The sequence below is a fragment of the Thermodesulfovibrionales bacterium genome, from assembly GCA_026417875.1.
Taxonomy (GTDB): domain Bacteria; phylum Nitrospirota; class Thermodesulfovibrionia; order Thermodesulfovibrionales; family CALJEL01; genus CALJEL01.
The window spans coordinates 1-57078 of record JAOACK010000007.1; the positions used below are offsets into that span (position 1 = coordinate 1).

The 57078-nt window shown below is 40.4% G+C and carries 52 protein-coding genes and 1 other RNA gene; 32 read left to right on the forward strand and 21 right to left on the reverse strand.

What is annotated here, in order from left to right; translation table 11 throughout:
- Both N2257_02455 and N2257_02460 read left to right on the forward strand, forming a co-directional pair.
- Nucleotides 1–691, forward strand: a 691-nt coding sequence (locus N2257_02455) for a phosphoglycerate mutase (GenBank protein ID MCX7793257.1), incomplete at its 5' end; no start/stop codon positions are given.
- Nucleotides 688–2043 (forward strand): YchF/TatD family DNA exonuclease, encoded by a 1356-nt coding sequence (locus tag N2257_02460; GenBank protein ID MCX7793258.1) that lies wholly within the window; start codon nt 688–690, stop codon nt 2041–2043. The genes N2257_02455 and N2257_02460, both read left to right, overlap by 4 nt.
- Here the strand turns inward: N2257_02460 and N2257_02465 are convergent.
- The 8 genes from N2257_02465 to proC all read right to left on the reverse strand — a co-directional run bounded on the left by N2257_02465 (nt 2012) and on the right by proC (nt 10586).
- Complete coding sequence (locus N2257_02465) at nt 2012–3106, reverse strand: HD domain-containing protein (GenBank protein ID MCX7793259.1); 1095 nt, start codon at nt 3104–3106, stop codon at nt 2012–2014. The genes N2257_02460 and N2257_02465 overlap by 32 nt on opposite strands.
- Complete coding sequence (locus N2257_02470; protein ID MCX7793260.1) at nt 3084–3452, reverse strand: response regulator; 369 nt, start codon at nt 3450–3452, stop codon at nt 3084–3086. Before N2257_02470 ends, N2257_02465 begins: the two co-directional genes overlap by 23 nt.
- A complete protein-coding gene (locus N2257_02475; GenBank protein MCX7793261.1) occupies nt 3449–6598 on the reverse strand; it encodes a PAS domain S-box protein in 3150 nt (1049 codons plus the stop codon). The genes N2257_02470 and N2257_02475 overlap by 4 nt, the downstream gene beginning before the upstream one ends.
- Nucleotides 6591–7538, reverse strand: coding sequence for a putative sulfate exporter family transporter (locus N2257_02480; protein ID MCX7793262.1), 948 nt, complete (start codon nt 7536–7538; stop codon nt 6591–6593). Before N2257_02480 ends, N2257_02475 begins: the two co-directional genes overlap by 8 nt.
- A 55-nt stretch (nt 7539–7593) precedes the next feature.
- Nucleotides 7594–8850, reverse strand: a complete 1257-nt coding sequence (hisS, locus tag N2257_02485; protein MCX7793263.1) for a histidine--tRNA ligase — start codon at nt 8848–8850, stop codon at nt 7594–7596.
- Entirely contained in the window at nt 8840–9313 is a 474-nt protein-coding gene (locus N2257_02490; protein MCX7793264.1) for a DivIVA domain-containing protein, read from the reverse strand. The genes hisS and N2257_02490 overlap by 11 nt, the downstream gene beginning before the upstream one ends.
- Nucleotides 9314–9353: 40 nt before the next feature.
- On the reverse strand, nt 9354–9653 hold the full coding sequence (locus N2257_02495) for a YggT family protein (protein MCX7793265.1): 300 nt from the start codon (nt 9651–9653) through the stop codon (nt 9354–9356).
- Between the two features lie 135 nt (nt 9654–9788).
- Entirely contained in the window at nt 9789–10586 is a 798-nt protein-coding gene (gene proC / locus N2257_02500; protein ID MCX7793266.1) for a pyrroline-5-carboxylate reductase, read from the reverse strand.
- 74 nt (nt 10587–10660) lie between these two features.
- Between proC and N2257_02505 the strand changes: the two genes are divergently transcribed.
- From N2257_02505 to N2257_02610, 22 genes are all read left to right on the forward strand, one after another.
- Nucleotides 10661–11446 carry an NlpC/P60 family protein gene (locus N2257_02505; protein MCX7793267.1) on the forward strand — a complete coding sequence of 262 codons (786 nt, stop codon included), beginning with the start codon at nt 10661–10663 and terminating at the stop codon, nt 11444–11446.
- 21 nt (nt 11447–11467) lie between these two features.
- Nucleotides 11468–12544, forward strand: a complete 1077-nt coding sequence (locus tag N2257_02510) for an HD domain-containing protein (GenBank protein MCX7793268.1) — start codon at nt 11468–11470, stop codon at nt 12542–12544.
- An 84-nt stretch (nt 12545–12628) separates the two neighbouring features.
- Nucleotides 12629–13600 carry a porphobilinogen synthase gene (hemB, locus tag N2257_02515; GenBank protein ID MCX7793269.1) on the forward strand — a complete coding sequence of 324 codons (972 nt, stop codon included), beginning with the start codon at nt 12629–12631 and terminating at the stop codon, nt 13598–13600.
- Nucleotides 13585–13902: a hypothetical protein gene (locus tag N2257_02520; GenBank protein ID MCX7793270.1), complete on the forward strand. Its 318-nt coding sequence runs from the start codon at nt 13585–13587 to the stop codon at nt 13900–13902. The genes hemB and N2257_02520 overlap by 16 nt, the downstream gene beginning before the upstream one ends.
- 1 nt (nt 13903) lies before the next feature.
- On the forward strand, nt 13904–14365 hold the full coding sequence (locus tag N2257_02525) for an MOSC domain-containing protein (GenBank protein ID MCX7793271.1): 462 nt from the start codon (nt 13904–13906) through the stop codon (nt 14363–14365).
- Entirely contained in the window at nt 14334–14825 is a 492-nt protein-coding gene (locus N2257_02530) for a MogA/MoaB family molybdenum cofactor biosynthesis protein (protein MCX7793272.1), read from the forward strand. The genes N2257_02525 and N2257_02530 overlap by 32 nt, the downstream gene beginning before the upstream one ends.
- Nucleotides 14826–14831: 6 nt before the next feature.
- Nucleotides 14832–15554: a cytochrome c biogenesis protein CcdA gene (locus N2257_02535; protein ID MCX7793273.1), complete on the forward strand. Its 723-nt coding sequence runs from the start codon at nt 14832–14834 to the stop codon at nt 15552–15554.
- A 1-nt stretch (nt 15555) separates the two neighbouring features.
- Nucleotides 15556–16140 (forward strand): MarC family protein, encoded by a 585-nt coding sequence (locus tag N2257_02540; GenBank protein MCX7793274.1) that lies wholly within the window; start codon nt 15556–15558, stop codon nt 16138–16140.
- 107 nt (nt 16141–16247) lie between these two features.
- Nucleotides 16248–17363 carry a DUF4388 domain-containing protein gene (locus tag N2257_02545; GenBank protein ID MCX7793275.1) on the forward strand — a complete coding sequence of 372 codons (1116 nt, stop codon included), beginning with the start codon at nt 16248–16250 and terminating at the stop codon, nt 17361–17363.
- A 32-nt stretch (nt 17364–17395) separates the two neighbouring features.
- The gene (locus N2257_02550; GenBank protein MCX7793276.1) at nt 17396–17764 is read left to right on the forward strand and encodes a response regulator; all 369 of its coding nucleotides are present in this window, start codon (nt 17396–17398) and stop codon (nt 17762–17764) included.
- A complete protein-coding gene (locus N2257_02555) occupies nt 17761–19743 on the forward strand; it encodes a chemotaxis protein CheA (GenBank protein ID MCX7793277.1) in 1983 nt (660 codons plus the stop codon). The genes N2257_02550 and N2257_02555 overlap by 4 nt, the downstream gene beginning before the upstream one ends.
- Nucleotides 19744–19745: 2 nt before the next feature.
- On the forward strand, nt 19746–20597 hold the full coding sequence (locus tag N2257_02560) for an AAA family ATPase (protein MCX7793278.1): 852 nt from the start codon (nt 19746–19748) through the stop codon (nt 20595–20597).
- 1 nt (nt 20598) lies between these two features.
- Nucleotides 20599–21354, forward strand: a complete 756-nt coding sequence (locus N2257_02565; GenBank protein MCX7793279.1) for a chemotaxis protein CheW — start codon at nt 20599–20601, stop codon at nt 21352–21354.
- A complete protein-coding gene (phnD, locus tag N2257_02570) occupies nt 21351–24203 on the forward strand; it encodes a phosphate/phosphite/phosphonate ABC transporter substrate-binding protein (protein MCX7793280.1) in 2853 nt (950 codons plus the stop codon). Before N2257_02565 ends, phnD begins: the two co-directional genes overlap by 4 nt.
- Complete coding sequence (locus N2257_02575) at nt 24200–24676, forward strand: chemotaxis protein CheW (protein MCX7793281.1); 477 nt, start codon at nt 24200–24202, stop codon at nt 24674–24676. The genes phnD and N2257_02575 overlap by 4 nt, the downstream gene beginning before the upstream one ends.
- Complete coding sequence (locus N2257_02580) at nt 24663–26633, forward strand: HEAT repeat domain-containing protein (GenBank protein ID MCX7793282.1); 1971 nt, start codon at nt 24663–24665, stop codon at nt 26631–26633. The genes N2257_02575 and N2257_02580 overlap by 14 nt, the downstream gene beginning before the upstream one ends.
- The gene (locus N2257_02585) at nt 26617–27549 is read left to right on the forward strand and encodes a protein-glutamate O-methyltransferase CheR (GenBank protein MCX7793283.1); all 933 of its coding nucleotides are present in this window, start codon (nt 26617–26619) and stop codon (nt 27547–27549) included. Before N2257_02580 ends, N2257_02585 begins: the two co-directional genes overlap by 17 nt.
- 2 nt (nt 27550–27551) lie before the next feature.
- Nucleotides 27552–28616 carry a chemotaxis response regulator protein-glutamate methylesterase gene (locus tag N2257_02590; protein ID MCX7793284.1) on the forward strand — a complete coding sequence of 355 codons (1065 nt, stop codon included), beginning with the start codon at nt 27552–27554 and terminating at the stop codon, nt 28614–28616.
- 21 nt (nt 28617–28637) lie between these two features.
- Nucleotides 28638–29459, forward strand: a complete 822-nt coding sequence (locus tag N2257_02595) for a GAF domain-containing protein (GenBank protein ID MCX7793285.1) — start codon at nt 28638–28640, stop codon at nt 29457–29459.
- A 3-nt stretch (nt 29460–29462) separates the two neighbouring features.
- Nucleotides 29463–29831 carry a response regulator gene (locus N2257_02600; protein MCX7793286.1) on the forward strand — a complete coding sequence of 123 codons (369 nt, stop codon included), beginning with the start codon at nt 29463–29465 and terminating at the stop codon, nt 29829–29831.
- Between the two features lie 75 nt (nt 29832–29906).
- Nucleotides 29907–30305, forward strand: coding sequence for a DUF2914 domain-containing protein (locus N2257_02605; protein ID MCX7793287.1), 399 nt, complete (start codon nt 29907–29909; stop codon nt 30303–30305).
- A gap of 6 nt (nt 30306–30311) precedes the next feature.
- Nucleotides 30312–31277 carry a diguanylate cyclase gene (locus N2257_02610; GenBank protein ID MCX7793288.1) on the forward strand — a complete coding sequence of 322 codons (966 nt, stop codon included), beginning with the start codon at nt 30312–30314 and terminating at the stop codon, nt 31275–31277.
- On the opposite strand, the gene rlmN is transcribed toward N2257_02610, so the two are convergent.
- The 3 genes from rlmN to metK are packed head-to-tail and all read right to left on the reverse strand — an operon-like array spanning nt 31274 to nt 34750.
- Nucleotides 31274–32299, reverse strand: a complete 1026-nt coding sequence (gene rlmN, locus N2257_02615) for a 23S rRNA (adenine(2503)-C(2))-methyltransferase RlmN (GenBank protein MCX7793289.1) — start codon at nt 32297–32299, stop codon at nt 31274–31276. The genes N2257_02610 and rlmN overlap by 4 nt on opposite strands.
- 41 nt (nt 32300–32340) lie before the next feature.
- Nucleotides 32341–33606 carry an adenosylhomocysteinase gene (gene ahcY, locus N2257_02620; protein MCX7793290.1) on the reverse strand — a complete coding sequence of 422 codons (1266 nt, stop codon included), beginning with the start codon at nt 33604–33606 and terminating at the stop codon, nt 32341–32343.
- Nucleotides 33607–33610: 4 nt separating this feature from the next.
- Nucleotides 33611–34750, reverse strand: a complete 1140-nt coding sequence (gene metK / locus N2257_02625; GenBank protein MCX7793291.1) for a methionine adenosyltransferase — start codon at nt 34748–34750, stop codon at nt 33611–33613.
- Between the two features lie 176 nt (nt 34751–34926).
- Here metK and N2257_02630 point away from each other — a divergent pair, with 176 nt between their 5' ends.
- Entirely contained in the window at nt 34927–35823 is an 897-nt protein-coding gene (locus N2257_02630; protein ID MCX7793292.1) for a radical SAM protein, read from the forward strand.
- The gene (gene rtcA, locus N2257_02635) at nt 35807–36862 is read left to right on the forward strand and encodes an RNA 3'-terminal phosphate cyclase (GenBank protein ID MCX7793293.1); all 1056 of its coding nucleotides are present in this window, start codon (nt 35807–35809) and stop codon (nt 36860–36862) included. Before N2257_02630 ends, rtcA begins: the two co-directional genes overlap by 17 nt.
- A 15-nt stretch (nt 36863–36877) precedes the next feature.
- Here rtcA and N2257_02640 read toward each other — a convergent pair whose 3' ends face one another.
- Nucleotides 36878–37189, reverse strand: coding sequence for a hypothetical protein (locus tag N2257_02640; GenBank protein MCX7793294.1), 312 nt, complete (start codon nt 37187–37189; stop codon nt 36878–36880).
- 244 nt (nt 37190–37433) lie between these two features.
- Here N2257_02640 and smpB point away from each other — a divergent pair, with 244 nt between their 5' ends.
- From smpB to folP, 6 genes are all read left to right on the forward strand, one after another.
- The gene (smpB, locus tag N2257_02645; GenBank protein MCX7793295.1) at nt 37434–37889 is read left to right on the forward strand and encodes an SsrA-binding protein SmpB; all 456 of its coding nucleotides are present in this window, start codon (nt 37434–37436) and stop codon (nt 37887–37889) included.
- Between the two features lie 55 nt (nt 37890–37944).
- Nucleotides 37945–38292, forward strand: a transfer-messenger RNA (tmRNA) gene (gene ssrA, locus N2257_02650).
- A gap of 543 nt (nt 38293–38835) precedes the next feature.
- Nucleotides 38836–39645 (forward strand): glutamate racemase, encoded by an 810-nt coding sequence (murI, locus tag N2257_02655; protein MCX7793296.1) that lies wholly within the window; start codon nt 38836–38838, stop codon nt 39643–39645.
- Nucleotides 39642–40373 carry a ribonuclease PH gene (gene rph / locus N2257_02660; protein MCX7793297.1) on the forward strand — a complete coding sequence of 244 codons (732 nt, stop codon included), beginning with the start codon at nt 39642–39644 and terminating at the stop codon, nt 40371–40373. Before murI ends, rph begins: the two co-directional genes overlap by 4 nt.
- A 32-nt stretch (nt 40374–40405) precedes the next feature.
- Complete coding sequence (ftsH, locus tag N2257_02665) at nt 40406–42202, forward strand: ATP-dependent zinc metalloprotease FtsH (protein MCX7793298.1); 1797 nt, start codon at nt 40406–40408, stop codon at nt 42200–42202.
- A 13-nt stretch (nt 42203–42215) separates the two neighbouring features.
- On the forward strand, nt 42216–43076 hold the full coding sequence (folP, locus tag N2257_02670) for a dihydropteroate synthase (GenBank protein MCX7793299.1): 861 nt from the start codon (nt 42216–42218) through the stop codon (nt 43074–43076).
- A gap of 713 nt (nt 43077–43789) precedes the next feature.
- Here the strand turns inward: folP and N2257_02675 are convergent.
- The 9 genes from N2257_02675 to N2257_02715 all read right to left on the reverse strand — a co-directional run bounded on the left by N2257_02675 (nt 43790) and on the right by N2257_02715 (nt 56919).
- Complete coding sequence (locus N2257_02675; protein ID MCX7793300.1) at nt 43790–44164, reverse strand: hypothetical protein; 375 nt, start codon at nt 44162–44164, stop codon at nt 43790–43792.
- A 79-nt stretch (nt 44165–44243) separates the two neighbouring features.
- Nucleotides 44244–45443 carry a DUF2130 domain-containing protein gene (locus tag N2257_02680; GenBank protein ID MCX7793301.1) on the reverse strand — a complete coding sequence of 400 codons (1200 nt, stop codon included), beginning with the start codon at nt 45441–45443 and terminating at the stop codon, nt 44244–44246.
- Between the two features lie 25 nt (nt 45444–45468).
- The gene (locus tag N2257_02685; protein MCX7793302.1) at nt 45469–46428 is read right to left on the reverse strand and encodes a WYL domain-containing protein; all 960 of its coding nucleotides are present in this window, start codon (nt 46426–46428) and stop codon (nt 45469–45471) included.
- 32 nt (nt 46429–46460) lie between these two features.
- Nucleotides 46461–47030 (reverse strand): hypothetical protein, encoded by a 570-nt coding sequence (locus N2257_02690; GenBank protein ID MCX7793303.1) that lies wholly within the window; start codon nt 47028–47030, stop codon nt 46461–46463.
- 124 nt (nt 47031–47154) lie between these two features.
- Nucleotides 47155–49725, reverse strand: a complete 2571-nt coding sequence (gene mutS / locus N2257_02695; protein MCX7793304.1) for a DNA mismatch repair protein MutS — start codon at nt 49723–49725, stop codon at nt 47155–47157.
- A gap of 11 nt (nt 49726–49736) precedes the next feature.
- A complete protein-coding gene (locus N2257_02700; protein MCX7793305.1) occupies nt 49737–52565 on the reverse strand; it encodes a PD-(D/E)XK nuclease family protein in 2829 nt (942 codons plus the stop codon).
- On the reverse strand, nt 52562–55690 hold the full coding sequence (locus tag N2257_02705; GenBank protein ID MCX7793306.1) for a UvrD-helicase domain-containing protein: 3129 nt from the start codon (nt 55688–55690) through the stop codon (nt 52562–52564). Before N2257_02705 ends, N2257_02700 begins: the two co-directional genes overlap by 4 nt.
- On the reverse strand, nt 55638–56204 hold the full coding sequence (locus N2257_02710) for an STAS-like domain-containing protein (GenBank protein ID MCX7793307.1): 567 nt from the start codon (nt 56202–56204) through the stop codon (nt 55638–55640). Before N2257_02710 ends, N2257_02705 begins: the two co-directional genes overlap by 53 nt.
- Before the next feature lies 1 nt (nt 56205).
- Nucleotides 56206–56919 (reverse strand): DNA recombination protein RmuC, encoded by a 714-nt coding sequence (locus N2257_02715; protein ID MCX7793308.1) that lies wholly within the window; start codon nt 56917–56919, stop codon nt 56206–56208.
- Between the last annotated feature and the right edge of the window lie 159 nt (nt 56920–57078).

The window sequence follows — 57078 nt, forward strand, 5'->3', positions numbered from 1 at the left end:
CAGTATAATGGATACAGATCCCCAGAAAGAAGGAAAGGAGCCCCTCCCTGTAAAGGCTTTAAGGAAGGAAGCAGAAAGGGTTGCAGTGATTATAGAAAAACTTCTGAATAAAATCATATACCTAATCAGAGAGCAGGAAAAGGCTAATTATGTGCTCTTAAGGGGCATATCTATGGTCCCGGATATCCCTGACTTTCAAGAAACCTATGGTCTAAAAGCCATCTGCATTGCAACCTATCCCATGTACAGGGGGCTTGCCAGACTTATCGGAATGGATGTACTCGAGATAAAGGGTGATATTCCTGAAGAGCTCGAGGCATTGAAGGCTCATTATGATAAATATGATTTCTTCTTTATACATATTAAAAAGATTGATTCCTATGGTGAGGATGGTAATTTTGATGGTAAGGTAAAGAAGATTGAAGAGTTTGATAAAGCCCTGCCCGAGATTCTGGCTTTAAAACCTGATGTACTTGTCATAACAGGTGACCATTCAACACCCAGTCTATTAAAATCCCATAGCTGGCATCCGGTACCTTTGCTTCTCAGTTCTCCCTTTGTTCTTGGCGGTTTGAGTTCTGCCTTTACAGAGAGGGAGTGTGCAAAGGGAGAGCTCGGTATATTTCAAACGGTAAATCTCATGCCTCTTATACTTGCCAACAGCCTCAGACTGAAAAAATTCGGTGCATGATAGACACCCATTGTCATCTCGAGCTCAAAGATTTTGACAGGGATAGAGCCTCTGTTATTGAGAGGGCAAAGAGTTCAGGTGTCGATATAATTATCACTGTAGCAACAGATTTAGAAGATGCCCAAAAGGCAATGAAGATTTCAGAGGAATTTTCCGGAATATATTTTTCTGCAGGTATCCATCCACATGAGGCAAAGGATTTTAATGATGAGACATGGAAGGAACTACTTGATATACTAAAACATCCAAAGGCAGTTGCAGTGGGCGAGACCGGTCTTGATTATTACAGAGACAGGTCTCCAAGAGATATACAGAGGGATGTCTTCAGGAGGCATATAGAACTGAGCCTTAACCTTGACCTTCCTTTAATAATTCACTCAAGGGATGCAGCTGAAGATACAGTAAAGATCATAGAGGAATTTGATATAAAAAGGGCAGTTCTTCACTGTTTTTCGGGTAGTCAAGAGATGGCAAGGTGGGCAGTAAAAAGAGGACTTTATATATCCATAGCAGGTCCTGTTACCTTTGAAAACTCAAAAAAACTGCCCGAGATTGTGAAGGAAATACCGGATGAATTCATCCTTATAGAAACAGATGCACCCTATCTTGCACCTGTACCTGAGCGGGGCAAAAGAAATGAGCCGGCCTTTTTAGTTCATACAGCAAGAAAGATTGCTGAGTTAAGGGGTGTGAGTCTTGAGGATATAGACAGGATTACAACCCTTAATGCAAAGAGATTATTCAAGATAGAGCCTCTTCCTGAGCCGACTATTGCCTACAAGATAAGAGATAAGCTCTATCTTAATATTACAAACAGGTGTTCCAATGTCTGTACCTTCTGCGTGAGATTCCATACTGACTATGTGAAAGGACATAACCTGAGATTAACAGAAGAACCCACTCCAGAGGAACTTATAGAACGGATTGGTGATCCGGCAAAATTTAAAGAAATAGTCTTCTGTGGATATGGTGAACCGACATTGAGACTGGATGTTATAAAGAAGGTTTCAGCCTGGATAAAAGAGAGGGGTGGCAGGGTCAGGATAAATACTAACGGGCACGGTAATTTAATTAATAAAAGAAATATACTTCCAGAACTCGAGGGTCTTGTGGATTCCCTCTCCATAAGCCTTAATTCTCCTGATGAGGAGACCTACAATAAAATATGCAGACCTAAGATTAAAGGAGCCTTTAGGGCTGTTTTAGATTTCATAAGAGAGGCAAAAAAACATATCCCGGTCGTTACAGTTACTGTAGTTGAGATGGATGGTGTTGATATTGAGGCCTGCAGAAGGCTTGCTCAGGAACTGGGCGTTAATCTTAAAATAAGGAAGCTTGGTGTTGTTGGCTGAACCACCTGAGGAAGGCCCTAACAACCTCAGGGTCAAATTGTGATCCTTCCGCTTTTTCAATCTCTGAGGCAGCCTGTTCAAAGGAAAGCCTTTTTCTGTAGGGTCTGTCAGTAGTCATTGCATCAAAGGCATCAGCAACAGCAATAATCCTTGCTATAAGGGGTATTGTTTCACCTTTTAGTCCATAAAATCCTTTTCCATCCCATCTTTCATGATGATATTTTATCTCCCTGATTATATCACCACAGGGTTTAAGTGAAAGTAGTATCTCTTCTGCCTTCATTGTATGACCTTTTATGATCACACTTTCGTCCTCATCAAGTTTTCCGGGTTTGTTAAGGATATAGTCAGGTACTCCAATCTTTCCTATATCATGAAGAAGGGAGGCAATCTTTAATCTTTCGAGCTCCTTTCTTGATAAATTGAGTTCCCTTCCTATTGCCATTGCATAATGAACTACCCTTTCTGTATGACCTGCTGTCCATGGTGATGATGCCTCGAGGGCTTTTATGAGACAGTTTATGCTTCCAGTGAGAAGCTCTTCTAATTCAGAAGATATAATGGTATTTTCAATAAAAAGTCCTGCATGAGAGGCAAGGGTATTCATGAGTTTTATCTCATTAGCAAAAAATTCCTTTGAAGGTTTCTGAATAATAATGAGGGCACCTATATCTGACTTTTTACCGATTAAAGGGCTTATAAGCATTGATACTTCCTGCTTCTGGCCGTCTGAGATTTTACAGAATGCCCTCGTCTTTTTATCCCTGAGTGCTTTTTCAATAAGATTTTTTTCTTTCATTATCTCCTCAAGATCAATATCTCCTCTCCATGCCTTTATATAGAGATTTTTATCCATGTCAAAAAAAAGTATTACAGAGTTTTTATACCCGAAGATTCGTTCCGCAAGACTCAGGACCTTCTCTGCAATCTCATTGACATCGAGACCGATCAGTTCAGAGGTAATTTTGTAAAGGAGGGATAATTCCTCATAGGACTCTGATAGTTCCTTTACTGTGAGCTCAAGATCTTTTCTTAATGAACTAAGCTCTTCCAATTCTTTCAATGACGAGCTCAAGGAGTTCTCTGGGGCTGAAGGGTTTCGTTATATATCTTTCAGCCCCATACTTTATACCTGCAAGCTCGTCATCCTCCTGTCCTTTAGCGGTAAGCATAAATACGGGTATATCCTTCAGTTCTGGTTCTGATTTTATTGCTTTTAATATATCAAGGCCGCTTACCCTGGGCATCATCCAGTCCAGGATTATTAAATTGGGTTTTTCCTTTTTTATCGCATCAATGGCAAGGGAGCTATCCCTAATTGAGATTACCTGAAAGTTATCTTTGAATTTGTCCTCAATCATCATCGATATAAAAGGCTCATCATCAATGATCATTACCTTTTTCTTCATCCTTTTACCTCTACCTGAAAGGGCAGGCTTATATGTATTGATGTGCCCTTTTCCGGCTGGCTTTCTATGGAAAGAATTCCTCCATGGAGTTTAACTATCTCTTTAACAAGGCTGAGTCCAAGGCCTGTTCCTTTTGTCCTTTCTCCATGTTTACCCCTGTAAAATTTCTCACCAAGATGCGGTATATCTTCCTCAGCAATTCCCCAGCCTGTATCCCTTACATTTATCTCAAGCATATCCTTTACTCTCCTCAGGAGTACAGATACTCTTACACCACTATCCGAATAGGTAAGAGAGTTGTCAATAAGATTTCTCAGCATCTGTTCAATCTTGGCCTCATCTCCTCTGAAACCTGAAAGATCACCCTCTACCCTTATTGCTATAAGGGCGGATTTTTTTTCTATTATATCAGAAAAGGCTTCTTTAATGGATTCTATGATTTTCTTAAAATCAACCGGTCCTATTTTAAAAAACTCTTTTTTTTCAAGTCTTGAGATGTCAAGGAGTTCTGATATCATCTTTGATAATCTAAGGCCCTCTTTATACATTATATTCAGGTATTCCCTTGCTCTTTCTCCTGAGACATCTCCATTGAGGATCATTTCTGACATTCCTATAATGGCCGTAAGAGGAGTTCTGAATTCATGTGATACAGACCTAATTATCTCGGTCTTGATTCTGTCAAGTTCTTTCTGTCCTGTCACATCCCTGAAAACCTGAACGGCACCTGTTATATTCCCGGTAACGGGTTCTCTGAGCGGCAGGCAGCTGATCTGGAGAATAAATCTTCTTCCCTTTGGATTAATATATTCCATTTCAGTGGAGGAAGCACTTCCCTGAAGGGCAAGGTTTAGAGGACATTCTTCTGTTCCGCATAGCGGCTTTTCTGTTCCGTGGAGCATAAGGTCTCTACATTTTTTCCCGATGGTTCTCTCCCTTCTCAGACCGAAGATCTCCTCAGACGCCCTGTTCATGGATGTTATATATCCTTCAGTATCAACAGTGTATACTCCATCTTCAATACTGTCAAGTATGGTTGTTGAGAGTGCCTCCTGCCTTAGCAGAATTTCATAAGATTCTGACCTTTCTATAGATAAGCCAAGGACAGTTGAGAAGATCTTCAGAAAGTGTATCTCTTCTTCTTGAAAATCCCGTGGTGTTTTCGAAAAAAGGCTCAGAGCTCCAATTGTCCTTTCACCGGAGGATAATGGTATGGTGAGATAGGAAATAAAATTGTTTCTGAATATATCATGATAATAAAATCTTGGCTCCAATTTTATATCCTTTACCTGCACTATGACACCTTCCTTTATGGAAAGGGCCTCCTGGGAACTTACATTTTCGTTATAAAGCAATAGTGGTTCATCTATGCCCTTTATACGGGGTATGAGTTTTCTCAGAATGAAATTTCCAGACTGGTCTTTACGTATAAGGCCAATTCCATCTGTATTCAGCCTCTCCTTTATAAAAATAAGCGAGTTTTCCATTAATTCCTCAAGCCCCCTGGTACCGGAGAGTATGTCCACCATGATAGAAAGATCTTCTAGTTCCTTCTGCCTTTTATCCCTGAGTGTTCTGTAGAGATTCTGCGATTTTTCGTAGAGAAATATATTCTCAAAGGCAAGGCCTATTAACTCTCCTATTGACCTCAGGATATCCTCATCTTCCATGCTCCACTTATAGGGTCTGAATGTGAATAGACAGAAGACACCAAGAATTCTCTCCTTACCCTTTAAGGGAATACAGCAGTATCCTTTTATACCAGCATGTCTCAGTATTGATCTTTCAAGTCTGGGATCCATAGATACATCATTGGTGCATACAATAGTGCCTGATTGGGCAACCCTGCCGGGAATGTCAATTCCCAGAGGAACGCGGCCTGCCTGTCTTATAAATTCCTCTGATATGCCTGAATGGTAGCGACAGACAAGAGTTTCCCTGTCAAGTATAAATATACCTCCACCGTCCATCCCGAAGGTCTCTTTGAGTTTTTCAATTACTGAGTTGAATATCTCCTCTGCCTTAAGAGACCTTGAAAGAATTGCTGAGACCTCATTCAGAAGACCAAGTTCTCTGTTCTTCTTTCTAAGCTCCTCCTCTATAGATTTTTTCTCTGTTATATCTCTCATGAATTCTATTACATTGTCCACTCTTTCATCTTTTCCTTTTAATGGATAGGCTATAATTTCATAGGTGCGGTTTTTGCCTGTTAGGTCCTTATGTTCATGCTCTGTAACAAAGGGCATACCTGTATTGAAAACCATTCTTACAGGGCATCGCAATTCTCTATTCTCACTACAGGGTCTTTCAAGAAGATGGGAAATGGAATAACAAAATTTCCCTTCAGGATTCATGCCTATTCTTTTTCTCACAGCATCATTTGCCTTTATTACACTGAAATCCCTGTCTATTACTAGAAGCTCATCCTGGATGCTGTTCATTATTGTCTCAAGATAATCCCTTGAGAGCCTTATCTCCTCCCTCAAGGCAAGGCCCTCTCTGAAGTCCTTCAGGGTAAGGATTGTATATTCAGTTCCGTTAAATTTCATAGATGTTGCCGTAAAGAGCAGGGGTATGGTATTCCCTTCCTTGGTTATGCCCTTAAGCTCTCCTGTTCTTTCTTCATTATTTTTAAATTCAGGAAAAGTTTTTTGAACTGATACACCAAGTATCTCATCTCTTTCATATCCGAAAAGCCTGGTAAAGGCTGGATTGATATCTATAATTTTGCCGTCCTGGTCAATGACAATGAGCGGGTCTGTCATCCTCTCAATGTAGAATTCCTTTTTTTTAAGCTCCTCTGTTGTCTCCTTCAGTCCCCTTGTCATTATGTTGAATGTCTTTATAAGTTCACCAAATTCATCAGAAGCTCTATAGGGTATTTCAAAATCAAACTTACCTTCTCTGACTCTGAAAGCTGCCTTTTTCAGCATACTTAAGGGTCTTGTAATCTTTCTTGAAAGAAACAGAGAGAGGATAAAGGAAAGTATAAGACTGTAAAAGGCTATTACAAAAATTCTCTCTATTAAGGAGCTCTGGATTTCTCTACTGTAATGACCGATCATAAATACAATGGGTATAACTGTGAGGGCAACCACAGAAAAGAGAATGAGAAAAATTATATAGATTATCTTAAGTTTATACATAATAAAGGCAGTAGATATGAACCAGTAGGCTTATTAGGACCCATGAAATAAAAACAGCATATAAAGGCTTTGGTCCTATGTCAGCAATAGAATCAAAATCCACACTCAGACCTATTGCAGATAGGGTTACTGTAAGAAAAAATATGCTTAATGGTTCAAAAAGCTTCTTTAAGCCTGGTGCCAGGGTGTTGACTGTTATAACCATGGTAAAAAAACCTGCTACAAGGATTATCCTCAAAAATCTGGGAAAGGAGATAATGCTCTCTTCTCTTTTGTCCTTTGAGATAAGGCCAAACCATAGTATGAGAATCATTAAAAGAGAGACCCTAAGGGTTTTATAATGAATAGCTTTATTGAGTATTGCTTCGCCCGTTATATTCCCTACAACCTTTACTTGACCGAGCATCGGCAGTGTTGTGCCTGTAAAAAGGGCAAATCCATCATTGCTCATACCAGAAACAACATTCAAAAGCGGATATACAATCAGTCCTATAAGGCCTACTACCATAACTGATATAATAGAAAGTGAAGTTTCTTCTTTTTTTGTACCAACAAGAGGAGAGATAATAGTAATTGTTACAGTTCCACATACAGCAAGACCCGAGGAGAGAAGAAGGGAAAAGGCTTTATTGATACCAAGAAGACGACCGATAAAAAAGGTGAACATAAAGGTCAAGATGAATATAACCGGAACCGCTAACATATGAGATATATTTTCTTGATGAAGGACGAGCTGTGTTCCATAGAGTATTATCCCTGCCGGAAGGAAGTATTTAATGCAGACATTAATGCCTGTCTGAAGAGAGGACTTTTTTTCAACAAAATTTCCGACAAGCATTCCAATGATAATTGATAAAACCAGACTATCAAGACTGGGGTGTATGGACGATATCCACAGTGAGATAAGACCTATAACAAATGATAGAAGAATACCCATCATAGATATGCTATCCTTTTTATAAATTTTTAAATTCAGCTAACCAACACGTTTTAACTCAATCTCCAAACTTATTGATTGCCAGGCTCTCTATGTCTTGTTCCCCTATTTCTCCTTCGGAGCCATCAGAGAGTCTTTTCCACCTGAGACGGGACCGTTTCAATTCATCCTCACCGATTATTATGACATATTCTGACTTCAATCTGTCCGCCCTCCTCAGCTGACTTTTTAAAGAAGAACCTGTACCAAGCTCAACCCAGAGGCCTTTTTCTCTCAATCTTTCAGCAATCTTAAAACATACCCTTTCTGCCTCATCTCCGAGGAAGGCAAGAAAAAAATGAGGTCCTTTTTCCTTTATCTCCTCTCTTTCTTTAAGAAGACTCACCAGCCTCTCCATGCCTATTGCAAAACCAGTGGCGGGTGTTGGCGGGCCACCAAATTCCTCAACAAGATTATCATATCTTCCACCAGCTGCTATAGCGTTCTGGGCTCCGAGGGATTCACTCTTCACCTCAAAAATTGTCCTGGTGTAATAATCAAGACCTCTTACAAGGTCCGGTTTGACTGTATAAAGGATACCCATATACTCTAGATAGGACCTGAGTTTATCAAAGTGGCTCAGACAGTCTTTACAGAGAAAATCAAGAATGGAAGGAGCGTCCCCTCTCTCTTTTATACAGCCCGGAACTTTACAGTCAAGAAGCCTTAAGGGATTTTTTTCAAACCTTCTCTGGCAGTCAGTACAGAATGCCTTTATCCTTCCTGAAAAGAATTCTATAAGTTTTTCTCTATAGCGAGGTCTACACTGAGAACAGCCCAGTGAATTGAGCTCGATTGTTAGGTCCTGAAAACCGAGCTTATTTAAAATGCTTCTTAAAAGGAGCATGACCTCTGCATCCATCCTGGGTTCTGCTATTCCAAAGGCCTCAACGCCTATCTGGTGAAACTGCCTGAACCTTCCTGCCTGTGGTCTTTCATATCTGAACATCGGACCTGTATAGTAAAATTTCTGGGGAACGGGCAGATTATAAAGACCGTTTTCTATATAAGCCCTCACTGCACCCGCTGTGCCTTCAGGTCTCAGGGTTATTGATCTGCCAGCTTTATCATTGAAGGTATACATCTCCTTTTCTACGATATCTGTCGTGGTTCCTATACTTCTCCGGAAAAGTTCTGTATATTCTATTATCGGCAGCCTTATCTCCTTGAAACCATATAACCTGAAAAACTCCTGAGATACCTCTTCAATCTTCTGATAAAGATAGACCTCTGGTGCATATATATCATGGACACCCTTAACCCTGCTAAACCTCATCAGTTCTGCCTTCCTCGCGTTCTCTGTCAAATTCCAGCATCCTCATGTGGCTCTCAAGAAGTCTTCTCAATTCTTCCTTTATGTGCCGTCTTATGCCCTTCAGATCCATTATATCCTCATGTATCTTTATAACCTTATCCTGTGCTTCCCTGACCATCTGTTCTGCTTTGAGTTCTGCTTCTTTTATCATAAGCTCAGCCTGCTTTCTGGCATTATTCCTGAATTCTTCGACCATCTGCTGGGCAGTCATCAGGGTTTCCCTGAGAGTAGTCTCCATATCCCTGTATTCCTTTAACTGGCTTTCAAGTCTCTGAATCTGCTCTTTCAGGGAAGCATTTTCCCTGAGCAGATTCTCCATCTCCTCCCTGACTATCTCAAGAAAGGCGTAGACCTCCTCCACATCAAAACCTCTGAATCTGATGGGAAACTGTTTTTGCTGAATATCAAGGGGTGTTATTCGCAATTTTTACCTCCTTAAGAAATGATAGTTTAAAAACACCTTTTTATTTCAATTTATGTCCCAGCTCAATAAGTGTTACTATAAAAAACTTTTTGATAAAGTAAATTCCCAGAATGACAATCATGGGAGAGAGGTCCACAGGTCCAAGCCTGAAACCGAGTATCCTTCTTACAGGTCTTAATACAGGTTCTGTGAGTCCGTAAAGGATTCTCACCAGAGGATTATAGGGATCCGGGTTTACCCAGCTCACAAGTGCTGCAATTATTATTATCCACATGTAGATAGTGAGAACTATATCAAGTATATCAGCAATAGCAATCAAAAGATTTCCTAAAACAAACATAAAAACCTCCCTCAGATTTATCACATCAATTATATCACACCTGATTGTAGCTATAAAGTGAAGTAATCAGAGGATTATATTTTATCTTTAATTAAAAAAATCAACCATCCTGTAATTTAAAAAGTAATGAGATTTTTACTGAGCTGAGGCGAGTTCCTCAGCCCTCTTTTTTGCTGCTAAGATCATCTCTGCTATAAGACCTTTAAAGTCCCTGCTGTTAAGAACATTTAGTCCTGCAAGGGTGGTTCCACCTGGTGACGTGACCATTTCCCTTAACTTCTTAGGGCTGAGACCGGTCTCAAGGAGTTTCGAGGTACCGGATATTGTCTGGAGGGTAAGCTCTGTGGCTACATCTTCAGGTAGACCTGCTTTTATGCCCCCTTCTATCATTGCTTCCACAAAATAGGCAATAAAGCCCGGACCGCTACCTGAGAGAGCGGTTACTGCATCCATATATTTTTCAGGAAGACTTATTACCTTGCCCACAGACATTAAGATCTCTTTTACAATGTTCACCTCCGTGCCAGTAAAGCATTCACATAGAGAATACACTGATATTCCCTCTCCGATCAGGGCAGGTGTGTTCGGCATTACTCTTATGATTCTATCGGTCCCTAGCCTTGATCTGATATAGGATATTCTGATGCCTGCGGCAACTGAGACTATAACCTTTTCAGTACTCATGAGGTCTTTTATCTCATCAAGGACAACATCCATATTCTGGGGTTTTACCGCAAGTATTATGATCCTGGATAGTTCTGCAGTCTCTCTGTTTGATGCAGTGGTTTTTATGCTGTAGGTCTCGGAGAGGTATCTTCTTCTTTCCTGCCGTGGTTCAGAGACAATGATATCATTTGGTTTTATTGAACTGCTTCTCAGGATGCCCCTTATGAGGGCCTCTGCCATATTTCCACCGCCTATGAATCCTATCATGATTCATTGAACTTATCACGGAAGTCTCATCTGTGTCAAGTTTAGTGATTCATCCATGTATGATAAAATATGCTATGAACATAATTGTTTTTTTATTTTTAATAATTCTCCTATCCTGTCCTTTTCTTGCTGAAGCCTCATCGAATATGGATAGTACATATAAATCAGGCATGATCGAAGGCCTAAGGTCTCCTGCGGATCGCTCACATACCGGTGTGAATTCAGGACATAAGACCTATAAAGTAAAAAGGGGTGATACCCTTTACAGCATTTCAAAAAAAACTGGTGTGCCACTAAGAGAATTAAAAAGACTTAACAGGATAAATAAGGACATAATAAAAGCGGGTCAGATATTAATTATTGAATATAAAGAAAGATCAGAAAGGGTTCAGATTGAGCCATCAGGACATCCAGATGAAACCTCAGTAAAGGCGGAGTTATATCCTCCTGAAGACTTTTCTAATCATGATCAAGAAAAAACTGAAAGGAGGGAGGGTCTTATTCAATTCGCTCTTTCCTATCTTGATATACCATACAGAATTGGTGGAGCAACTCTGGCTGGAATGGATTGCTCCGGTCTTGTGTGGATTGTATTCAGGAATGCAGGAATAGAGATACCGAGGACTGTGAGGGATTTATTCCTTTACGGTAAAAGTATCAAGAAGGAGGAAATGCTCCCTGGTGATCTTGTCTTTTTCTATATAAGAAGATCATCAGAACCGGATCATGTTGGAATATATATTGGTGAAAATAAATTCATCCATGCATCAAGAATTGCAGGAAGGGTTATAATTGCTGAACTTGATAGTCCATATTATATTAAAAGATTTGCAGGAATAAGGAGATACCTTGAACAGTAAAACATGATTCATAGATAAAAAATGGATAAAAATACAGAAAGAAAACTTAGACAGCTTAATGCCCTTATAAGAATGACATCCTTGATTAACTCTACCCTTGATACCAGGGAGGTAAGAAGGAGGGCAATAGAGGCAGCTGCGGAGCTTGTTGATGCAGAGGCAGGAAGTCTTCTTCTTGTTGATATTGAGAGAGGAGAGCTTTTCTTTGAGGTTGCAACAGGTGAGAAGGCTGATGAGGTTAAGGAGGTAAGACTGAGGATGGGTGAGGGAATAGCCGGATGGGTCGCTGAAAGAGGAGAACCCCTGATTGTTCATGATGCCCAGAATGACCCGAGGTTTTTCAGAGGTGTTGATGAGAAGAGTAAATTTAAAACAAGGGATCTTGTATGCGTACCTGTCAAGACAAAGGAAAGAACCATAGGGGTCCTTGAGGCAATAAATAAAAAGAATGGAAGATTTGATAAGGACGACATGGAGATACTGAAGGCTTTTGCCAATCAGGTGGCAGTAGCTATAGAAAATGCCAATCTCTATAAAGAATTAAAGGAAACCTTTTATGGCACCATAGAGGCACTTGCAGAGACCATTGAAAAGAGAGATCCCTATACAGGTGGACATACAAGGAGAGTTATGCAATACAGCCTTGCCACCGGAAGGGAATTGGGACTATCAGGTAGAGAGCTGGAAAACCTTAAACTTGCAGCCATTCTCCATGATATCGGTAAGATCGGAATCCGTGACAGCATACTTCTCAAAAAAACTAATCTTACAGAGGAAGAGGCAATGGTAATGAATCTTCACCCAAAATACGGTGCCGAAATCCTTGAACACATAAAGCAGCTCAAGGATGTAATCCCTGGAATGAGAGGTCATCACGAAAAGTATGATGGCTCAGGTTATCCTGATGGTCTAAAGGGTGAAGATATACCGCTTTTTGCAAGGATTATTGCTGTTGCTGATGCCTATGATGCCATGACAACTGACAGACCTTACAGAAAGGCCCTATCAAGAGAACAGGCCTTTGAGGAATTAAAAAAATCCAGTGGAAGGCAATTTGATCCCGTAGTTGTTAATGCCTTCATAAAAGCTCTTAGTTGACTACTTATAAGTCCTTCTGATAGACTTTTGCATGTAATTAAGCAAGAGCAATCTTTTCATAATAATCTTCACGGAGGTTGATCTGTGTTTCCTGTTCACAGACCAAGAAGATTGAGAACAAATGAGACGATAAGAAGGATGGTAAGGGAAAACCATCTCAGGCTTGATGACCTTATCTATCCTCTTTTTGTGATTGCTGGGAGAAACATAAAAAATGAGATTTCCTCAATGCCCGGCTGTTATCAGGAATCTGTTGACCTTATTGGAAGGCATGCAAAGGAGATTCATGGCCTGGGCATTCCTGCTGTAATACTTTTCGGTATCCCTGAAGAGAAGGATGAGTATGGGAGCCATGCATACAGAGAAGATGGAGTTGTTCAGCAGGCAATAAAGGCAATAAAGGATAAGGTTCCAGAGCTTTATGTTATCACAGATGTCTGTCTCTGTGAATACACAAGCCACGGACACTGCGGAATAGTGAGAGGTAATGAGATAATCAATGACCAGACACTTGAACTTCTTCAGCTTGAGGCCCTTTCCCATGCCCGTGCAGGTGCTGATATGGTTGCACCATCCGACATGATGGATGGAAGGGTTAAGGCAATCAGGGAGGCTCTTGATAGAGAGGGATTCGGTCATATCCCCATTATGAGCTATGCAGCAAAATATGCCTCTGCTTTTTACGGTCCTTTCAGGGAGGCAGCCCAGTCTGCACCCAGGTTTGGAGACAGGCGTTCCTACCAGATGGATCCTCCAAACAGGCGTGAAGCACTCAGGGAGGTGAGGCTCGATATAGAGGAAGGAGCCGATATAGTAATGGTGAAACCGGCTTTATCCTATCTTGACATTATATCTGATATAAGAAATAATTTTGATCTCCCTGTAGCTGCATACAATGTAAGCGGTGAATACAGCCTTGTAAAGTCAGCCTCACTAAAGGGATGGATTGATGAAAAGAGGATTGTCCTTGAGATCCTCACATCTATAAAGAGGGCAGGTGCTGACCTCATATTAACCTATCATGCAAAGGATGTGGCAAGATGGCTCCAGGAGTAAAAAGAGAGATTCTGAGCTCTTGTACGCTTGAAGAATTCCTTTCTGAAAAATTGAAAAAATATATCAAAGAGATGACCCGTCTTGAACGGTCAAATCTCTACGACACTGTTATGAGTGAGGTGGAGAAGGCACTGATAAAGATAGTTATTGATTCCACAGAGGGTAACCAGCTCCGGGCAGCTAAAACACTGGGTATAAGCAGAAATACTCTCAGAGAAAAACTCAGACAGTACAAACTGGCTGATCTCAATTCAAAAGAACAAAAAGGTAAAACTGTAAAGAGGGTAAGGACACAACGTTAGGATGGCAAGAATAGTATCCATAAATATAAGTGAGAAAAAGGGTACTAAAAAAAGGCCCGTACCTGAGGCAAGGGTGGATGCGAATTTCGGACTCCTTGGAGATGCACATGCCAGCCCTTTATGGCACAGGCAGATTAGCCTTCTGGGAATTGAAAGCATTGAGAAGATGCGTAAAAAAGGTCTTGATGTTAAGCCCGGTGATTTTGCAGAAAACATAACCACGGAAGGAATAGACCTTCTCAGTCTTCCGCTTGGAACTAAACTCAGCATCGGTCAGGTGATTGCTGAGGTAAGTCAGATTGGAAAGGAATGTCACACAAGGTGTGCCATATTCAGACAGGCAGGAGACTGTGTCATGCCAGCGGAAGGTATCTTCGTTAAAGTTCTCAGGGGTGGTATTATAAGGATAGGCGACAGGATAGAGGTTCAAAATGATAAGGATAGGAATACTCACAATGAGTGACAGGGCTTCAAAGGGTGAAAGGATAGACGAGAGCGGTCAGGTTATAAGGGATATGGTAAAGGATATGGGAGAGGTTTTATTATACGAAATAATCCCTGATGAAAAGGAGATTATAAAGAAAAAACTAATGGAATTTTCAGAAAGGGTTGATCTGGTATTGACTACAGGCGGTACAGGCCTTTCACCAAGGGATGTTACACCCGAGGCAACAATTGAGGTAATAGAACGTGAGATACCTGGTATTTCAGAGGCCATGAGGTATGAGGGTCTTAAAAAGACTCCAATGGCAATGCTCTCAAGAGCAGTGGCGGGTGTGAGAGGTAACTGTTTAATAATAAATCTACCCGGAAATCCAAGGGCTGTAAAAGAAAATCTTGAAGTCATTCTTTCGGTAATTCCTCACGCCATAGAAAAGATAAAGGGCGATACATCTGAGTGTGCCTCACTTACCAAGGGGTAAACGGTTATGAAAGATGTTTCCCTTCCTCTTGCCTTTCTTGCAGGAGTGGTGTCCTTTTTGAGTCCCTGTGTGTTGCCACTGATACCCTCTTATATATCCTATATAACAGGTCTATCTTTCAAAGATCTTACAGAGTCTCCAGAAAGGGCGAGGATAAGAAAGGTGACACTTGTTAACTCCCTGGCTTTCGTAGCTGGCTTTACTGTTGTATTTGTCCTTCTTGGAGCCTCTTCAACAACGATTGGAAGATTATTCTTTCAGTACAGGGATGTGCTGAGTGTTGCGGGCGGGATACTCATAATAATATTTGGTCTCTTTGTAGCAGGTATTTTAAATCTCAATTTTCTTATGCGCGAAAGAAGGTTTGAACTTAAGGATAGACCAGCAGGACTGTTCGGTTCATTCTTTATAGGCATGACCTTTGGTGCCGGGTGGACACCGTGCATTGGACCTGTCCTTGGAAGTATCCTTATTTATGCCTCAACAAAGGATTCTGTACTTTATGGAATGGGACTACTCGGGGTATATTCAATAGGTCTAGGACTTCCCTTTGTAATTTCAGCCCTTGCAATAAATATCTTTCTAAGTTATATAAAGAAGATCCAAAGATATATGCGCTATGTAATGCTCTTGAGTGGATTGATACTTATAGCATTTGGAATAATGCTTATTACCGGTTCTCTTGGTTTAATTTCACAGTATATGCCTGATATAGGGATAAAACTCTAAGATGGCATTTCTCAAAACCTTTATTCCCGTATTTGTTGCAATAGACATCTTTGCTGTGCTCGGCGTATTTTTGAGTCTTACTGAAGGGATGTCAAAGGCGCAGAGAAATTCGGTAATAAGAAAATCAGTAATTACAGCTTTCTTCACTGGTATCACTTTTCTCTTCATTGGCAGGGCTATTTTTTCACTCCTTGGAATCACTGTAGATGATTTCAAGATTGCAGGTGGAATTCTTCTCCTCGTGATTGCTGTATCAGAAATAGTAAGACATAAGGAAAGAAGGCAACACTCTCCAGCTGCAGGGGTTGTTCCAATAGGTGTACCATTGATAGTTGGTCCAGCAGTTCTGACAACCCTTCTTATGCTTGTTGAACAATTTGGAATTTTTATGACAGTTTTATCTTTCGTAGTTAATCTCTTTATTGTGTGGCTATGTTTTACCTGGGCTGGCAGTATTGTGAGGTTTCTCGGCAAGGAGGGAATCCTTGCCTTTTCCAAGGTCATGGCACTCCTTCTTGGAGCAATAGCAGTTATGATGATAAGGATGGGAATCTTCAATCTACTGTCTCAAGCTTATCTTTTTTAACCTTTATTATGAGCCTTTTTATTTGACTCACCCTCTTTTTGCCTGATATACTTTAACTGTTACTGCAATCTGAAAAGGTATGGAACCCAAGAGGAGCTTATAAAATAATGAGTCTTGTAGGAAGGCTTGAAGATCTTGCCCTTTCTGATATATTCCAGATTCTGAGCATCGGTAAAAAAACAGGTACCCTTCTTATAAGAGGCAGAAATAAAAATGCCTTTGTTGTATTCAAAAATGGCCTTGTAGTACGAGCAGAATCCGATACCCTGGGTACAAATCTCGGCGAAGACCTAATGAAAGATGGTTTTGTGAGTCACTCAATCCTGAACCTCGCCCTTGAGACAAAGAGATTATTACCTGAAAAATCAATTGCAGATATTCTCTTTGACCTCGGTGCAGTAACCAGGGAGGTCCTTGACAGGGCTTCAAAAAAGAGGATAGAGAGAGTTGTCTTTGACCTTATGCAGTGGCAGGATGGAGACTTTGAGTTTGAACTTGATATCCTCAATCTTGATGCTGTTTCATCTTATATGGATACAGGATGGGAGGTCTCAAAAGGATTGAGCCCGGAGTATCTCCTTATGGAAGGTGCAAGGGTTTATGATGAGACACAGCACCAGGAGTTTATAAAAACGGAGGAGATATTCCCAACACAGGAATCAAAAGAAGATGAAGAGGAATGGTTTGGAAGGCCTCCTGAAGAAAGAAAGGATATTTCACAGCTGAGAGCTCTGAGTGTTGAATTGAGATTTCCAAGTTCTGCCTCTGAGATAACGCTTCTCATACTTAGATTTGCCAGTGATATATTCCAGAGAGGGGTTCTATTTATGGTGGATGATGAGGAGATACTAGGGCTCGGGCAGTTCGGTCTTGAGATTGAGGCAGCTGATGAGAAGATAAGGAAGGTAAGACTCAACTTTAAGGAGTCAGACTTTTTAAGAGGTATAATCAATCAGGCGGCTGTTTATAAGGGTCAGCTCCGTAGAGATAGTGTTACAGAGAGATTTATAAGTCTGATTGGTGGTGGTTGGCCAAAGGAGGTTGCCTTTTTCCCAATTATAGCTGAACAGAGAGTTGTTGCCATGCTTTACTGTGACAATGCACCTGGGAATGAACCCTTTGCCCATACAGAAGGTCTTGAGATCTTTATAAACCAGGCAGGTCTTGCCCTTGAAAAGGCGCTTCTTGAGAGACGACTCCGGCAGATTCAGGATAAGGATTGATTCAACTTCCTTTATCTGATAGAATTAACCATATGGAAAATATACTAATAGTTGAGGACTCAGAGACCACAAGATCTCTTATAAGGGCTGTTATTGAAGAAATAAAGGATTTCAATATTATTGAGGCAGGCTCTGGTTTTGAGGCACTCAAACTCCTTCCTCAGGAGAAATTCCACTTAATAATCACCGATATAAATATGCCTGACATTAACGGTCTTGAACTTATCAGATTTGTCAAGACAAACCCTTTATATAAGGATATACCACTGATAATAGTCACCACAGAAAGAGGAGAGGAAGACAGAAAGAAGGGAATGATCCTTGGTGCCTCTGCCTATATTACAAAACCTTTTAAAGCAGAGGATCTTAAGGAGGCTATAAAACAGGTACTCGGTTTATGAAAGCATCAAGAAGGGAATTCATATTAGAGGCAGAGGAACTGATAGAAGAGGCTGAAAGACTTGCCATAGAGATACAGGAAGGTCTCAATAAAGGTCTCAATCCCGATACGGTCAATGCCCTTTTCAGACAGATACACACCCTGAAGGGCCTATCAGGATTATTCCAGCTTAAATCGATATCAGATATGAGCCATGTCTTTGAATATCTTCTTGATGACCTGAGACTGGGAAGGATTGAACTTTCTGAAGAGCTAGTAGAGTTCATCCTCAGGAATATCGACATACTCAAATCACTCGTATCAAGGGTAGAAGAAGAAAACCTGCCCGATGTCTCCCGGTATGTAAGAGATATAGAGACTTTTAGAGCAGTCCATGTAACAAAACAGGAAGAGGTAAAACTTGAAGGCCTTATAGACAGTTCTATCCTGAGTGTCCTTTCTCAGTATGAGGAAAGCAGACTGAAGGTTAATATAAAGGAAGGCAAAGGTATTTATTACACGGATGTTGCCTTTCCACTGGCAAGCTTTGATAGAGAACTTAAACAGATTTCAGAAAAGATAAAGTCTTCAGGTGAACTAATAGCCACCATGCCGACCCAGACAGATCTTCCTCCTGATTCCATCGGATTCAGACTTCTTTTTGCTTCACCCCTTTCAAAGGAAGAACTTCTTAAGTATGGCATAGAGCCTCGGACGATACTGAATCCTGAAAAAAAGACCCCGGAGCTAAAACGAAAATCGGAAACAGGCCAGCCCTCGGACATGCGACCTGCCTCTGATGTTGCATCAAGCACTGTTAAGGTTGATATAAATAAACTCGACCTGATACTTAATACCATTGGAGAGATCAGCCTCCCCAGGGGTGCTATTAAAAGGGTTGCCGATGAATTGAAGGAGGCCTCCGGAATATCGTCTCTCGTTTTTGACCTTCATAAGATATCATCAAGCCTTGAAAAGAGGATCCATGAACTTCAGGATGAGGTCCTTGCAATAAGGATGGTTCCACTCAGCCAGCTTTTTAGTAAGGTCAATCAGCTCTTAAGGAGATATTCAAGAGAGGTGAATAAACCCGTCAGTGTTGAGATCTATGGAGAAGATACAGAGATAGACAAATCCATTTCCGACAATATCCTGGAACCCCTCATGCATCTTGTCAGAAATGCCATAGACCATGGAATAGAATCTTCTGATGAGAGAAAGGTAAAGGCAAAGTCAGAAACAGGTAAGATTACTTTCAGGGCCTATCAGAAAGGAAATCATGTAGTTATTGAGGTTTCTGATGATGGAAGAGGTATTGACCTTGAAAAGGTAAGGAAAAGGGCAATAGAAAGGGGTATTCTTTCAAGAGATAAGGAGGTGTCAAAAGAAGAACTCGTAGAACTCATATTCACACCCGGTTTCAGCACAAAGGAGACAGTAACAGAGATATCTGGCAGAGGGGTTGGAATGGATGTTGTGCGGCAAAAGATAGCATCTATAGGTGGTTTTGTTGAGGTTGATACATTCCCTGACAGGGGTACCACCTTCAGACTTACGATTCCAATTACCCTTGCTATAATCAAATCAATTATCGTAAGGGTTGGCAGGGAAAAATTTGCCTTTCCCCTTACATCTGTATCAGAGACCCTTCAGATCCGGGAGTCTGACATCCAGAGCATAGAAAGGATGGAGGCCTATAACCTCAGAGGGACGGTACTGCCACTTATAAGAATCTCACAGGCCCTGGGCATTGACCATGAGGTATCTGAATTTCATTATGTTGTGGTTGCTGGGACAGGAGAAAAAAAGGTCGGGCTCATAGTAGATGAACTAATAGGTCAGCAGGAGATAGTTATAAAGCCTCTAGGAAAGTATCTTGAAAATCTCAAATGGTATGCAGGTGCTGCAGAGGTGGGAAGACATGAGCTGATACTTGTGCTTGATGTGGATGCCTTTTTACAGGAAAGTGCACTTATGAAATTCACGTCAAAAGGAGCCTGAGCATGTATGAAGAATTTTATGGTTTCAACAAAAAACCCTTTTCAAAGACACCTGATCCCGAATTTCTTTATCTGAGCCGGACTCATGAAGAGGCCCTTGCAAGACTCCATTATGCAGTGGAGGAAAAGGAGATAGTGCTCCTTACAGGGGAGGTTGGTTCTGGAAAGACAACCATCACAAGGGCTCTTATGGATAATCTTGATGAATCAAAATACAAAGTGGTTCTTATCCTTAATCCAAGACTATCACCCCTTCAGTTTTTAAAGATAATATTAAAAAGATTTGAGGCAGAGCCCGTTCCCTCAAATCGTCAGGAACTTACAGAGCTCATATACGAAAGACTCTATCATTTTTATAATTCAGGTATTGTTCCTGTAATTATAATAGATGAGGCACAGCTTCTTAGTGATAGGCGGGTCTATGAGGAGATGAGGCTACTCAGTAATTTTCAGCTTGACAAAGAAAACCTCCTTTCACTCATACTTGTTGCTCAACCCGATATAAAGAAAAGGATCAGGAATAAGCTATATCTGCCGCTGAGACAGAGAATAGGTCTTTATTACCACATAGGACCATTAACAGAAGAAGAGGTAAAGGAATATATAAATTTCAGACTCCTGAAAGCCGGAAGAAGGGAGCCTCTCTTTACAGATGAGGCCATAAAAAGGATTTATCTTTACTCAGGTGGGATACCGAGGGTTATAAACAATATTGCAAATGCCTCCTTAATTGAGGGAATGGGAAGGGAGGCATTCATGATTGACCATGAGATAGTCGAGGCGGCTGCAAGAGAGCTTGAACTCATAGAAACTAATTCTGAAAGATTAGTAAAACATGCATTAAGGGAAAGATAAAATGGATATTGCAAAGATTAGAAAGAAATTAAAGGGTTTATCGGACGAACAAAAGGCTAAGGGTCAGGAACAGAAAGATTTACCGCAAGGAGAACTTTCATCAGGAGCTCAAAAGGAAGATATTTCATTTCAAAGACATGAGGTATCTCAGGCTGAAGAGAGAGAAAGGGCTGAACAGATACAAGAGACATCAATAGAAATGACAGTAGCTCCTGAGACCCGACCATCGGAATTAAGAGCTATAACACAAAAAACTCCTGATACTATTGAGTCTCCGGTCATGCCTGAAGAAGAGGTGCAGTCTTGGGAGGCCGAACCTGTTAATCTCCTCGTTTTTAAACTTGCAGGTGAGGAGTATGCCTTTATGCTTGAGGATGTAAAGGAGATTCTAAAGAAGCAGTTTATTACCCCTGTCCCTCTTGCACCCTATTCAGTTATAGGAATAACCTCATTAAGGGGTACAGTAATCCCTGTGATTGATCTGTCAATGAAACTTCTGGGAATACATTCAAGAAGAGAGAAGACAAGCCGAATACTTATTATGGAAGGAAAAGAAGGAACAGTGGGCTGTCTGGTAGATGCGATTGAAGGAGTCCTGAGGTCAAGGGATGACCAGAAGAAGGCTCTTCCCGAGAATATGACTGACAAGGAAAGGGCATTCATCGATGCTATCTTTGTTATTGATCATAGATTCATTACCCTTTTGAGGAAAGATGTCATAGAGATACCACTGATAGAAGCCAGGAGGCAAGGATGATAAAAAGAAGACTGGGCTATAAAATTATCCTCCCTGGAGTCATTATAACATTGATAGGTGTGGGGCTTTTCTCTCTCCTTATTTATTATTATATGAGTAAAAATATCTACAGTACATCAATGGAGAAGATCTCCACCACAGCCGAGCTCATAAAGAAAAACATAGAAAGAACAATGCTTGAAGGTAAGGGCGAGATTACATCAAGAATGATTGAGGATATGAAATCTCTAAAAGGAATTGAACAAATAGAGGTATTCAATCATGAGGGAAGAGAGGCTTTTCGTAGAGGTAGCCTTCCTGTTGAATATGAAGTGGTCAAGAAACTTGAGCCAAATAAGCTTCTCACTATGCAATTGAAGGACCGGATCATAACCTATGCACCCCTTGAGAATTTTCCCTCATGCCGGGCCTGCCATCCCGGAGAATTGAAGATACTGGGCGCTGTAAAGGTATCCCATTTGACATCAGGTGAAACTGCAAGATTAAAAAGATTTTTAATATTATTGTTAATTATAGGTTCAATTTCTACCTTTTCCCTTGCCACTGTTTTTTATCTCATTCTTTCAAGGGCTGTTCTGAGACCTATAAGACTTATTAAAAAGGCATCAGAGGAGATGGCACAGGGAAGGTTGACCTATGAAGTAGATATAAAAGGAGAGGATGAGATTGCCAGGTTAAGTCATTCTGTTAAAGAGGCGCTGAGAGCAATAAGTGTAATCTTGCTAAGGGTAAAGGAGGTTTCACGAAGGGTATCAAAGGTTGCAACAATGGTGGAGAAGGACTCAAAGAGGACCGTTGAAGGAACGCAGCTTGAGTCAGAGGCTATGCAGAATATCTCATCTTCTGTTGAAGAACTTAACTCAGCAATCTCAGAGATTGCAGAGGGTACTGATGGTCTTGCTGCCTCTACAGAGGAGACAGCGGCATCCATGGAGCAGATATCCACAAATATTAATCAGATAACAGAGGGAATGCACGAGTTATCACAGGCTGTTGAAGGAGCAGCCTCATCCCTTGAAGAACTTCTTGCTACAGTGAGGGAGATAGCGAGAAGCTCGGATGAGATGCTCAGGGCATCTGAGGACACAATGAGCACTGTCTCTGAGATATCTGCCTTCATAAAAGAGGTTGAATCCAGCACAAAGGAGTCAGCCCGGATCTCTGAACAGGTTGCTCAGGATGCCTCTACACTCGGTGTTTCTGCAATTGAAAAGACCATTGAAGGAATGGGTGTTATAAAATCCTCTGTTGAGAAGACAGCAGAGCATATAAACAGGCTTTCAACAAGGTCTGAGGATATAGGGAAGATACTTAATGTAATTGATGAGATTACCGAGCAGACCGCCCTCCTTGCACTCAATGCAGCGATCCTTGCAGCACAGGCAGGAGAGCATGGTAAGGGCTTTTCGGTTGTTGCTGACGAGATAAGGGATCTTGCCGAAAGAACCTCGTTCTCAACCCAGGAGATAGCTTCAATCGTAAATTCAGTAATTACAGAGATGAAGGATGCATACCGTGCAATGAGTGAGGGACTTGAGAGCGTTAATGAGGGCATAAAGCTTGCTGTTGATGCAAGGGAGACTTTTGAAAATATCCTTGAAAGCTCAAAGAAGTCTTCCGATATGGCTGCCTCCATAGAAAGGGCAACCTCTGAACAGACAAAGGCAATCAGACTTGTTGAGAATGCAATGGAGAGGGTTAGGTCAATGGCAGAGCAGATTGCTAAGGCGACCTCTGAACAGACAAAGGGAGCAATGATAATTATGAAATCAATAGAAAATATAAAAGACATATCCTTCAGGGTTACCAAGGCAACAGAGGAACAGTCTCAGAGCATGGAACAGATATCAAAGGCGGTAGAACTCATATCAGAAAAAAGTCAGCAGATATCAAAGGCTATAAATGAACAAAAGATTGGTTCAAGCCAGATAAGGAATTCTATACTCGGCATAAAAAATCTTCCCGAGGAAAACAGGTCTATTGCTCTCAGGATAGAGAGGACAGTAAAGGATCTGCTTAATGACACAGAATTAATATCAACAGAGCTTGAGAGATTTACACTAATGGATCTTTCTAAAGACATAGTATGGTTTGGTGTCGTTCCTCTTGAAGCACCCTCAGAGATGTACAGGAGATTTACAGGGCTTGCCAAGTATCTTGGTGGAGTGCTCGGTCAGTCTGTTGAACTCAGGGTGCCGGTGGATTTTGAGGCAGCAGTTCAGGAAATCGGAGAGGGCAAGGTTCTTATTGGATTTATGACACCCTCTACATATATAGAGGCACGTGAGAGATATGATGTCAGTGTAGTGGCAAAAGCGGTCAGGGATGGAAAACCCTTCTACCATTCAGTGATTATAACAAGGGCTGACAGTGGCATAAAGAGCCTTAAAGACCTGAGGGGTCGGTCCTTTGCCTTCGGAAGCCCTTATTCAACGTCAAGTCACATAGTGCCACGGTCAATGCTCAAGAATGCAGGTATAGAACTTAAAGATCTTTCAGAATACGTTTATCTGGGGCATCATGATGACGTAGCAAGGGCTGTTCTTAAAGGAGAATTTGATGCAGGCAGTGTTCTTGAGTCTACTGCCCAGAAATTCAGAAGCCAGGGACTTATAGTTATAGCTGTTTCTGATGATATACCTGAATTTAATATATGCATTCATAATTCACTGTATCCAAAAAAAGAGCTGCTCAGGAATGCTCTCCTTAAGCTTAATGAAACAGGCGATGGAAGGGAAATCCTAAGGCAGATAGATCCATCCTATACAGGCTTTACAGAGGCAGATGATTCAGATTATCAGGGAATAAAGATAATGATGAAAGACCTTGGTTTGTTGAGGCAGGTATGAAATACCTTATATTTACCTTAAAGGATGAGGAATTTGCAATAGAGATACCGAGGATCGTGGAGATCCTGAGACCTCAGAAGGTTTTTGAAATGCCGGAGCTTCCTGATTTCCTTCAGGGAGTTATAAATGTAAGGGGAATTATTATACCCGTAGTTGATATGAGAAAGAGACTCGGACTTCCTGTTTCTGAGAGGGCAATGATTGTTGTTGTTAATTTTGGTCATGACAGGCTGGGTCTTATTGTAGATGAGGTAAAGGAGATAATAGAGATAAATGATAGCGAGATATCCAGTTCACCCGAGCTTTTAAAAAATTTCAGGACTGGCTATCTTAAGGCTTTTGCAAAAAAGGGTGACCGTGTTATTATGCTTCTCAACCTTGAAACCCTTTTCACTTCTGAGGAGGTCTCAAGTATCAATAGAGTTTCAAAAAATATAGAACAGGGAGATTCTGCTTTCAATGAATCAGCTTGAACTTGATATAGAAAAAAAGAGGCTTTCTATAGAATCCCTTAGAAGAAAACCATCCCCGGAGGCAATGGAGTCCCTTATTGAGGCAATGAAGGATGAATCCTGGAGAATAAGGAAGACTGCCCTCGAGATACTGCTTGAAGATTATCAACCTGAAGAGTATGTGGAAAAACTTATAGGTCTACTATATCTTGGAGATAATGCCGGTGCAAGAAATACAGCTATAGAGGCTCTCACCAGACTTGGCAAAAAGGTAACGCCCTATCTTATAAGGGCCTTTGATACTGATGATAGAGATGTAAGGAAATTCATCATTGATATTCTTGGAAGTCTTGATGACAGAAGGGCAATACCACTCATGCTCAAGGCCCTAAGTGATGAGGATGATAATGTAAAGGTTACAGCAGTGGAGCATCTTGGTAGGGTGAAGGAGTCTTCTGTTACAGACGCCCTTATAGAGATACTCAAGAGTGATGATCTATGGACAGCCTATCCTGCTGCTGACGCGCTCGGAAGGATCGGAGATAGAAAGGCAATACCCTATCTTGTTGAGGCCCTTTCAAAAAAGACTCTTAGAGTGCCTGTTCTCAAATCCCTTTCCAGGTTTGCAGAACCATCAACACTGCCCTTTATTGCACCCCTTCTTAATGATCCTTCAAAGACTGTTCAGGAGGAGGCATTAAAGACAATTGTAAAATTTTATCACCGGGGAGTACAGCCAGAGTTCATTACAGATTGTTTAAAAAATTTTTTTGATGAAGATACATTAATTGATATATGCCTTAGGTATGCCTGGAGTAATAAGCACGAACTCAGAATTTCTGCAATTATGCTTCTGGGGCTTCTCAGGAATGAAAGAGCCCTTCAGCCCCTGCTCGAGATCTCCCAGGAAGAAGAATATGCAGAAGATGTAAAAAAGGCTCTAGTCTTCATGGCCAGGTCAAAACCCGAATGTCTTCTTCCACTTTTCGATCTTGAGAATGCCTATTACAGGAGATTTATTGCCACCATAGCTGGTGAGGTTGGCTCAGTAATTTACAGCCAGAAACTTATAGATTATCTTCATGATGAAGACGGTCATGTCAGGGCAATTGCGGCGAAGGCGCTTTCCATGATAGGTGAGCACGGGGCTGTTCCGTATATTAAAAGACTTTTAGAGGATCCATATGAAGATGTCCAGGAAGCAGCCTGTGAATCCCTTTCTGTATTGAGCGAGGCTGTTGACATACATGAGGTGCGTTCCTGGCTTGGTTCTTCTGACCCCAGGCTAAGAAGAAATGCAACAAGGCTTCTCGGACTTCTAAAAGTGAGTTCTGCTACACAGGAAATAGGCTTTGCACTCAAAGACAGCGATCCTTCTGTCAGAAGGGCTGCTGTTGAGGCCTTGAGGAGGATTGGCTCAGAGGAGGCAAAAAGGTATCTCAACACAGCACTTACTGATGAGATAAGGGATATAAGGGTTGCTGCTATATACAGTCTCGGTGATATCGGTGGAAAGGATGTTGTCGGGATAATGAGTTCCCTACTCCATGATAGAGATGACTTTATCAAGGTTGCAGCAATTAAGGTTCTGGGAAAGATTAAAGATCCTGCCTCGCTCAGTGACCTTATGGCAATGCTTAAGGAGCCAAATGGATTTGTGAGAACATCAGCGATTGAATCACTCAGTGTTTTTAAGATGCCCTCTGTCATGGAAGCAATAATTAATATGCTGGAAGATGAGGACAGGGAGATAAGGAGAACAGCTATAGAGGCACTTGCAGATTATGAACCGGGTCATGTTAAGATACTTCCATTTTTGAGGAGTGATGATTGGATTTTAAGAAGTTCTGCTGTAAAGGCCCTGAGGGCAGCAAAAGACCCTGCTATAATAGCTGAGCTTGAGGCCCTTCTTGACAGGGAAGAGGATGAATCAATAAAGAAAATGCTCATGGAGATACTGGATGTTAAAAGACCCTGAATCCTTTCCGTCCCATCCCAGAAAGGATGACATCTCCGAACTGCTTGAACCGAAGATTATTCCAATGTCTGATGAGACCTTCCGGCTTCTCAGAGATCTTATAAGAAATTACTGCGGTCTATACTTTGATGATTCTTCAAAATATCTTCTTGAGAGAAGACTTTCAAGAAGGGTTATGCTTCTCAATCTTAATGATTTCAGGGATTATTACCGATTTCTTCTTTATGATTCAAAAAAGGAAGAGGAGCTTTCAGCCATTATGGATATCCTTACAGTAAACGAGACCTATTTTTTCCGAGAGATGAATCTCCTGAAGGCATTCAGTGAAGAGATACTGCCAGAACTCAGAGAAAAGAATACGCGATCAAAAAAATTGAGGATATGGTCCGGTGGATGTTCCACCGGAGAAGAACCATATACAATAGCGATGCTAATACTTGAGGACGGAAGGTTTTTCGGCTGGGATATACAGATAACAGGCAGTGACATAAGTCAACGGGTGCTTCAGGTTGCAAGAAAGGGTGTATACGGAAAGAATTCCTTCAGACAGACAGACAGTTATTATATAAAAAAATATTTTAGGGAGGAGGGCGCTGGTCTTTGGAGGATAAAGGATTCAGTGAAGGAACTTGTAACCTTCAGTTATCTTAATCTTCTCGACCCCTTCAGGACAAGATTAATAGAGACCATGGACGTGATATTCTGCAGGAATGTTCTGATCTATTTTGATATGGAGTCAAGGAAAAAGGTAATAGATATGTTTTATAATAAACTCTGTCATGGAGGGTATTTATTGCTGGGGCATGCAGAGTCTCTGCTCAATATTTCCAGTTCTTTTGTCTTGAGGCATCTAAAGAATGATGTGGTCTATCAGAAGATTTTACCTGGTAATTTAAAACATGGTGAGGTTTTATAGATATGGACAGGATCAGGGTTCTTGTTGTGGATGATTCTGCCTTCAGCAGACAGACTATAAAGAAGATGCTTGAATCAGAGGAAGGTATTGAGGTAGTAGGTATTGCTACTGACGGAATCGATGCTATTGCCAAGACATTGAAGCTCAAACCAGATCTCATAACCCTTGACCTTGAGATGCCAGAGATGGACGGATTTGCTTTTTTAAGATATCTGATGAAGGAAAGACCCACACCTGTTATAGTTGTGAGCTCCTATTCAGACTCAAAGACAGTGTTTAGGGCACTTGAGACAGGAGCTGTTGATTTTATAGCAAAGCCCACACCCAGGGCCTCTCAGGAATTAAATAATATAAAGAATGACCTTATTCAGAAGGTAAGGTCAGTAAGACAGATGAGCCTTGAAAGACTGAAAAGAAATCTAAGCCTTCTCGAAAAGACTCACGGAGAGAGCGCCTCCATAGACGGATACAAAGGCTCAGAAAGGCAGAGCATAGAGGCTATAGGAATAGCCTCCTCAACAGGTGGTCCCCAGGCGCTTCAGCTCGTTCTGACAAAGATTCCCGAGGATTTCCAGCCACCTATACTCATAAGCCAGCACATGCCAAGAGGATTTACAGCCTCCCTGGCTGAGAGACTGAATAAACTTTCAAGGATTACAGTAAAAGAAGCAGAGCAGGGTGAAACCGTCAGAGAGTCTACCGCCTATATCTGTCCAGGTGGAAGACATATGATTTTAAAGAAAAGAGGAAATAATATTATAATAAACCTTGAAGATTCAACAAGGGAAGACAGATATATACCTTCGGCTGACAGGATGTTTTCATCTATTGCTGAGCATTACGGGTCTCACAGTATGGGAGTTATCATGACAGGTATGGGAAATGACGGGAAGAAGGGGCTTCTTGAGATCAAGTCAAAAGGTGGTTATACTATAGCTGAATCCGAGGAGACAGCAGTGGTATTTGGTATGCCTCAGGAAGCAATAAAGGCAGGAGCTGTAATAAGGGTACTTCCCCTTTATGAGATACCTTATGAGATAATAAGGCTGGCAGGTAGCAAGAGATAATATTCCCAATAGGAGATAGATATGGAGAAAGAACCTAATGCAGCAAAAAAGGCAGAAGAATTTATTCAGCTCTTTAAGAAAGGAGAAGAATTCACGAAAGAGCTCCTTAGGGAAAACGAGAGGCTTCGTTACAGGATAGCCCAGCTTGAAGAAGCCCTTGCGAGGTCGGGTGATGAGGCCAGGATAAAGCTCTATGAGGAAAGGATTGCCGCCCTCGAAGATGAGCTTAATTCCCTTAAGGAGCGATATGCCAGAGTTGAGGAGGAGAACAAGGATTTTGCCCAGAAATATCTTGAAGTGGAGCAGGAGAATAATAATCTGGCAAATCTTTATGTAGCAAGCTATCAGCTCCACTCTACTCTTGATTTCGATGAGGTCCTGAAGATTGTTCTTGAGATCATAATCAACCTTATAGGAGCCGAAAAGTTTGCCGTATTTCTCATAAATGAAAAAACCAATGACATTGAACCTGTAGCAGCAGAAGGTATAAGCCTCTATGAGCTGCCAAGATTCACCTTTGGTGAGGGAATAGTCGGGATGGTGGCAAAGAGCGGAGAAGGCTATTTTGCTCAGGATATGACAGGACAGAGGGAATTTAATCCCCATAAACCTATTGTATGCATTCCTCTTAAGATTAAAGAGCATGTGATAGGCATGATAGTAATTTACTCGCTTCTTGTCCAGAAAAAAGAATTTACCAGTATTGATTATGAGCTCTTTAATCTCCTAGCAGGACATGCTGCTACCGCAATATTTTCTTCAAAGTTATATACTCAGTCAGAAAGAAAACTCACCACAATTCAGAGTTTCCTTGAACTTTTAAAGGAAAAGCCGAGGAGGTAATTTATGCCCACTATACTGGTGGTTGAAGATTCACCAACTATGAGACAGCTTATAAGTTTTGCAATGAAGAGAATTCAGAACTCAAAGGTCATAGAGGCCACAGATGGTGTGGATGCCCTGAAAAAGCTTTCACAGGAGAAGGTTGACCTAATACTTGCCGATATAAATATGCCTGTTATGGATGGGTTGAAACTTCTTAGCCTTATCAGAAGTAATCCCTCCTACAAAGATATACCTGTCATTATGATCACAACAGAGGGTGCAGAGGAAGACAGAAAAAAAGCCCTTTCTATAGGTGCAAATGCCTATCTAACAAAACCGATTCAGACCCAGGAGCTCATAAAACTTGTCAATGAATTTATTAATAAATAAAAAAATTATTATTAACTATCTGCTCGAGATTCCCCCTGGGGGAAAAGAATAGTATTCTATCTAAGTGGAGGTTTTATGAGAAGATTGGTATATGTAATGATTGCTTTATTTTTAATTAACGCTGGCCACATTGTTAATGCCCAGATAGAATCAGGCTTTTCTATTGAGAGAATGGTAGTTGCTACAGGTATAGAGAACAGGGAGCCTGTTGATATCAGGGATACTTTCTCTGCAGCGACAGAAAAGGTCTATTGTTTTATTGAGGCGAGAAATATCAAAGAAGATACAAACATTACTGTTGTCTGGTCAAACAATGGTAAGGAGGTTTTAAGGACCTCTCTTCCCCTGAAAAAGGGTTCAAGGTGGAGAACCTATGCTGAAAAGAGACTGTATGGTATGAGGGGAGAATGGAAGGTTGATATTCTGGATAATGCCGGTAATTTTTTAAAAGCAGTAACATTTAAGGTGGAATAGCGTAAGATGGGAGAAGAAGTGAAAACCACTCCTCTAAAGGCAAAGATACTTCTTGTAGAGGATGACAAAGTTCAGGCTCAGTTTGTACGAGAATTCCTTGAAAAAAAGGGGTATGAGGTTTTATGGGCAGAAAATGGTGCTTCTGCGATCAAGATGGCTAAGACTGTGCCCATTGACCTCATACTCCTTGACCTCATACTTCCTGATATAAGCGGTTACGAGGTCTGCAGATGGTTAAGATTAAATCAGGACACGAGGGGGATTCCAATAATCATGCTCACTGTAAAGACAGGCATCACTGATAAAGTTGCGGGTCTCGAGGCTGGAGCTGACGATTATCTTCCCAAGCCCTTTGATGAGGCAGAACTCAATGCCAGGATATATGCTTCATTGAGAACAAAGGCACTTCAGGATGAACTTAAAGAAAGAAACAGACAGCTTGAGGATCTTCTGCACAGACTTGATATAATGGCCAAAACAGATTATCTTACAGAGATATATAACAGAAGACATTTTGAAAAGATACTAAAAAGAGAATTTGCAAGGGCATCAAGGTATAATCATTACCTTTCCTGTCTAATGTGTGATATTGACAATTTCAAGAGGATAAATGATACCTATGGACATGCGGCGGGTGATGCTGTTTTAAAAGAGGTTGCAAGACTTATCCATTCGTCCCTGAGAGAGAATGATGAAGTTGGCAGGTGGGGTGGAGAGGAATTTGTAATAATCCTGCCTGAGACTAAGAAGTCTGATGCAAAAAAAGTTGCTGAGCGGATTCTTAGGAATATAGCAGCCCGCAGGTTTCCGGGTCTTCCTGAAAACGAAAAGATAACTCTCAGTATAGGAATCGCCACAGCTTTTGAAGATACAAATATTGATAACTGGGAAAAACTGACAAAGGCCGCTGATGAGGCCCTCTATATGGCAAAAAGGAATGGCAGAAACAGAGTTGAATTATTCGGACCTTAAACTCTCTGCCCGTACCTTGCCCTTAACTGGCCGCAGGCAGCAAGGATGTCCTGACCTTTGGATTTTCTTATAAGTGCAGTAAAATGATTTTCTTTAAGTATCTTCTGAAATCTCAGAATCCTTTCCTCAGAAGGTCTTTTAAATCCCAGACCTTTTACAGGATTAAAGGGTATAAGATTGATTTTTGAGGGGATGCCCTGGAGGAGTTTAACGAGTCTTTTTGCATCTTCATCCCTGTCATTTATATCCTCAAGCAAAACATATTCAAAGGTTATGCGTCTCCTCGGTGGAAGCGGGACTTTCTTCAGGGTATCAAGAAGGGTTTTCAGTGGATATGCCCTGTTTACAGGCATGAGTCTTGACCTTGTTTCATCTGTTGTTGCATTAAGGGATATGGCAATATTCGGAGGATTCTGGGGGAATGCCTGATACAATTCCATTATCTTATGAGGGATCCCGCAGGTTGATACAGTTATCTTTCTTGGTGAAAAATGCATGAAGCTTGTTAATCTCCTTATCGACTCAACAGTATTCTCCAGGTTCAGAAGCGGTTCACCCATTCCCATAAATACTACATTTGTAATCTCAGGAAATTCTCTTTTCACGGTTATGACCTGATCAACTATCTCGTGTGCATAAAGATTTCTTCTGAAACCTATCTTTCCTGTAAGACAGAATACGCAGCCCATGGGACAGCCTACCTGAGATGAAATGCATAGTGTAAGTCTCTTTTCATCCGGAATGAGCACACTCTCGATGCTTTCTTTATCCTCAAGTTCAAGGAGATACTTTATTGTTCCATCCCTTGACACCATTTTTTCAATGATTGTGACATTACTGATAAAGGCTCTTTCTTTCAAAATCTTTCTCAATTCCTTTGAAAAGACTGTTATCTCATCTATATCTCTTGCAAGTTTTTCGTATATCCACTGGACCAGTTGCAAGGTCCTGTATGAGGGAAGTCCGAGCGACCTGATAAAGGAGTCTAATTCCTGGATATTTAATGATTTTAGATTGATCATTGCTGAAGTGTTTTTATTGTTATGAATGAGTGAAGGAGTTTTTATGTTCCCATCTGCCAGGAATGGAGATATCGTTCCTGTTCAGGTGTGAGCCTGTCTATTCTTATACCCATTGCCCTGAGTTTGAGTTCAGCAACCCTTCTGTCTATTTCTTCCGGCACCCTGTATACAGAGGGTTTAAGATGTCCCTTATTTTTTGCAAGATAGAGCACAGATAATGCCTGATTTGCAAAACTCATATCCATGACAGAAGATGGATGTCCTTCTGCTGCTGCAAGATTTATCAATCTTCCTTCACCAAGAAGATAGATCCTTTTGCCATTTTTTAATGTGAATTCCTCAACAAAATCCCTTATAATCCTTCTCTTTACACTTAGTTTTTTCAGTTTCTCTATATCTATCTCTACATTAAAATGGCCTGAATTTGCAACTATGGCACCGTCCTTCATGAGTCTGAAGGATTTCTCTGAAATTACATTTATATCACCCGTGACCGTAACAAAGATGTCTCCAATCATTGAAGCGTCATCAATGGGCATGACTTCAAATCCATCCATCAATGCCTCAAGGGCCTTCAAAGGATCAATCTCCGTAACAATCACCCTTGCACCCATACCCTTAGCCCCCACAGCAACTCCCTTACCGCACCATCCATAACCGCACACGACAAAGACAGAACCGGCAATAAGTCTGTTTGTTGCCCTGAGGATGCCATCTATTGTGCTCTGTCCTGTTCCATAGCGATTGTCAAAGAGGTGCTTTGTATGGGCATCATTTACAGCTATAATGGGATAGGCAAGTTTTCTATCCTCTGCCATTGCCCTTAGCCTGATAACACCGGTAGTTGTTTCCTCTGTTCCGCCGATAATATCCCTGAGCAAATCCCTTCTTTCCTTATGAATGGTGCTCACGAGATCTGCTCCATCATCAAGGGTGATATGCGGTTTTATAGACAGAGCTGACCTGATGTGAGTATAGTAGGTCTTTTTATCCTCTCCTTTAATCGCAAAAACAGGAATTTTGTGATACTTAACCATTGCGGCAGCCACATCATCCTGTGTACTCAGTGGATTTGATGCACAGAGGCTGAGCTCCGCACCTCCAGCCTTGAGTGTATCCATAAGATTTGCTGTCTCTGTAGTTACATGAAGGCAGGCAGCAATCCTGAGACCCTTAAGGGGTTTCCTTTTTTTGAATTCTTCCTTGATGCTCCTAAGCACTGGCATCTCCATGGATGCCCACTCTATCCTTAGCATTCCCTTTTTTGCCAGGCTTATATCTTTTATGTCTGATTTTATATCTGCCATTTGATTATCCTTTCTTCAAGACCTCTACCATGTCTGTCTTTTCCCATGTGAAGGAGTCATCATTTCTTCCAAAATGTCCGTAGGCAGCGGTCTTTTTATAAATTGGTCTTCTCAGGTTCAGTTTTTCAATTATGCCCTTAGGAGTCATATCAAAATGTTTTCTGATAAGCTCTATGATCTCCTTCGGAGGAATCTTTCCTGTGCCGAAGGTGTTCACATGTATTGATACAGGTTCAGGAACTCCAATTGCATAGGCTATCTGTATCTCAATCCTGTCAGCAATGCCTGCTGCAACAATATTCTTTGCAATGTATCTTGCCATGTAGCTTCCGGAGCGGTCAACCTTAGTGGGATCCTTACCTGAAAAGCATCCACCTCCATGATGGCCCACTCCTCCATAGGTATCCACTATGATCTTTCTTCCCGTAAGTCCTGTATCACCCATAGGACCACCCACAACGAATCTACCCGTTGGATTTATGAAGTACCTAACATTTTCTTCATCAAGCAGATGGGGAGGAATGACCGGTTTTATAACTTTTTCTATGATGTCTTCTCTTATCTCCTTCAAAGTGACATCAGGACTGTGCTGGGCTGATACCACTATAGTATCAACCCTTGCCGGAACACCATCCTTATATTCAATTGTTACCTGTGTCTTTCCATCTGGCCTGAGATAACCCAGTATATCCTTTTTCCTCACCTCAGCAAGCCTCATGGCAAGTTTATGAGCAAGCATGATGGGCATGGGCATGAGCTCGGGTGTTTCATTGCAGGCAAAACCAAACATCAATCCCTGATCTCCTGCTCCTCCTGTATCGACACCCATGGCAATATCAGGAGACTGTCTATCAATGGCAGTAATTACGGCACAGGTTTCGTAGTCAAAACCATACTTTGCTCTTGTATAGCCTATTTCCTTGACGGTTTCTCTAACAATATCAGGTATATGGGCATAACCACTGGTAGTGATTTCTCCGGCAACAAAGGCAAGACCTGTTGTAACGAGTGTCTCACAGGCAACTCTGGCATAAGGGTCCTGCTCAAGGAGTGCATCAAGCACGGCATCAGATATCTGATCTGCAACTTTATCAGGATGTCCTTCTGTTACTGACTCTGATGTAAAAAAATAATCTCCTTTCATCCAAACCTCCCTTCACCGGTTTTTTCAAAAATCTATTATACCTTAAAAAGCTTTAATATAAAAATAGATCAGAATTTTTCCGACATAAGTGGCAGTTGAGAGTTAATTCAAGAGTTATAATGGTTTTTGCTTAACTTACAGCGAAAAACAAAGATTCCGGTATGTTAAAATTATTTATGCAATACATACAGCTCTTTCTAACCTTTCAGTGCAATCAGTCCTGTGATTTCTGTTTTAACAGGGGTATAGATAGTGCTGACTCTATGACTTTAGAGGATTTCAGAAAAATCGTCTCTATACTGAAAATGAATGGAATAAGGGAGCTTGATATTCTCGGTGGTGAACCCCTGATGCACAGAGATATAATTTCTGTTCTTGAGATTGCGTCGGATAATTTTGATTCTATTTTTATCAGTACAAATGGATCAGACATTGAATTTATTAAAAGGCTCAAGCAACTATTTCCAAGAATAAATATTGGAATCTCTTTAAATGCTGAGCCCGAAGCGGCACTGAAAGAATTCATCTTTGACAGCAGGCCCATTATAAAATCCCTGGCCAAGAGGAACTATATCATACCGCCCTGGGCTAAGAATTTTATGAAAAATAGGATACCTTATTACATAATCTTCCGGGATGTTCTATACAGGAATGAGCTTTGCGAAAGTATGCCCTTTTATGACTTCCTCAATAAGGTTGAAAATCTGAGGCATATGTACCCAGAACTTAGACCTGTTTATTGCAGTGCTTTTATATCAGAAGATCATTCCGCCTGGCGATGTCCTGCCGGTTCAACAAAATTATCAATAATGCCAGATGGCTCTGTATTTCCCTGTTATCTTTTTTTCAGGTTTCCCGAATTCAGGCTCGGCAATATATTTGAGTCTGAATTAAATGTTATTATTCTTAAACCCCTTCTACACTTACTCAGACAGCGGGCAAATAATTGTAATATTCCAACCTGTGATATCAGAGGCAGGTGTAAAGGGGGCTGTCCTGCTGTTAGTTATGCTATATGCGGAGACCTGAATTCTCCTGATCCAAGATGCATTCTCAATGTCAGAGATCATTGAGATAGACGGTGCCTTTGGAGAGGGAGGTGGTCAGATATTAAGAACATCCTTGAGTCTTTCCTGCCTTCTTAAAAAACCGCTTAGGATTTTCAATATAAGAAAAGGTAGAAAAAAGCCAGGGTTAATGCCCCAGCATCTTACTTCAGTAAGGATTATGCAATTAATATCAGCCGCAGTTGTCAGAGGTGATGAGATAGGCTCTACAGAACTTTATTTTGAACCCCGGGAAATTAAAACAGGAGAGTTTTTTTATGATATAGGAACAGCAGGGTCAACAATGCTTGTACTGCAGACAGTTCTCCCACCTCTTATTTTTTCAGAAAAAAAGAGCCTTGTCGTACTCAGAGGCGGAACGCATGTTCCCATGAGTCCCTGTTACGATTATATAAAGAGAATATTCTGTAAATTTCTTGAAAAGGTTGGAATAACCTTAAACCTATCGTTGGAGCAATATGGATTTTACCCGAGAGGTGGTGGACTTATAAGGGCAGAGACAGAGCCAGCAAAAGAGATTAAACCGTTAAATATTCTTGAGCCAGGTCGTCTTCTGAAGATTGAAGGAATTTCTGGTGTAGCAAACCTTCCTTTATCGATAGCTGAAAGACAGAAAGATTCCTTACTGAAAAATGCTTCAAACCTTTCAATAAAGATGCAGATTAAAAGCCTTGCCGTTAGATCACCTGGCCCAGGCACCTTTCTGTTTATAGAGGCTTTTTATGAAAATTCAGTTGCAGGTTTTTCAAGTCTCGGCGAAAAAGGTAAAAAGGCTGAATCTGTTGGTGAAGAGGCTTGGAAACAATTTTTAAGACACTTAAAAACAGGCTGCGCACTCGATCCTCATATAAGTGACCAGATAGTTCTTTACCTGAGCCTTATAGACAAGTTATCAGAATTTTCAACCTCTGAGATAACGAGTCATCTCCTTACAAATCTCTGGGTTTTAAAGCAATTTCTTCAAATTCATTATTCAGTTGAAGGTGCTGAAGGTCAACCTGGTATTGTTAGATTGAAAGGAGAGAAAGAATGGCGGAGCACTTAAGCTCCGCCATTCTGATCAACCTCCGACATAGCCAGGTGAAAAATCTTCAGCTTTCTCTCTTAATGGAACTGATGCAGTGGTTTCAGCTTCCCTGTGGTATCCGCTAAAATCAAAGGGACAAACCTTTGTAAATATCTCCTTCTTCCATTCAATTGTGTTTATAATATCATCCAGATGCCTTATAACTGGCCTAAACCTTTCCTTTAACTCTGGACCGAGCCTTTCTACATGATCTATTATCTCACTTAACTTTCCTTTCATGCCATCAAGTTCACCATAAAGTTCTTCACAGATACTTCTGTAATCTATGTTTCTTGCTTTTACCATTATGGCCTCCTTTCTGTTAAAGGGTTAATAATTTCAGTCCTAAATAGGACTGATTTACTCCTCTTTATATTTTAAGAATAGCACTATTTTTAGTGTCTGTCAAATTGAAAGTTTTTATAAATCCTATCAACTGATTAAATGAATACCTTATCCCTTTCAATTTGAATTTACTGACTTTTGAGGTTTTTGTGCAAAATTATAAAAAGGTGTTTACTTTTTATGCCTTTCAGTTTTATCTTAAATTATGAAAATAGTAGCTGAAAATAAAAAGGCTTATCATGATTATTATATTGAGGAGACCCTTGAGGCAGGTCTCGTGCTTCTTGGAACAGAGGTTAAGGCACTAAGAGAGGGAAGGGCAAATCTTAAAGATAGTTATGTTATAATAAAAAATAATGAGGCCTTTCTCCTTAACTGTCATATCGGGCCTTACAGTCATGGTAACATAACAAACCATGAGCCTTTAAGAACCAGAAAACTCCTTTTACACAGAAGGGAAATTGAAAGGCTGAGGGGAAAGAGCCAGCAGAGAGGTTATACAATAATACCTCTCAAAATTTATTTTAAGAATAACAGGGCTAAGGTCGAAATAGGTCTTGCCAGGGGTAAAAGGCTCTTTGAAAAACGTGAAGCAATTAAAGAAAGAGAGGCTAAACGAGAGATAGCGAGAGCTATGGCTACAGGAAAATCAAAAATTTGAATGCAAAAGATATTATCTCCTTGATTCGAACTTTCTTGTATGTTCTTTATTAAAAGGGGGCGAATGGATTCGACAGGGGTTATCGAAGCTCAGAGCGCATGCCGTGGCCCCATCACCACGTAAAAAGATGGGAAAAAAACAGACGCCAACAACGAACTGGCACTCGCTGCTTAATTAAAAGCAGCACATCACCCAGAGATTGCCTGTGTCTCTGGAGTGATGCCGGCGAGCAGGCTGGCCAGATCCGAGAATCCCGTGGGATCTGGTGAGATTTACGGGATGTAGGCCAGAGGTGCCTGCCTGCAGGCAAACCCCTCAGCCGAAGTTTAATATGCAGGCTAAGCATGTAGATGCCTGAGTGTAGGACTTCTGGACGCGGGTTCGATTCCCGCCGCCTCCACCATCCGTAAATCCACAGAAGTCCGTTATAGTACTCTTGTTTTATTTTTTAAGTGAGCTATATATAGATTGATCCACATCTGTACAAAAAAGTCACCCTTAATCCTCTATGAGATCCGGAGAGTTAAGGTTTGCCAGATGGAGTGAGTGGACATGCCCGCGTAACGCATGAAGGCAGGGGTATTACTCTTAAGACACACTCTTGAGATACCAATATTGCTCGACGAGCAGTTGTTATATGGCAAACAAGGTGTGTCCATCTTATAAGTCTTCCGTGGAGCTCTATGCTTATTATATTGAGGATATCATAGAAAAATTCAACCGGTTTTCTGAAGAGATTTATGGGATAATTTTTTTGCTAAAAGATTAGTTTTTAAAAGCCTTAAAGAAGTGTCCAGAAATCTCTATTTATTGAGTTTCTGTATATTCTTATGGCATACTAAAATTTAAGGATTTTCAGATTTTCTTTGTTCTATAGCTTATAAGATTTTAAAAAGAGGTTTCTTTAAGCTTCCCTCCAACTCTTATTAAATTGGTTGAGAATATAATGAGACAAAAGGCAATAGGAATATTTGATTCAGGCGTGGGAGGCCTTACGGTCTTTAAAGAGATCAAAAGGCTGCTTCCGGAAGAAAATATTATTTACTTGGGAGATACCGCAAGGGTCCCATACGGCATAAGGTCAAAGGAGACAGTTACCAGATATTCTATTGAAAATACAGAATTTCTTCTATCAAAAGGAATAAAGCTGCTTGTAATAGCTTGCAATACTGCATCATCTCTTAGCCTTCAGGAAATTAAAAATATGACCGCTGTGCCGGTTGTGGGTGTCATAGAACCAGGTGCAAGGGCTGCTGTTAGTGTAACCAGAAACAAAAAGATTGGTATTATTGGTACAGAGGCAACAGTGAGGAGTATGGCCTATCCCGAAATAATTAAACATATAGATAGTACAGTTCAGGTCTTTTCAAAAGCCTGTCCGCTTTTTGTGCCTTTAGTAGAAGAGGGATGGTTTACGGGTGAGGTTACGAGGCTTGTGACAGAGACCTATCTTGGTGAATTGAAGGTTAAAGGGATTGATACCCTCATACTGGGTTGCACACATTATCCATTATTAAAGGATATAATATCAGAAGTTATGGGAAGTGAAATAACCCTTATTGATTCTGCTCAGGAAACAGCAAAGGTTGTAAAAAAGATTCTTGAAATGTACGACCTCCAGAATAACTCAGCACATGGCAATTATACTTTTTATGTAACAGATTCACCAGAAAGATTTGTTCATGTAGGAGAGAAATTTCTTGGCGAGAAGATTGAAAATATAGAGAAAATTGTCCTTAAGGAGGTACTCAGTTGAGACCTGATGGAAGAAAAAATGATGAACTGAGACCAGTGAAAATCACGAGGGGATTCATAAAAAATGCAGAAGGTTCTGTGTTAATAGAACTTGGAAATACAAAGGTTATATGCACAGCCTCTATTGAGGAGAAGGTGCCTCCTTTTTTAAAGGACCAGAAAAAGGGCTGGCTTACTGCAGAATACTCCATGCTTCCGCGCTCCACTCCTACTCGAACAATAAGGGAATCAACTCAGGGAAGGATTGGAGGAAGAACCCATGAGATCCAGAGGTTGATAGGAAGGGCACTCAGGGCTATACTTGACCTTGAAGCAATAGGTGAGAGAACTATATGGATTGATTGTGATGTGATTCAGGCTGATGGAGGTACCAGGACTGCCTCTATAACAGGTGCCTATATTGCTCTTGTTGATGGTGTAAGGCATCTTATAAAAAATGGCATCATTGATAAAAATCCTGTAAAAGATTACCTTGCAGCAGTTAGTGTGGGTATAGTGAACGGCTCTCCGGTCCTTGACCTCTGCTATGAAGAAGATTCTATTGCTGAGGTTGATATGAATGTGGTTATGACAGGAAGCGGAGAATATGTTGAGGTGCAGGGCACAGCAGAGGGAAAACCTTTTAAAAAGGAGGTTCTTGACAATCTTCTGAAACTTGCTCAGTCAGGCATTATAAAATTGATTAATCTGCAGAAAGAGCTCCTTGAAAAGGAGACCTATAGCTTTTAGAGTTTTTAAATGTTAAAATAAAAAAGAATATGATGAAAAGTTTAACAGTTTGGCTACTTATAATCCTTACGATGCTGCTTCTCTTTAACATCGTGAGCACACCTGAAAGGCTTGAGTCAGAAATATCCTTCTCAGATTTTCTGGCGAGGGTTCAGGAGTCTCAGGTGGAAGAAGTGGTTATAAAGGGTAATAATATTTCAGGAAAACTGAAGGATGGTTCAAAATTCAAAACCTACAGCCCTGATTATCCTGATCTTGTGAAGGAGCTCCAGGCTCGTTCTGTTAAGATAATTGCGAAGCCACCAGAGCAGACCCCTTGGTATGTAAATGCTTTTTATGCCTTTGGTCCGATACTCCTTTTAATAATGGTCTGGATATTCTTTATGAGACAGATGCAGGTCGGTGGTAACAGGGCTATGAGTTTTGGGAAGGCAAGGGTAAGGCTTATATCTGACAAATCAGTAAAGGTTACCTTTAATGATGTTGCGGGCATTGATGAGGCGAAGCATGAGGTACAGGAGATAATAGATTTTCTGAAGGATCCTCAAAAATTTTCCAAACTTGGTGGTAAGATTCCAAAGGGTGTTCTTCTTGTGGGACCGCCTGGAACAGGTAAGACCCTTCTTGCAAAAGCAATCGCGGGAGAGGCTGGCGTGCCTTTCTTTTCTATATCGGGATCTGATTTTGTAGAGATGTTTGTTGGAGTCGGAGCTTCTAGGGTAAGAGATCTTTTTGACCAGGCAAAAAAGAATGCACCTTGCCTGGTATTCATAGACGAGATAGATGCAGTTGGAAGACACAGAGGTGCTGGTCTTGGCGGAGGACATGATGAAAGGGAGCAGACACTGAATCAGCTACTTGTGGAAATGGATGGTTTTGAGCCAAATGAGGGTGTGATAATCATTGCAGCAACAAACAGGCCTGATGTCCTTGATCCTGCACTTTTAAGACCTGGGAGATTTGACCGCCAGATAGTTGTTCCGCAGCCTGATGTAAAAGGAAGACTGGAGATACTCAAGGTCCATACAAGAAATATACCGCTTGCTCCTGATGTAAATCTCGAGATTATCGCAAGGGGTACACCAGGATTCTCAGGTGCTGATCTCGCTAATCTGGTTAATGAAGCTGCTCTCCTTGCAGCAAGAAAGTCAAAGGCAGCAGTTGACATGGAAGACTTTGAAGCGGCTAAAGATAAGGTCCTGATGGGTGTTGAAAGAAGGAGCATGATTATAAGTGATGCTGAAAAAAGGAACACCGCCTATCATGAAGGAGGCCATGCCCTTGTGGCAAAGCTAACACCTGGCACAGACCCCATTCATAAGGTTAGCATAATTCCTCGTGGAAGGGCATTAGGTGTTACTCAGCAACTACCAATGGATGATAGATATACCTATTCAAAGGATTATCTCCTTAAGACCATAGCTGTACTTCTAGGTGGAAGGGCTGTTGAGGAGATTGCATTAGGTCACATGACCACAGGTGCCGGTAATGACCTTGAGCGTGCTACAGAGCTTGCAAGAAAGATGGTTACCCAGTGGGGTATGTCAGAAAGACTTGGACCCCTGACCTTTGGAAAGAGGGAGGAGCAGATATTTCTTGGTAAGGAGCTTGCAAAGCACAAGGACTATTCTGAAAAGACTGCTGAGGAGATAGATGAAGAGGTAAGGAGGATAGTTACGGAGCAGTACGAGTATGCAAAGGACCTTATAAGAAAGAATCGTGAATTGCTTGATGCCCTCGTGAATCTACTCCTTGAAAAAGAGACAGTTGATGGAGCAGAGATAGACAGACTTATAGAATCCCATCAGAAGGAACTCCAGCCTGCCTGATAGAGGTCAAAAGTTGAGGCTCAGATGGAGACACTTTGACCTTGACCTTTCCTCTAAGACTCATGTAATGGGAATCCTGAATGTAACACCTGATTCCTTTTCAGATGGTGGATTATTTTCTGATCCTGAAAGAGCAGTAGAGCATGCCCTCAGGATGGTCGAAGATGGAGCAGATATCATTGATATAGGTGGTGAATCAACAAGACCTGGTTCAGAGCCTGTTTCTGCTGCTGAGGAGATCAAACGGGTCGTGCCTGTGATCAAAAGACTTGTAGCTCAGGTAAAAGTTCCAGTTTCCATAGATACATATAAATCACTGGTTGCTCGTGCTGCCCTTGATGCAGGTGCTTCTATGGTAAATGATATAAGTGGATTGAGATTTGATCCTGAGATGAAAAATATTGTCGCAGAATACAGAGTTCCTGTTATCATAATGCATATTAAGGGAATACCAAAGACAATGCAGTTAAATCCAACCTATGATGCACTTATACCTGAAATAATGGATTATTTAAGAGAGGGTATCATTATTGCAAGGGAGGCAGGTATATCAGAGGAGTTGATAATTATAGACCCCGGCATAGGCTTTGGCAAAACCTTTGAGCATAATCTTGAGATTATAAACAGACTGAGAGAGTTTACCTATCTTGAAAAACCAATACTTATAGGCCCATCACGTAAGGCCTTTATAGGAAAGCTTCTTGGAGATGTGCCGCCACTAATGCGGCTTGAAGGCACACTTGGAGCTGTTGCTATAGCTGCTTATAATGGAGCAAACATAGTGCGTGTTCATGATGTAAAGGAGACAGTAAAATTGCTTAAAGTCGTGGATGGGATAAAAAAAGAAAATCTTCTTGTTTTTGGAAGGAATTGAATAAAAAGTAATCGCCTGTTCGAAATAAATTTCTTCAGAGATAAAGTATGAAGATAACCTTAATTTTCGTCACCCTTTTACTTATTCTGAGTAAATTTCTGGATTGTCATTCCACCTATAAGATGTGCCGCTTTCCAGAACATGAGACAAATCCTTTAGGAAAGATGCTTTTTAAAAAATTTGGTATTAAAAAAGGTATTGTAATAATATTTCTGGTAACCCTCTGCATCGTTCTATCAAGCCTATTATTTGTGTGGCATGAGGAAAAGGCTTTTTATAATTTAATGTTCGTTATAATGGGTTTGATCATATCTTCAATTCAGTTTGCTGTAGCAAGTAAAAATTATAGTGGAAGGGATAATGTTATTACCAGGCTTGTATATATACTTCACCAAAAAATTTCAGGAATTAAGGTGTTCAGATAACTGCTCGAAAGTCTCAATTCGCTAGGGTTTAATTTATATTATCCTTTCGGCTATTTTGTAAAATCACTATGTCATCACAATATTTATAAAAAAGATAACAGGGAACCGCATATATGGTTACCATTATCCATAAAACTGATGAAAGAGCAGATATACCTAATCTTGCTAAAGTAATCCTGTCTTTTTCTTTATATTCAGCTAAAAGTGATTCGGCAAACTTATACACAGCTACAATGATATAAAGGAGGATTGTCCAGACAGGAATATGCAGTGTAATATAATTATCCATCATTCTAGCGGAATAGGTCTTCTGTTCAGGATTTCCCATCTCAGGTTTCTTGCTTTATTGAGTAGTTCACCATCTCGGACAGAAAGGATGTCAAAGAAGAGGTCAAAGAGATGAAAATCTGCCCAGTTTGGATGTTCTTTTAATCTCTGCTCCATCTTTTTATAGATAGCTTCCTTTTCTTCCTTGCTAAGTCTGTTTTTATCACTGAAGTAATGTTCTATCTCTTCGACAACCTCCGCAGGAAGAATATTTTTAATTAATTCTATCTCATGCTCTGCCCTTGCCCTCTGTTCATCATTCAGGTTCTGAAAGTTATAAAGGGCAAGAAGTTCCTTTAACCTTTTCTCCAGCTTCTTTCCTTCAAGATATGTCATATGCATCACCTCCAGTTTAATTATAAAATATAAAAGCGTCAGAAATGGTCGTTTGTGTCTAAATCAGGAAACTACCTGATTATTCTTCTATTGATATTCCTCCTTCAAGAGCCTTTATCTCAGGTATTGATGAGCCGGCAATGCCTTTGATGGAGCCATAAAAGGCTATCATGCCTGAAATTACCTTCTCAATCTGCTTCTGCCTTTCTGCCCAGATTTTTTCCATCCTCCGTTTTTCTTCTTGGTAACCATTCTGGAGAGCGATGAATCCATCTATTATTGCCTCAAACTGTCCTCTGAATTCATTACTCGTTAGATAATTATAGAGCATCTCCATCTTTATGTCTTTGCCCTGCTGCGAAACCTTTACAGCATAAATCTCCTGAAGGCTCTTTCTCAATACAAAGGATAGGCCCTCTACCTCTGAAAGGGAGCATATCCATACTCCGTCCTTGTATAAAAATCTATCCCTCCCGTCGGGAAGGGTCTCTGAAACAATGACAAGGAAATCTGCCTTTACTGTTAGATTATCTTCCTTTAGTTTCTCAATCCAGTTATAGTCAAAGTTTTTTGCCCGCTTGCTTTCATAGTATATCTTTCCACATTCAGTTCCTTTAGATGTCTTTACTATCTGGAGGATATCAGCTCCCCGCTGCCCTTTCCTGATTTCCAGAATCTCATCAGTTGGATATGCTGATTTTAAGAGCTTTTCCAGCTCAAGCTCCTGTGCTTCTCCTTTAAGCTGGATTGAGCCCTGTTCTGCCTTCCTCCTTGCTTCATCAAGCTGGGATTTTAGCTGCTCAATGAGTATGTCTTTTTCTTTTATTTGCAGGTTTAATGACTCCTCTACCTGCCTCTTAAGTTTTTCCCGTTCTTCTTTTAATTTTTCGGTAAGTTCCTTTTCTTTTTCAAGGGTGATCTGTTCTCTCATTAGTTCCTTTTCCCTTTTAAGTTTCTCTATTTCTATTAGGGCAGAGTGGAGTTCTTTTACCTTCTCTGTCTTTTCCTGAAGCTCTTTCTGGAGAAGATTTATCTTTATTGAATGTTCTTCTTCAATTCTTCTCCTCAGTTCTTCTTCAATTCTGGTCCTGCTCGCTTTGAGCCTTTCTTCAAACTCTTTCTCTATGCTCTCTTTAAGTCTTTCTTGCTGCTCCAGGAGTTCTTCTTCCTTTGCCTGGTAGACCTTTTTAATCTTTTCCTCTAACTGGCTGTAGAGAACCTCACTTACATTTATCTCCCTTCCACACTGCGGACATCTTATGGTACTTTTATTTTCCATAATCTTACTTTATCATTCAGTGGCGTCAGATCATGTCGTTTTTATAGCCTCCCAGTGTTTTTTCTATTTCTGACCTGATGAGGTCTCTGAGCCTGTCTGGTTTAAGAACCTTTATTCTGCTACCATGGCTCAGGATCCATTTTATCAATTCTTCATTAATTGCAACATTCATTTTAAGAATGACAGAGCCATCTTCCTTTTCTTCTATCTTCTGTGATGTGTGCCAGAGTCTTTGTTTTATGTAATCTGCAATCTCCTTTTGGAACTGTAAATGTATCTCTTCTTTTCTGCCAGGTATGATTCCGAAGGCTGACTCGAGGTATTTTTCTATAGAAAAATCCTCTGGAATTGAATAGGTTTTTTTAAGAATTTTTATCTCCTCTATTTCATGAAGAGAGAGGATAACTATTTCATTTTCTCTTTTTATCTGACCGCAAATATAGAACTCATCAACGTAATGGATTATCTTGAAGAGCCTGAAATTTAACCTTCTGCCATCCCTCGTTTTAAGGCTCAGGATATTTTTATTTCTATAGGCCTCAAAGAGAAGCAGAAGTGTATCAAGTCTTAATGGATTTAAATGGGGTGCTTCATCATGATAATAAAAGAGCTCCTCAGTAAATTTCAGAGGAAAGGCACTCCTGAGGGCTGAAGAGAATCTCTCCTTAAGGTCACCTTCTGCAGCGGAGCTGAAATGGCAGAGAGAAAGACTGAGAAGGAGTATTAAAATCTCCTGATTGTTTTTTATAAAATTCCTCTGATGCCTGTATTCATCAGGAAGACAGTAATACCATTTTCCATCATGGGGATCTCGCTTCCCACTTATTGAGAGACCCGGTATACTGCACAAAAAGGCTATGTCTCTTTCAGCCGTTCTTGAGGAGATATTAAAATAACTGCAGAGTTTGTCTTTTGAGATCCTACCATTTTCAAGAAGCATATTATAAATCTCAAAGAGTCTCTTACACCTTAGCTGTTCAGTCAATGCTAATCTCCTTAGTGTAGAAAATATATTTTCTATGCCCTGGGCTTTGCTAGGATCTCGAGGACCTTAAGGTCAAGGAATCTTTTTGAGGCAGCAGATTTTATAAGCATAACTGTATCTGCTCCATAGGCTGTCCCTGCAATGGCAAGGACCTCTTCTCCTTCTGGAATGAGACCTGCATCAACTGCCATCATTACACACTCTATGCATACCTTCGGTCCCTCTCCAAACCTCCTTAATGTCTGGGCAACTATATGGGTAGGATAGAGTCCCTGAAATTTCTGGCTGAAGGCAGTCTCAATACTGTGAGTTATCATTGTACCTGTTAAGACCTTTGCTCCATTCTGTATGATCCTTTCTCTCACATCTGAATGCATTTCCTGGGTGTTTGGAGCCTTGAATCCTGTAGAATGGGTTACTATGACAAGATTTATATTCAATCCCTTCAGTGCCTCCACAATCTTCAGACCTGTTTCTCCTGTTGTTGAGGCCACTACAAGGTGTTTATATCCGGACTCTTTGATTGCCTGAATCGCAATCTTCAGACATTCCTCTGTGTTTTCTCTTCCGGGTTTTTCAAAATATGTAACGAGTCTCTGCATATTTAACCTCCTCTTTCCAAAGATGGCAAGACAGGAATTTTTGTATTATATTTACCAATCTTTCAGAAATCTTTCAAGCCACTGCTGGAATGTCCTCCATAAAGTACAGTGATATATACATTTTTTATTTTTCAGACTTCTGCTTGAGCCTTCTCAGTATCTTCAGTGCTTCTTCTGGTTTCAGATTGCTCATGTCAAGTTGCCGTAGCTCTGATATTACAGGGTGGAAGGCTCCGCCAAAGAGGTCAAGCTGTCGCATTCCGTCCGTTGGTGTGCCAGCAAAGCGTGGAAGACCTGACTCATCAAGTTCTGTTTTTTCAAGATTGGAGAGTATCTCCTTAGCCCTGTCAAGTACCACGGATGGAAGCCCAGCAAGCCTGGCTACCTGAATACCATAGCTTTTGTCAGCAGGACCTTCATCTATTTTTCTTAAAAAGATAATCTCATCCCCCCATTCCTTTACAGAAATATTATAGTTCTTAACACCATCCACTGTGAGGGCTAGTTCTGTCAGCTCGTGATAATGTGTAGCGAAGAGTGTCCTCGCCCTTATATTTTTTGCAAGATATTCAGCAACTGCCCAGGCTATGCTTATTCCATCAAAGGTTGAAGTTCCGCGACCTATCTCATCAAGAATAATGAGGCTTCTAAATGTGGCATTGTTAAGTATGTTGGCTGTCTCAAGCATCTCCACCATGAATGTTGACTGTCCCTTTGAAAGGATATCGGATGCACCTATCCTTGTGAAAATCCTGTCCACGAGCCCTATTCTGGCCTGAGCTGCAGGCACGAAGCAACCGATCTGCGCCATTATAACTATGAGGGCATTCTGCCGCATGTATGTTGACTTTCCTGCCATGTTGGGACCTGTTATTATCAGAAGTCTATCCGTATCTGTATTTATGAAAAGATTGTTTGGAACAAATCTTTCCCTGTTCTGAAGTCTCTCTATTACAGGATGTCTTCCATCAGTAATCTCTATTAATGTGCTTTCATCTATTACAGGTTTTGTGTAGTTATATCTTCTTGATACAGTTGCAAAAGCTGAAAGCATATCAAGATAGGCAACTGTTTCTGAGAGTGCCTTTATGGACTCTGTATGTGGCTTTAACCCTTCCAGAATATCTCTGAACCTTTCCTCTTCAAGCCTTTTGAGTTCTTCATCTGCACCTAGAATCCGTGCCTCGTATTCTTTGAGTTTTGGCGTTATGAATCGCTCTGCATTAACAAGTGTCTGTTTTCTTTCATAATCTGAAGGTATCTGCCTCAGGTTTGCCTTTGTCACCTCTATATAGTAGCCGAAGACCCTGTTATAGCCAATCTTTAATGACTGGATACCTGTCCTCGCCTTCTCCTCTGCTTCCATTCTGGTGATTATCTCCCTGCTGTTTTGCTGTAGTTCCCTTAGTCTATCAATCTCTGGATCAAAGCCATTCTTTATGAATCCACCCTCTTTTATTGACTGGGGAGGATCATCAATGATAGTCCTTTCTATTAGGTTGACCACCTCCTCAGGAACAGAGATATTATTTGTGAGTTTTTTTATCTCTGGTTCATCAAATCCGGAGAGTATTTTCCTTAGCTGTGGTACTGTTTTTAACGAATTTTTAAGAGCAATGAGGTCTCTTGGATTCGCAGTTCCTGTGACTATCTTCCCGGAGAGCCTCTCTATGTCCTGGACCTTTCTCAGATAACTTCTCAGGAGCTCCAGGATCTCGCCTGAATTTACAAGGGATTCTACTATTGATAATCTTGTATTTATCTCAGCAAGATCAAGGAGAGGTCTTGTTATCGATCTTCTCAGCAGCCTGCCTCCCATTGGTGTCAAGGTTTCATCAAGAGCCCAGAGTAAAGAGCCAGATGTCTCTTCTCTCATAGACCTTAAGAGCTCAAGATTCTTTATGGTTGAGGCATCCATATAGAGAAATTCTCTTTTGTGGATAGGTGTGAGCTTTTTAAAATTCAGGACACCCTTCTGGGTTGTCTCAAGGTAGTTCATCAATGCACCGGCAGCTGCTATCGCAGCTTCCATACCAATGATCCCGAATCCCTCAAGGGACGATACCTTAAAAAATCTTAGCAATAATGCCTCTCCTTCCCGAGGGTCAAAATACCAGTCCTCGCAGGGTGTGGAGTAGAAATCTCTCAGAAGGTCTTTGAACCTGAGGTCTTCTTTCAGGGATGCTGGATAGAGTATTTCCTTTGGCTGGAATCTTTCTATCTCATCTTCTATTTCACCATCTGTTTCATAAAGGGTAAATTCTCCTACATGAATATCTGCAAGTGCGACACCTGTAATATTTTTCATAGGGAAAAAGGCGAGGATATAGGAATTCTCCTTGGGTTCCTCAGGAATGTGTGTACCTGCTGTTATAACACGCACAACATCCCTTTCAACAAGTCCCTTTGCCTGAGAAGGTTCTTCAAGCTGTTCACAGAGGGCTACCTTGTATCCTGCCTTTATGAGCTTTGAGATATAGGTGTCTGCTGTGAAATAGGGAACACCACACATAGGGATCGGTTCTTCTTTATCCCTGTCTCTTGTTGTAAGTGTTATCTGGAGTACCTTTGAGGCGATAAGGGCATCTTCACCGAACATTTCATAAAAATCACCAAGCCTGAAGAATACTATAGCATCTTTGTATCTTTCTTTTATATTAAAATACTGTTTCATCAACGGTGTAAGCTCAGACACAGAGACCTCCCTTAAAATTCATCTCTTTTAACCCATTCTGTACCGCATAGCGGTTTATAATCACAGTAAGGACATTCATCTTTAAGTTTCATTGGTGGCATAAAAGGTGTATTTGGATCTTTGATCTCATCAATAAGGGACCTTATAATATTTGACATTATCTCATATTCTTTTATCTTATCTGAGCTGAAGGGACCATACTTCGAATCTCCGTCAAGGGAGCTCTTCCCAAGTAGAAGGTAGTAGCCGTTTATATCATTAACAGAGATTCTGTATTTAGTGGAATAAAGAATCATATAAAAAGGTATTTGTAAGCTTTTGATTGCTTTATACCATGTTGACCTGTCTTCTGGGTTCAGTTTATCAAAAATGATTTTTAAATTATCATTTTTTGAAGATATCTTGTAGTCAATTATAGTGAACTCACTATCTTCTTTTAAGACAAGGTCGATACGGCCATTTAAAGGAGCATTAAAAAGCCATTCTTCAATTTTATCCTCAACAGCTACAATTTCTTTTCCATTAAATAGACTGAAGGTAAAGGGTATAAATTCTCTAAGTCTCCTAATAATCTGCTTCATCATCAAGTATATTCTTCCAGAGATATATCCATAACGCTGAGTAAATATGTCTATTACGATATCTTCTATCTCCTTAAGTTCTTGTAAATCCGCTGAAAGAGGAGAGCATATTGTTTCACCCAATCTTTTTTCAAAAAACTTGTGAAGGGCATCATGAACTAAGAACCCTGTATCCTTTCTTTCAGGATCTTCTGCAATATTTTTCCTGTTTGATAATTGAAGGATATCACTGTAGTAAAATCTCAATCCACAGCTAAGATAATTTTCTAATGATGAAGCATTAAAAGAAAGTGTTTCTATTATAGACAAAATCTCCTCGGTCTTTTCTATCTCATGAGGTATGGGCGTACGGAGATCTATTTTATAATTTATAGTCTTTTCATCCTCCCAGTTTTTTATGTTTACCTTTTCGCCCTCCCATATAATTTTTTCAATAAATCTTGACCTTTCAAGATCCTTATTCTTAAGATAAAAAAGCGACACTTCCTCAGCACCAGAAAGGAGATTCTTGAAATAGTAATATAGCAGCCTTTCCCTCTCCTGATAGGTTGGCAGATTGAGTGCCTTTCTTACAGGATAGGGCAGGATAGTATCATCGGTTAAATCAGGAAAGACACCTTCATTAAGGTCAAGAAAGAATATCCTTTTAAATTTAATATTTCTTGTTTCTAGAAAGCCCAGTATCTGTAAACCCCTGAGAGGTGTTCCTTCAAAGGGAATATGGATGGATGACATTATTTTTTTAAAAAAATTAAAATAGGATTCCCTATTTTTAAAGGAAAAGTTCCTCATCTCAGAGAGAGATACCTTTTTAAATTCTTTTACAAAGGCCTCTGTGTAGGGATAAAAAAGAGGATGGAGTTTTGCTGTACTTTCTTTATAAACAGTATCTATGACATCAATACACTTCTTTGCAAAATCTCCGATGTTTTCTATCATGAGAAATTTTCTTATAGTTTTATCGTGAATGTTTCTAAGTTGATTTTTTATATCCTCTGGTCCAAAATCTACCAAAGGTGTCTGTGAAATTATTTCCTCATATACCATTTTGGATATTTTTTCTTCAAGCTCATCGAGATCAGTAAAAGGTGTAAATGCTCCTTTATGAAAGAGGTCTTCTATGTAGTGGATTGTTATCCTATTTAATTCAGCGCTTCCTTTAAATTGGATATTCTTTGTATAAGGATGGAGCATAAATTTCAAATAGTCAGGAACATAAAGTAGATTTTTATCCATGGAAGTTACCAGTTCAAAAAGGTTTAGGAAGAATCCGTAGAGCGGGGTTCTCGTGACAGGATAACCCATTGATATGTTATATTCTTCTTCTTTCAGAAAGGGTATTCCGTGTCTTAAAAGTGGGAAGAGAGTTTCGGGTTCCGGAAGTACTATAACAGTCTTTTCGTCTATTTTTTTATCCTTTAAGAGAGTTCCAGCAAGTTTTACCTCACCATGAAGGTCTGGAATAGAATAAAGATTGATTGAGGTTTTAATATTTAAAGGTCCAGTTCTTAAATATCCTCTGAGTTCAGGTTTTAAACCTATGGATTCAATACTTCTCTCAAGGTCCTCTCCGTCATGGAATATAAGGGTAATTCTGCCAGAGGCCTGCCTTAAAAGTTTCTTGATTATCTCTTTTTCAGACCATGTAAAGGCAAAGAATCCAGCAAGGATTATTGATTTAAAATGCTCAATTCCAATGAGGACATCTGTTTCTGCAAGAGTTCTGTATCTAAGAGACCTGGTAGATAGTTTCTGTTTAACCAGTTCCTTATAAAATTCCGAATAGACCTCTGAGAGAAATCTTAGATGATCAGCTGATTTCTGCGGAATTTCTATCAGTGTTTCCAGACTCCTTATCCTTTCAACCGAAATATTTTCAATATACAATTCCTCAAGTGCCCTGAAAACCCTTTCGCCAAAGTTATAAAAGGTGTCAAGCTCTCTGAACTGAGGCTGAAGGAAATCTTTCTTTAAACAGATTCCATAAAGGATGCCAAGAGCGTCGATTTTATGAATCTCCCTTGAATCAGATGTTTTATTGAAAATAAAATTTACAAACTCATCTATGGAAAATATGGACGGAGGTATAAAAGCCTTTCCTTCTTTTTCTGCGATTAGTTTTCTTAAATAATGAGCTGGTCTTTTACCCGGGAAGACTATGAGATTTTTTGAATAATCATTACCTTCTTCTTTGATTAATAAAGAAAAAACCTTTTCTATTATGTCTTCCTCAGGATTGAGGATTAGAAGTGAGTTCATATCTCTCTTGCTTCTCCTTTATCAACATAGAATAAAATACCTTTTACGTTGATGGAAGGATATAATTCTTTCAAGATTCTCTTATAATCCTTTACCTGTATAATATGTTCTTCCATTTCTTTTTGAGATGGATGGCCTGTTTTGTAATCAATTACAGTTATTAGGCCTTGGTCAATCACCACTCTGTCCATCCTGTGAAGGGATCCTGAACCATCAGCGAATTCCTTCTCATTCTTTACCACCCTTGCAGGAATCTTCCTGAAATAGGGCTCAAGGGTCTTAATGGTATTGAGAACAGCATTGTATATTTTTTTAAGCTCCTCAGGGCTCAGACCTGAAGCATATAATTCATTATGTTTTTCTATTGTATTCATTATCTCCCCTTCTATTCCCTCATAATAGTACTCTATTGACGAAAGTATCCTGTGTATGAACTCTCCTCTTTCTTTTTCCTGAAGATGAATCTCCCTTTCAAGTACAGGGAATTCTCCTGTGAATAGATAGTGTCCGAAGGGGACGACCTCTTCTTTTTTTCTTCTATCTCTTTCTTTCTTAATTCCTATTTCCTCAGGAGTCAATTTGCTGCCGTAGATTTTACCGATTTCATTTTTTATTATCTCGGGAATTTCATTTTTATCTATAATTACATAGAGCTCATCTTCAGCCCTTGTTAGAGCCACATAAAGGGTGTTAACCTTTGAGGCAAGCTCGTCTGCTCTTCTTTCTTCATAGGCTCTATGGAGTTTTTCATGTCTTGCAAAATCCTTTTTGAGTTTTATTAAGTGCAGACCTTCTTCATCCTCAAGGATTCGCATGGTCTTTCTTCTTCCTTCGCTGTTTTTCCAGCTCAGATATAAAATACATACCGGAAACTCAAGTCCCTTTGATTGATGAACGGTCATTACATTCACCGCATTCTTTCCAGAAGGAAGGACCATATTCCAGAATTCGCTATCCTGAAAAGATTGGGTGAAGAATTCTACAAAATCCCTTATATTTCCAAAACCCCTGTTCTCAAATATCCTTGCCACCTCAAGTATCTTTATGAAGGCAGCCTCTCCATCAGGATATACATCAAAGAGTCTGAACTTACTCATGCACATGCTAAGAAGGTCATAAAGGGGAAGATAACCAGCAAGTCTGAATAGCTCTTCAAAGTTTTCTTTCCATAATATAGGAAATTCCTTTTCAAAGGATTTATATAAGATTCTGGAATTCCTGTGTTTTAGAAGAAAGGAGGTTATTGTTTTTTTAAAAATTTCTTCAGGAATTGATTTAAAAGAAGAGATAAATCTTTTGTATAAATCTCCCTGTATGAATACAGAAAAGGCAAAGTCATCGACAGGTGAATCAAGAAACTTCAGCAGATTGAGAACCTCTGCGGTGACCTTTCTCTGTCTGACATCAAGGCTGCTGTGAGAAATGAAATCGATCTGTCCTTCGTTCAACCATCCGCTGATTTCGACCACATGCTCATTCTTTAAAGCAAGAATCACGATATCGCTGTAACTGTAGCCTCTTTCTTTCAGGTCCATTATTAAGGAACATATATAGCTACCTGCCCTTTCCCTTTCAATCTCAGTTACCTCCACATATCCTTTATCTTTTTTATCTTCAACAGGTTTTTGAGTATAGGTTTTAAAATCAGAAAGAGTGGCTGCCATGCATAAGGTTTTTGACTCTGGAAGTATTTCCTTAAATACCTTTTCATTAAATCTAAGAATCACGCCGCCGCTTCTGTAATTTCTGTCAAGCTCGCTGACTATCTTTTGTGCTGACGGGAAGACCTGCCCTGTTTCTAAATGCTTCATAATTCTATAATCTGCCCTTCTGAAGCCGTATATAGCCTGTTTTGTATCTCCAACTACAAAGAGACTTCCATCCATCGAGAGAGCATTTTCTATAAGAGGATAAAGGTTACACCACTGAATATAGGAGGTATCCTGGAATTCATCTATGAGATAGTGAGAGATCCTTTCACCGAGCCTGAAGTATATATCAGGTATTTTGGATGAGCTCAGATAAGAGGCAAGATATCTGCCTATATCTTCTATAAATAATTTTCCCTCCTTTGATTTAACATCCTCGAGCTCTCTGGAAAAGTTTTCGAATTCCATAATATAGGGTAGAAAATAGGCCATTGCATAATAAAGACTGTATTCCTTAAGGAGATCCTGAAATCTATTCCATAGTATTTTTATCCTTTCTGAATCTTCAGGAGGAGTTTTTTTTGTAGTAGGCGGTTTTCCCTTCCATTTAATAGAAAGAAAAGATCTTTCTCGGGTATGCTTGATAAAATTATCAAGATTAAATTTATCATGCAGATTATCAGTGTTTTTATTAAAGAGCTCTATCAGGCTAGCTGAAACCTTTTGAAGTTCAGACTCGATCTTTTTTAGTTCTTCCACGATTTTTTCATTAACTTTTAGCTCTCTGTTGCTTGCCGATAGTTCTTCATGTAAGATTATCCAGTTTTTCAAGATTTCTTTAGCCGGATCCCAGCAGTATGAATTTTCTGACAGTTCCTCTAGCAGGTTGATAATTTCTCTAAAACGTTCTGCCTTTTCACTTCCCTCTCTTATATCTTTTATGAACAATTCGAAGGCATAGGTCATAAGCTCTTTATTGTTCATCAGTATCTCAAAATCTGGATTTAGACCGAAGTCCGTTGCCGACGCCCTGAATAGGGAGCTCATGAAACTATCTATTGTCTTGACCTGAAAGTCTGAATAATTATCGAGTATCTCCTCAATTATCAGCAATGCTCTTGTGGAAAGAGCTTCCGGATTCTGATCCTCTTTTTTAACTAAGAGTAATTCTGAAAATTCACTTACAGTCCTTTCATCTTTAAAGTAAAGTTTTTTCAGCCACTCAAGGATCCTTGCCTTCATGTGCTTTGCTGCATTCCGTGAGTAGGTTATGGCAAGGATATTTTTAAGCTTATTATCTGGTATCCTTTCGGAAAGAAGAAACTGCACATACCTCTTTGTGAGTGCACTTGTCTTGCCTGCACCTGCAGAGGCTTTAAGGATCATGTAATGGGGAAAAGTAAGTTCGCTGTCTCTTAAAAGTTCATTCATATAATTTCCTGTAAACCAGTACCTTTCCTTGAGTGGTCTGCTCACCTGTTCTTTTAATGAGTTTTTTCTTGTAAAGATTAAGCAGTCTTGTTGCTGCTGTATTAAGCTCCAGTCTCAGTTTTTTTGACAGCTCCTTTGCTGTGCACTTGCCTCTCTCGTTTATGATATGGAGGGTCTCTTTGAGATAATTATTCAGGTTACCTATTAGCACTTCTTTGCCGTTTCTCATGATTGCTATGGAAGAGAGTTCCTTTCTTTCAAGAGCGACCTCTATATTTTCTTTCTGGGTATCATCAAGGCCTTTAAGTATAATGAATCGCTCGCCGTACTCATTATTCAGGAGCCTGGAGATCAGTTTTGCCACAATCTCATCAGCGCAGGAGTAATCAATTATTCCTATGCGTGAAAAGTCAAGTGCTATGACCTCGCCATCCTTTTCTTTAACAATATCTCTTTCAATACGCTCTCTTATGGTCTGGCCTGAATTTCTCGTTACAAGGTCTGATGAGCCGTTTTTGAGCTCTTCTTTCAGAATCCTGTAAAGATCGTATATAACCATTTCACTCCTCACCCAGACTCAGGATCTCAGCAGCCCTTTCATGGGGTATCTGCTGGACTGACCTCAGTCTCCTTTCAATCGATCTCGATCTCCTTGCTGCATCCTCAATGGTGTTGCTAGCCTCGAGGAGTTTTTTGTGTGTTTTTTCAAGAAGTTCACCGAATTTTCCGAATTCTGTCTTTACTGCACCGAGGAGTTCCCATATCTCGCTTGAACGCTTTTCTATTGCAAGGGTCCTGAATCCCATCTGGAGGCTGTTTAGGAAGGCAGCAAGGGTCGTGGGTCCTGTAACTGTAACCCTGTATTCATTCTGGAGTGTTTCGAAAAGTTTCGGCCTTCTTAATACCTCTGCGTAAAGGCCTTCTACAGGAAGAAACATTATAGCAAAATCAGTTGTCAAGGGTGGATTGAGATATTTTTCCTTTATATCCTTTGCACTGTTTTTAATTTTCATTTCAAGCTGCTTTGCCGCTTCTTCTATAATGCCGTGGTCACCTGTTTCATAGGCATCAATCAGCCTCTGGTAATCTGCCTCATGAAATTTTGCATCTATGGGAAGATAAACAAAGCCACCCTTATCATCCTTAGCTGGAAGCTTTATTGCAAACTCAACCCTGTCACTGTTTTTCTTTGGAGAGAAATTTTTCACATACTGTTCTGGAGTGAGGATCTGTTCAAGTATGGCACCGAGCTGTATCTCACCAAGTATCCACATTGTCTTTCAATTTGAAAGCACCTTCTTAAGATCTCCAACACTTGAGGCGAGTGCCTGCATCTCACCCAGTCCTTTATGCACCTGCTCAAGTCCATCACTTACGAGTTTAAGGTATTCACCGAGCCTTTTCTCAAGGGTTGCATGGAGCTCTTTATCCAC

Coding starts and splice junctions, on each gene's coding strand:
- metK (MCX7793291.1), bottom strand. CDS start 34,750: ATGAAAGGAGATTATTTTTTTACATCAGAGTCAGTAACAGAAGGACAT.
- N2257_02675 (MCX7793300.1), bottom strand. CDS start 44,164: ATGACATATCTTGAAGGAAAGAAGCTGGAGAAAAGGTTAAAGGAACTT.
- N2257_02605 (MCX7793287.1), top strand. CDS start 29,907: ATGAGAAGATTGGTATATGTAATGATTGCTTTATTTTTAATTAACGCT.
- N2257_02560 (MCX7793278.1), top strand. CDS start 19,746: ATGTATGAAGAATTTTATGGTTTCAACAAAAAACCCTTTTCAAAGACA.
- rtcA (MCX7793293.1), top strand. CDS start 35,807: ATGTCAGAGATCATTGAGATAGACGGTGCCTTTGGAGAGGGAGGTGGT.
- N2257_02520 (MCX7793270.1), top strand. CDS start 13,585: ATGGCTCCAGGAGTAAAAAGAGAGATTCTGAGCTCTTGTACGCTTGAA.
- N2257_02640 (MCX7793294.1), bottom strand. CDS start 37,189: ATGGTAAAAGCAAGAAACATAGATTACAGAAGTATCTGTGAAGAACTT.
- rlmN (MCX7793289.1), bottom strand. CDS start 32,299: ATGATCAATCTAAAATCATTAAATATCCAGGAATTAGACTCCTTTATC.
- proC (MCX7793266.1), bottom strand. CDS start 10,586: ATGATAGGATTCATAGGCGGTGGAAATATGGCAGAGGCCCTCATAAGG.
- ahcY (MCX7793290.1), bottom strand. CDS start 33,606: ATGGCAGATATAAAATCAGACATAAAAGATATAAGCCTGGCAAAAAAG.
- N2257_02580 (MCX7793282.1), top strand. CDS start 24,663: ATGAATCAGCTTGAACTTGATATAGAAAAAAAGAGGCTTTCTATAGAA.
- N2257_02585 (MCX7793283.1), top strand. CDS start 26,617: ATGTTAAAAGACCCTGAATCCTTTCCGTCCCATCCCAGAAAGGATGAC.
- smpB (MCX7793295.1), top strand. CDS start 37,434: ATGAAAATAGTAGCTGAAAATAAAAAGGCTTATCATGATTATTATATT.
- N2257_02590 (MCX7793284.1), top strand. CDS start 27,552: ATGGACAGGATCAGGGTTCTTGTTGTGGATGATTCTGCCTTCAGCAGA.
- N2257_02710 (MCX7793307.1), bottom strand. CDS start 56,204: ATGGTTATATACGATCTTTACAGGATTCTGAAAGAAGAGCTCAAAAAC.
- N2257_02610 (MCX7793288.1), top strand. CDS start 30,312: ATGGGAGAAGAAGTGAAAACCACTCCTCTAAAGGCAAAGATACTTCTT.
- N2257_02540 (MCX7793274.1), top strand. CDS start 15,556: ATGGCATTTCTCAAAACCTTTATTCCCGTATTTGTTGCAATAGACATC.
- N2257_02575 (MCX7793281.1), top strand. CDS start 24,200: ATGAAATACCTTATATTTACCTTAAAGGATGAGGAATTTGCAATAGAG.
- phnD (MCX7793280.1), top strand. CDS start 21,351: ATGATAAAAAGAAGACTGGGCTATAAAATTATCCTCCCTGGAGTCATT.
- N2257_02690 (MCX7793303.1), bottom strand. CDS start 47,030: ATGCAGAGACTCGTTACATATTTTGAAAAACCCGGAAGAGAAAACACA.
- N2257_02505 (MCX7793267.1), top strand. CDS start 10,661: ATGAACATAATTGTTTTTTTATTTTTAATAATTCTCCTATCCTGTCCT.
- N2257_02565 (MCX7793279.1), top strand. CDS start 20,599: ATGGATATTGCAAAGATTAGAAAGAAATTAAAGGGTTTATCGGACGAA.
- hisS (MCX7793263.1), bottom strand. CDS start 8,850: ATGAGGTTTAGCAGGGTTAAGGGTGTCCATGATATATATGCACCAGAG.
- N2257_02700 (MCX7793305.1), bottom strand. CDS start 52,565: ATGAACTCACTTCTAATCCTCAATCCTGAGGAAGACATAATAGAAAAG.
- murI (MCX7793296.1), top strand. CDS start 38,836: ATGAGACAAAAGGCAATAGGAATATTTGATTCAGGCGTGGGAGGCCTT.
- N2257_02525 (MCX7793271.1), top strand. CDS start 13,904: ATGGCAAGAATAGTATCCATAAATATAAGTGAGAAAAAGGGTACTAAA.
- N2257_02535 (MCX7793273.1), top strand. CDS start 14,832: ATGAAAGATGTTTCCCTTCCTCTTGCCTTTCTTGCAGGAGTGGTGTCC.
- N2257_02630 (MCX7793292.1), top strand. CDS start 34,927: ATGCAATACATACAGCTCTTTCTAACCTTTCAGTGCAATCAGTCCTGT.
- N2257_02550 (MCX7793276.1), top strand. CDS start 17,396: ATGGAAAATATACTAATAGTTGAGGACTCAGAGACCACAAGATCTCTT.
- N2257_02555 (MCX7793277.1), top strand. CDS start 17,761: ATGAAAGCATCAAGAAGGGAATTCATATTAGAGGCAGAGGAACTGATA.
- N2257_02480 (MCX7793262.1), bottom strand. CDS start 7,538: ATGATGGGTATTCTTCTATCATTTGTTATAGGTCTTATCTCACTGTGG.
- N2257_02600 (MCX7793286.1), top strand. CDS start 29,463: ATGCCCACTATACTGGTGGTTGAAGATTCACCAACTATGAGACAGCTT.
- N2257_02595 (MCX7793285.1), top strand. CDS start 28,638: ATGGAGAAAGAACCTAATGCAGCAAAAAAGGCAGAAGAATTTATTCAG.
- N2257_02545 (MCX7793275.1), top strand. CDS start 16,248: ATGAGTCTTGTAGGAAGGCTTGAAGATCTTGCCCTTTCTGATATATTC.
- N2257_02510 (MCX7793268.1), top strand. CDS start 11,468: ATGGATAAAAATACAGAAAGAAAACTTAGACAGCTTAATGCCCTTATA.
- ftsH (MCX7793298.1), top strand. CDS start 40,406: ATGAAAAGTTTAACAGTTTGGCTACTTATAATCCTTACGATGCTGCTT.
- N2257_02470 (MCX7793260.1), bottom strand. CDS start 3,452: ATGAAGAAAAAGGTAATGATCATTGATGATGAGCCTTTTATATCGATG.
- N2257_02475 (MCX7793261.1), bottom strand. CDS start 6,598: ATGTATAAACTTAAGATAATCTATATAATTTTTCTCATTCTCTTTTCT.
- N2257_02460 (MCX7793258.1), top strand. CDS start 688: ATGATAGACACCCATTGTCATCTCGAGCTCAAAGATTTTGACAGGGAT.
- N2257_02495 (MCX7793265.1), bottom strand. CDS start 9,653: ATGTTTGTTTTAGGAAATCTTTTGATTGCTATTGCTGATATACTTGAT.
- N2257_02530 (MCX7793272.1), top strand. CDS start 14,334: ATGATAAGGATAGGAATACTCACAATGAGTGACAGGGCTTCAAAGGGT.
- N2257_02715 (MCX7793308.1), bottom strand. CDS start 56,919: ATGTGGATACTTGGTGAGATACAGCTCGGTGCCATACTTGAACAGATC.
- N2257_02680 (MCX7793301.1), bottom strand. CDS start 45,443: ATGGAAAATAAAAGTACCATAAGATGTCCGCAGTGTGGAAGGGAGATA.